Genomic DNA, 50,901 nt, shown 5'->3' with positions numbered 1-50,901 from the left:
GACTTGATAGGAGCCTGACCAAAGAGTCCCGTCACTGTGTTGTCCGCCGTCCCGGCCGGTGCGTGGTCACCTGTCGAAGGGATAACCAGTGTCCAGCATGACCGAAAACCCACCCGATGTCAGCCTCGCCGTCATTGCAGGCATCGATACTCACAAAGACACCCACCACGCGGCGATCATCGACCACCTCGGCCGCAAAATCTGCGACCGAGAGTTCCCGGCAACCGGCGCCGGCTACCGCGCACTGCTGGCATGGTTGATCGGGACCGGCATCGTCGTCCGAGTCGGAATCGAAGGCACCGGAAGCTACGGCTCCGCGCTGACCACGGTCCTTCTCGCAGCGGGCCTCGAGGTCGTCGATGTCGACCGCACCGACCGCCGCTCGCGGCGCTTTCACGGCAAATCCGATCCGCTCGATGCTTACAGTGCTGCTCGCATCGCTGCCGCCGGGCTGGCTCGCACGATCCCGAAGACCCACGACGGGGACGTCGAGGCAATTCGGTTCCTGCACAACGCTCGTCGCTCCGCGGTGAAAGCTCGCGCCGAAGCGATCACAGGTCTCAAATCTGCCGTCGTCAACGCACCCGAACCGATTCGAGAACAGCTCCGGGGTCTGACAACAGTCGCATTGATCGACGCATGCGCAGCACTGCGCCCGACCGCCGTCACTCCAGGTGCACTGACCGCGGCGATCAAGACTGCACTGCGGTCGGTGGCGCGACGGATCCAGCTCCTCGACACCGACATCAAAGCACTCGACAAAAACCTCGCAGTGCTCATCGACGATGCCGCCGAAGACCTCGTCGGCCGGTTCGGGGTGGGCTACGAAACAGCAGCACAGTTGCTGATCACCGTCGGTGACAACCCCCACCGCGTCAGCTCCGAAGCAGCATTCGCCAGCCTCTGCGGCGTCGCACCCATACCCGCATCGTCGGGCAAAACCACCCGCCACCGACTCAACCGCGGCGGCAACCGGCAGGCCAACCGAGCGTTACACGTCATCGTCATGGCCCGCCTCAAATACGACACCCGCACCCAGCAATACCGCGACCGACGACTCGCTGAAGGCAAGAGCAAACGCGACATCATCCGCTGCCTCAAGCGAGCCGTCGCCCGCGAAATGTTCCAACATCTCACCCAGAAAACTGCCACTTGACACTCATAGGAGCATCACATGCGGCGAAGCCGCTCACTCGTGCGGAACGACGACCACCGGCACCGGGGCAGCACGCAGAATCTTGGCGGCACTCGAGCCCAGGAACACCCGCTTGGGGATCGCCAGCCGACTCGAGCCGAGCAACAACACATCACCCGGTTTCCACTCGAGGTTGCCCACGGCCTCGTCCAGTGTCGACCCGTCGGCCACCACGGATTCCAGGCCTTCGATGCCGGGGAGCGTGCGGGCCGCGAGTTCCAGATTCTCCTGTGCGGCAGCGACTTGCCGTCGACGCGTGTCCAGTGAAGTCTCGTCGCTCGGGGTTCCGGTCGATTCCAGAGAGACCAGCGAGACCAATCGAAGAGGCACGTGCGCAGCGCTGGCGAGAGTGAAAGCGAACGGCAACGGGTTCGGGGCGGATGACCGGGTTGGGACGGCGACGGTGAGATCGGTGATCGGTGCGCTGCAGAGCCGGTAACCCCGAGGGGCAAGTGCCAACGGAACTTCCGAGGCGTGCAGAAGCTGACCGGCGACCGAGCCGATCGAATGTCGGTTCAGCAGGCCGTCACTGGCACCGCCGACAACGATCATGTCGGCATCGGAGTTCACGGCGAAGTCGATCAGGGCGCGGGCGAACGACTCGTGGCCGATCACGTGCGTGGTCACCTCGATACCCGACGGGACCTGGGCGGCCGCGTCGTCCACCCAGCCCCTCGCCTTGGCCTCGAGGATCTTTCGATACGGTCCACTGCCTTCCATGACAGGTTCGTCGACGGCCATGACCAGCACGATGTCGATGGACGCGTCGAGGGCGCGGGCGAGGGCGGTGGCCAGGGCTACGCCGTCGTCGCCGCTCGGGGTGGCGAGGTAGCCGACGGTGATCTTCATGAGTTTCGGTCCTTCTCTTCTAGTAAGTGTCCGGAACCTTGACTTCGGTGGACGCGGTGAGTGTTTTGCCCTGGAAGAAATCCTTATTACCCACGAAGCACAGCAGCATCAGGGGGATTCCGAGTACAAGCATGCCGACACCGAGGACGAATACTCCGCCGATCGCACCGTAGACGGTGTAACCGTAGTCGGGCTTGATCATGTCGACTGCGCTCTGCACGAACGCCCACGTCATGGACAGCCCGCCGAGAAGTGGAAAGATGCCGCGCATGAACAGGTTTCGGGCGGACGAGAACAGTGTCCGACGGAAGTACCACGTGCACGCGTAGGCGGTGATGCCGTAGTAGAACGCGACCGCGAGCCCGAGCGATGCCACCGAATCCTGCAGCGCGTTGGCGCTGACGAAGGTGAGCACAAGGTAGAACATCAGGGCTGCGGCACCCATCACGAGCGTGCCGAAGCCGGGCGTCATGTACTTGGGGTGCACGCTGGCGAACCGCTTGGGAATTGCCTCGTAGACGGCCATCGACAGTGTTCCGCGGGCCGTGGGCAGGATGGTCGTCTGTGTAGAGGACAGCGCCGAGATGGACACCGTCAACAACAGCAGCGACGCGACGATCGAGCCGGCGACCGGATCGCCGAGAATGGTGAGCACATCGTCGACGTTGTCCGGGTTGTTCAGACCGATACCCGTGTCTCCGAACCCGGCGAACGACTGCACGGCGTATCCGACGAGCACGTAGGTCGCGACGAGAATCAGCGTGGTGATCACTGCGGCTCGTCCCGGCGTCTTCTCCGAGTCCTTCGTTTCCTCGCCGACGGCAAGGCAGGCATCCCATCCCCAGTAGATGAAGATGCACAGGATGATGGCCTGGGCCGCGTCGGACATCGTCACCCCGGTGGGCACCAACCAGCTCCATTGCGGCGTGATGGCCTGCGGACCGGCCGTACCCGTCCCCACCTTGACCAGTGCCGTCACCGACACTCCGATGAGTACGCCGAACTGGACGACCAGCAACACGTTCTGCATGCGTTCGCTGATGAGGATGCCGCGAAAACTGACGTAGGTCATCGCGACGATGAAGAACGAACCGAGGGCGACCTTGGCCGCGGTGGACTCCGCCAAGTCCGACAGGCCGAGGAACTCGAACAGGTAGATGGCTGCGATCTCGGCGACGTTGGCCAGCACGATGATCGCCGAGACGGCCAGCCCCCACCCGGCCATCCAACCGACCCAGGGCCCGAAGGCCTTGGTGCCCCAGGTGAACGACGTCCCGCAGTCCGGTGTGTCGCGCCCGAGCTCGCGGTAGGCGAAGGCGGTGAGCAGCATCGGAACGAAGGCGATGAGAAACATCGACGGTGCTTTGTCGCCGACGGCCAGAACGACGTAGCCGAGGGTGGCGGCGAGACTGTAGGCCGGGGCCACCGCCGACAGTCCGATGACGATGTTGCCGACCAACCCGAGCGCGCCGGTGTTGAGTCCCTTGCCCGGAATGGTGTTGGGCGGTTCCGCAATCGACATAGGTCTCTCCGAGGTTCGAGTCGACCGAGGCGTCGGAAGGGGACCCGACAGAATCGGTCGCGTGTGATGGATGAACACTACGATTTCCGTCGCCGATTCGCTGTGTATCGACGGAATAGTTTTCATCGGAGTAACAATGCAACGAAATAGGTCGCGGAAGCGGCGGACGTCGGGGGAATCCGCGGACTCGCCGAGTGGCGATGACAGGCGCGCGTCCGCGCACGACGCGCGCTACCGTCGACACATGAGCACCGCGGAGAACACTCAGTCCTCGATCGGTGGCAGTGCGCCACTCGATCTCGCGTCCATCAGGTCGGCTCCGAAGGCGTTGCTCCACGATCACCTCGACGGCGGACTCCGACCGCAGACCGTGCTCGAACTGGCCGACGAATGCGGATACGACGGGTTACCCGCGACCGACGGTGCCGCTCTGGGGGAGTGGTTCCGCGACGCAGCGGACAGTGGATCGCTCGAGCGCTACCTCGAGACCTTCGCGCACACCGTGGCCGTCATGCAAACCCCCGAGGGGTTGTTCAGGGTGGCGCGCGAATGCGCCGAGGATCTGGCCGACGACGGCGTCGTGTACGCCGAGGTGCGCTTCGCGCCGGAACAGCACCTCGAACGCGGGCTGACCCTCGACGAGGTCGTCACCCACACCCTCGCCGGTTTCGAGGCGGGCATCTCCGCAGCCAAGGTGCGGGGCAAGAACATCACCATAGGCACCCTGCTGACGGCCATGCGGCACGCCGCACGTTCACGAGAGATCGCGGAACTGACGGTGCGTTTCCGTGACCGCGGGGTGGTGGGCTTCGACATCGCCGGGGCCGAGGCGGGCTTCCCTCCCAGCCGCCATCTCGACGCCTTCGAATACATGCGAGCCAGCAACGCGCACTTCACCATTCACGCAGGCGAGGCCTTCGGTCTGCCGTCCATCCAGGAAGCGGTGGCGTTCTGCGGGACCGACCGGCTCGGACACGGAGTGCGGATCACCGACGACATCACCACGAACTCCGACGGCACGCCGTCACTCGGTCTCTTGGCCGCGTACGTCCGCGACACCAGGATGCCGTTGGAGTTGTGCCCCAGTTCCAACGTGCAGACCGGTGCCGTCGAATCGTTGGCGACGCACCCCTTCGATCTGCTCGCACGACTGCGGTTTCGCGTCACCGTGAACACCGACAACCGATTGATGAGCGACACCTCGATGAGCCGAGAGATGGTCAAACTGGTGGATACGTTCGGCTACGGGTGGAGTGACCTCGAGCGATTCACCATCAATGCGATGAAGTCCGCATTCCTGCCGTTCGACGAGCGATTGGCGTTGATCGACGACGTCATCAAGCCCGGCTACGCGGTGCTGATCGGCTGACGAGCGAGCGCGCGGCCGGGCGAGAACGCCCTACTTCTTGCGGAGACGGCTCTCGAACTCTCGCTCGAGGACTCGCCAAGCCTCGGCCTCGACGTCGAACGGTGCGCTCGGGGCCAGCCGATCGGGACTGGGCTCGAGGGTGTACGAGACGTACCAGCCCAGCGGTGTTGACGTGGCGAGGGCCTCGTCCACCGAGCTGTCGCCGGCGAAATCGGCTGCATCGGTGAACAATTCGACGGCAAGATCGAGCTGGTCGACGTCCACCGCGGTGGGCCCGTCGGCAAGGTCGTCGGCAAGTCCGGGCAAGACGTAGACGTTGTCGTCGGTGATCGTGATGTCCAGTGAGCCGTCGATCGCGGCGGTCTGAACATCGGAGTAGGTGCTGACCTGCGCCAGGTCGTGATCGTGATCGTCGGCGAGATAGCGAGCCAGCGAGCGCTCGGACCCGAACACGCTGATGGCGCCACCGCGGCCGAGGAAGACGGGCTTGTCGCCGAGGTAGCACCGCAGGGTGTACAGCGTGTCGTCGGACGTGATGATGCGAATGGGATCGATACCGACGGTGGTCCAGAACGTCTCCTCCGCCGCGGCAGCGGCGATGGGATCTCGGTCGACGTCGTCCTCGTCGCTCTCTGCGTCGTCGTCGTCGGACTCTTCGTCCTCGGTGTCGTCGTCGATGTCGTCCGTTGCGTCGTCTGCATCGACGGCGTTCTCTGCAGCCGCGGTGATCTCCGCGTCGGCGACGGCGACGGCGGCGCTGTCGACGTCGGGGGAGGTCACGATGGAATCGACTGCGTCGAGGACTTCGTCCCAATGCTTCGCCACTGCTGCGCCGATGCGGTCCCACAGCTCGGCACCTTCACGGCCGAGAAAGTTCTCGACGCCACCGGCCACCGCTCCGACGAACGGATTGGTTCCGAAAAAGCTTGTGACGGGCCGTAGTTCGCAGACATCACCGATGGACGAGACGATGTCGAAGGTGGCCTGCAGTTCGGCGAGAACGTCGGCTTCGGGGTCTGCAGCCACCAGCTCGGGCACTGCGACGAGGTCGAACCGATGCAGCTCGTCGGGCTCGAGTTCGTAGGCCGCGAGAGCGGACACCACCGGCCACGACGGGTGGTCGACGAGGTCGTTGTCGTCGTCGGATCGGACGAATGCGGCGAGCTCGGCAACCGTGGCGAATCCGTAGAGATCTTCCTCGTGTCCGAGGAATGCCTCCCATTCGTCGTCGCCTTCTCGCCACTCCGGTGCCCACAGTGTCGAGAAGTCACCGGCGGTCAGACCGAGTTCGATCGGGATGATGTCTCCAGCCATGGCGCGAAGCCTATCTCAGGAGTCTGTGAACGAAGCCTGCAGACTTTGCAGGATGGTCTCGCGCTGGTCCAACGCTGCGGACGCCGCCTCGGCGGCTGTGAGAACGATGGTCGACGCGAGTTCGCGGGCAGTCACCGATCCGAGATCCTCCGCGAGATCGAGGCCGACCATGGCCCCGGTTCCGTCCGCGACGACGGTCACGAGCCCGTTGGGCGAGGCCACTCGAATCCTGATGTGGTCGACGCGCTCCTGTGTCTCACGTAATCCGTCGAGCCGGTGTCGGGCGTTGTCGATCACGGTGTCGAGATCGGTGGGGTGAGAGTGGGTCATACCGGTCGCAACCAACTCGTGGGTGCCGGTTCCTGGGCCAGATCGTCGTTCGCGTCGGCGGCCGTCCGGGCGTGGGTCGGCAGACCCAGGCGATCGAGGATATCGGAGGGAACCCCGTCCTCGGCCAACCGGATTCGGCGCTGTGCCCGAGCGGCTGTGGTCGCCCGCGTGCATCGATCCAGGATCGTCGACGCCAATGCTGTTCCCCCGTAACGTAGTTCACGTTCATCGATAGCGATTGCGATCGGCACTCCATGCTCGGTGGCGCGAACGGATACCGAGCCGGATCGAGTTGCCGATACCGCGCTGACGACGGTGGTGTTCGCGTCCGTCATTGACTTCCTCTCATTCGGTCTGCCTCTCGTTCGGTCCGACCGTTACTGGGTCGGGCGGTAGAAGCCCTTGAATGCCATGTCGCTGTTGGTCGTTCTGATCGGTCCTACCTGCACCGGGTCTCCCGCCTCGACGAGCTGGCCGTTGCCGATGACCATCGCTACGTGGCCGTCCCACACCGCGAGATCGCCGGGCTGTACGTCACCGGCCGCGACCGACGAGCCGATGTCCTGTTCCTGCGCCAGCCGGGGGATGTCGACGCCCTGCTGTGCGTACGCCCATTGGGTCAACCCACTGCAGTCCAGTCCGGTGCCCGGCGTCGTACCGCCCCAGGCGTAGGGGACGCCCTGCTGCGTCAGCGCGCTGCGAACGGCACCTGCGGCTTCGGCGTTGGGGGCAGTGACGGTGCTCCCGTCGGGCAATCGCACCTCTACTCCTCGGCCGGCGTCCCCGGCGCGGGGTGAATCCATCGCCGAATTGCCCAAGAAGTGCTGTGCTCCACCGGCTCCGGGGGAGTCCGGCGTGCCGCCGGTTTGTGAGAGCGGCAGCGCGAACGTCTTCGCCAGCTTCTCCCCGGTCTCGATCACCTGAGCCGTTGCAGGTGAGGTCATCAGGTTCGAGGGCGAGCCCGGCACCGCTGCCGGGCCGGAGTCGATGGGTGCGGGGACCGCGGGCGGGGAGGCCAGCTCGCCGGCTGTCGCAGCGTGCACGGCCAGTTCAGCGCGCACACGCGCAACCACCGCCAGGGCACGCTCGAGGTGCTCGATCGCGGCCGAGATCAGCATCGTCTGCCCCATCGGGGTGGCGATGATCGGTCCTGCGGAAAGGGCGATGCCCACGAACGACTGCACTATTGCCTGTAGTTCGACGAAACCCTGCTCGGTATCCCGACATGCCCGATCGACGACGGCGGCGATATCGTCCGCGTGATCGGCAAGGGCCAGAGCACTCGCATGAGCGTTCTCGGCGTACCGAAGTGCTGCGTCCGCGGCGTCGCCGTTCCAGTTCGAAGCAAGTTCGGTGATCGCGATGCGGCCGATTCCCTGGGCGGCCTCGATCGCAGCCGACGACAGTCGCAACACGTCCGCGGGGCCTCCGGAGGGAACGGTACCGCCGCCGAAGGCACCGAGTAGCTCGACGATGGGGCGAGAGAGTAGATCGATCATCGCCGCTTACCGAGCGTCCGGTGCGCGACCGGCAGAGTGGGCCGTGACGGCCGCCCCGGTTGCGTCGTCGGTGCGGGCGTACGACACCGCAGCATCGGCGGCCGCAGAACCGAGGCTCGCCACCGCTCCCGCCAGGCGAACGACCGCATCGGTATGCGCCAGATGGGTTCCGGTCACCGTGGCCAGAAATTCCTGCCCGATCAGGCCGAACACCGGCGCCAACACGGCGGGCCCGCAGGCAGCGGCGGCAGCACCGGCCGCCGCGATCTGCTCGGCCATGGTCGACGCAGCCGCACCGTAGGCGAGCACCCCCTCGGTCTCGACGACGAGTTCGTCCATGAGTCCCCCTGAAATCGCGTGCGTTCGCGCAGTCGCCGAATGCGACGCCCAACTGGTTCGACGCGACTGCGGGCACATCGGTTCCCACGACTTGCCGTTCACCGTGCGTCTCGGCGATCTCCTCCGCTGGGGCTCATCGTGTGGGCCTCATGGTGCTGGGCCTTATCCTGTGAGACATGGATACACACGTGGTCGACCACCCACTGGCCGCCGCCCTGCTCACCACCATGCGGGACGAGCGGAGCGACAACGCCACGTTCCGCACTGCGCTCCGCCAGCTCACCCACATGCTGGTGTACGAGGCCACCAGGGACGCCGACATCGACACGTTCGAGGTACGTACTCCCGTCGCAGTCACCCAGGGCACCCGGTTGGCTCGTCCGCCGCTGCTCGTGCCCGTACTGCGTGCCGGTCTCGGCATGGTGGAGAAGGCGAGCGGTCTGATTCCACAGTCTCGCGTCGGGTTCGTCGGGATGGCCAGGGACGAGCAGACGCATCAGCCGGTGCCCTACATGGAGTCCCTGCCCGACGACCTGTCCCAGACTCCGGTCTATGTGCTCGACCCCATGCTGGCGACCGGCGGATCGATGGTGCACACGATCGAGCTGCTCGTCGGACGCGGCGCAACCGATGTCACTGCCATCTGCGTCGTGGCCGCCCCCGAAGGCGTCGCAGCGCTCGAAGCATCGGGACTCCCGGTGCGACTCGTTGCCGCGAGCATCGACGACGGACTCAACGACAATGCCTTCATCGTCCCGGGCCTCGGCGACGCGGGCGACCGTCAGTTCGGGCCCCGCTGATTCGCTCCGGTGCAACCCTGCTCGCGCTCGGGGTGTCCTGGCCCTCCGCCGGTCCTGACACCCCGCGGTTGCGCCTGCTCGACATCGAGGCCGAGCAGGTCGAGTTTCAGGAGCTGGTGGGTAACACACTGAGCTACCGCGCTCTCGGCGGTGCGGCAGACCGATACTGCACGGGCCGAACGGCATTCACTGCGGACGGGCCGCCGCGGTACGTTCCGTGCCCGGGCCGGGAGCCGGCCGTCGGATCGAGCCAGTGTGCACGGTGCGCGGACAAGGACGTGTTTCGTTTCGTTCATACCGTGCACCGCAGCGGATTCGTCTCGCGTGATCTGGAAAAGCATGTCATGGCACCGCATTGGCTCTACCTGGCGGCGTTTGCCAACGGCACCTTCAAGATCGGGACGGCCGCGCAGACTCGCAAATGGGGTCGGCTGGCCGAGCAGGGGGCTATCTGTGCGCAGTACGTCGCGCACGCGGACGACGGCAAGGCCGTGCGTGTCGCCGAGGACCTGGTGACCGAAAGGCTCGGACTACGGCAGGCCGTACGGTCGGCGACGAAAGCAGCATCGCTGTGCGTGCCACTCGATCTCGACCGGTTGGAGGCAGGCACTGCCGCGCGTGCGGAGCAGGTCCGTCAGCTGTTGACCGACGCCGCGATCGGCGGATGTCGGCCGATCGCGGAGCGGTGGACTCCGCCTGCGGGGCGGGAAACATTGAGCGAAAACGATACTCGGGTTGCCTACCCCGCCGATGTCGCAACCGGCTCTCATGGACTGCAGATCAGGACATGCGTCGGGCAGGCGGTGATCGCCTCGGTCGACGAGCAGACCTACGTCGCGGATCTGGCGGCATTGAAGGGTCGGCGCATCGAACTCGGGGCCTTCACGTCCGATCTGCCTGCGGTGCAGTCGGCACTGTTCTGAGTTACAGCTCTTTTGCGAACGCGGAGAGCTGGGCCAGGAGTTCGTACGCCGTCGCTCTCGCCCTCGCCAGATCCTGCCGGTCCGAGACGGGCTCGACGACCTCGAGGTACGCCTTGAGCTTGGGTTCGGTCCCGGACGGTCGCACGATGACCCGGAGTCCGGATCCCGCGATTTCGACTGCGTCGGTGCGCAACTCGTCGTCCCGGTCGGCGTAGTCCATGACAGTCACCGTGCGTCCGGCCAGCTCGGTCGGCGGCGTGCTGCGCAGTCGGCGCATCATGTCCCCGATGTCGGTGAGATCCTGCACTCGGCGCGACACCTGCGCACCGCTGTGGACTCCGAATTCGACGGCGAGGTCGTCGAGTACGTCGAGTAGCGTGCGTCCGTCCTGCTTCAGCGCTGCCGCGAGGTCCGCCAGTACGACGGCGGCAGAAATCCCGTCCTTGTCCCGCACCACATTCGGATCTACGCAGTGACCGATCGCTTCTTCGTAGGCGTACACGAGGCCGTCTCCGGCGCGCACGAGCCATTTGAAACCGGTCAGTGTGCGGGCATAGCGCGCGCCGCGGGCCGGTGCCAGTGCCGAGAGCAGCTGCGAGGACACGATGGTATTGGCCACCAGTGAGCCGGGCGGCGCGTCACGCAGCAGGTAGTCGGCCAGCAGAGCGCCGGTTTCGTCCCCGGTCAGCATCCGCCAACCGTGAGCGTCTCGGACTCCGACTGCGCAGCGATCGGCATCGGGGTCGAGTGCGACGGCGAGGTCGGCGCCGGTCTCGGCCGCCAGCGCGAGAACCGCGTCCGCAGCACCCGGCTCTTCCGGGTTGGGGAAGGTCACCGTCGGGAAGGACGGATCGGGCTCGAACTGCTCCTCGACCACCCGGATGTCGCGGAACCCAGCGCCGCGCAGTGCCGCCACGGCGAGTTCTCCGCCGACGCCGTGCAGTGCGGTCAGGGCGATACGAACATCGCGTGATCTCGAACGGGGCAGTCTCACAACCGAATCGAGGTAGCGCGACGCGATGTCCGAGCCGCTGGGCTCGACGGCTGTGCGAGGCACGTCGACTGCATCTGCACTGGCGTCGATGAGCGCCTCGATCTGGGCATCGCTCGGCGGAACCAACTGCGACCCGCCCCGCAGATACACCTTGTACCCGTTGTCGGCGGCCGGGTTGTGCGAGGCGGTGATCTGCACCCCCAGCTCGGCATCGAGCGCCCGTACGGCGAAGGCGACAACGGGCGTGGGGAGTGGTCGAGGGAGAAGGACCACCGAAAATCCCTGCGCGGCCAACGTTTCCGCCGCTGCGAAGGCGAACTGTTCCGAACCGGTGCGCGCGTCACGGCCCACCACGACGGTGGATCCGCCGAGGCCCTGCCCGAGCAGCCACGCTGCGATACCGGCGGTTGCTCGCACGACCACGGCGACGTTCATGCCGTTCGGGCCGGCGCGCACCGGCCCTCGGAGGCCGGCGGTGCCGAAGGTCAACGGACCGCTGAATCGGTCCGCAAGTTCGGAATCGGAGAGGCCGTCGAGTTCGTCGCGGCTCGCCGGATCGGGATCTCCCGCGATCCAGCGTTGCACACGCTCGGTGAGATCCTCGATCACAGTCGGGTGACCAACTCGTGCAGCAGAGCGCCCATCCGAGCTGCCGAATCCTTGCCCGCAGCGAGCACTTCGGAGTGATCGAGGTGTTCTCCGGTCATGCCGGCAGCGAGGTTGGTGACCAACGAAATTCCCAGCACGCGAGCACCCTTTGCACGGGCGGCAATCGTCTCGTGCACCGTCGACATGCCCACCAGATCTGCACCGAACGTGCGCAGCATCTTGATTTCGGCAGGCGTCTCGTAGTGAGGGCCCGGCAGTCCCGCGTAGACGCCGTCCTCGAGAGACGGATCGATCTCGGCCGCGAGAGCGCGGAGTTCGGGTGAGTAGGCACCGACGAGATCGACGAATTCGGCGCCGACGAGCGGCGAACGGGCGGTCAGGTTGAGGTGATCGGAAATCAGAACGGGTTGGCCGACGCTCATGCCTTCACGGATGCCGCCGGCGGCGTTGGTGAGGACGACGGTCGTCGCGCCTGCCGCGATCGCGGTGCGCACCGGGTGCACGACGCGTCGGAGGTCGTGACCCTCGTATGCGTGCGTACGGCCCTGAAGTAACAGAGTGTGGGTTCCGCCCACGTCCACCGAGGTGATCGTGCCGGAATGGCCCGACGCGGACGGCGGCGCGAAGCCGGGGAGATCGGCCATGCGCACGGTCGCGGTGGGGGAGCCGAAGACATCTGCGGCCGCCTGCCAGCCGGAGCCGAGGACGATGGCGACGGCATGGGTGTCGATGCCGGTCGCTGCAGCGAGAGCATCGGCGGCGGTGCGCGCCGCCGCATCGGGATCGGTCACGGGATCGGTTGCTCGTGCGTCGGAAGTTGCCACGATGAACAACAGTATGAGATCGCTGCGATGGATGTGGAACCGAGACGGTGCGACCGGGAAGTTACCGCCGAGTAGTATCCGCTGCATGCCTTATCTCGAACGCGACGGTGATGTCCACATCTTGTTCCTCGGTGCCCAGGAGGGCGCGGGCAATCCAGAGAACAGGTTCAACCCCGACTGGATAGATGCCGTCCATGCACTGCTCGACGAGGTCGAGGCATCGACCGGTCCGGCCGCGCTGGTCACCACCTCGGCAGGCAAGTTCTACAGCAACGGACTCGATACCGATTGGCTGTTCGCGAACCTGGACCGGATCACTTGGTACCTCGACCGCGTGCACACGCTCTACACGCGGCTGCTGGCGTTCCCGATGCCCACGGTCGCAGCGGTGCAGGGCCATGCGTTCGGTGCCGGCGCGATGTTCGCAACATCGCAGGATTTCCGCATCCAGCGCGCAGACCGAGGCTTCTACTGCCTGCCGGAGGTCAACCTCAACATGCCGTTCACCGTCGGCATGTCTGCCCTGATCAATTCCAGGCTGCCCAAACAGACCGCCGTCGAGGCGATGCTGACCGGCCGTCGTTACGGCGGGGCCGATGCGGTGGCCGCAGGAATCGTCGAGGCCACCGCGTCCGAGGAATCGGTGGTCTCCGACGCCGTTGCCAAGGCGGCGGCGCTGACCAGCACCCGGGGAGCGAACCTGGCCGGCATCAAGAGTCGGATGCACGTGGACCTGCTCGCTGCGCTGACGACGCCGACGGACGACAGCAACTTCAGCTTCGGCAACTAGCCCGTCCGGCACTGTTCGGGCTCGGAGTCGGCACAGCCGTTCCGACACGCCGCCGCGCTAGTGACACACTGTCTCTCGTGATCGACGAACCGAACAGTGCCGCCGTGGGCGAGGAGATCGGCCGCGCGCTCGCTCACGCAACCGACGAACTGGTTGCGCTGTCGCACTCGATTCACGCAGAACCGGAACTGGCGTTCGAGGAATATCGCAGCGTTGCGAAGGTCCTCGACACGCTTCGCGCCCACCATTTCGAGATCGAATCCGGGGTCGCCGGCATCGACACCGCATTCACCGCGTCGGTGGGTAGCGGCGAGCTCGTGATCGGAATCTGCGCGGAGTACGACGCGTTGCCCGAGATCGGTCATGCCTGCGGCCACAACATCATCGCCGCGTCCGCGGTGGGTGCCGCCCTGGCGCTCGCGCCGGTGGCCGATGCTCTCGGCATCACGGTCCGAGTGCTCGGCACCCCTGCCGAGGAAACGGGCGGTGGCAAGGTCCTGATGCTCGAGCGCGGCGTCTTCGACGACATCGGTGCCGCACTGATGGTGCATCCGGGCCCGTTCGACATCGTGGGCGCGACGTCGCTGGCATTGGCCGACGTTGCCGTCAAATTCACCGGCCGTGCGGCCCATGCGTCGGCCGCCCCCGAGTGGGGAATCAACGCGGGCGATGCCGTCACCGTCGCGCAGGTGGCGCTCGGGCTCATTCGGCAGCACTTCTCGCCCGGCCAACAACTGCACGGCATCGTCAGCGACGGCGGCGTCGCGCCGAACATCGTGCCCGGACATGCCGAGCTGCTCTACTATCTTCGCGCGAACAGCACCGAGTCACTCGAGGCGCTGACGAAGAAGACGTTCGCCTGTTTCGAGGCGGGTGCCATTGCCACCGGATGCACACACGAAATCCGCACGGTGTCGCCGACATACGCGGCCCTGACCCCGGATTCGTGGCTGGTGGCGGCATTTCGTCAGGAAATCGAAACATTGGGACGGTCGCCCTTGGCACCGGATTTGGAAGGATTTCGCCCGTTGGGCAGCACTGACATGGGAAACGTGACGAATGTTCTACCCGGAATCCACCCCGTCGTCGGCCTCGATGCCGGAGGGGCGGTGACGCATCAACCGGAGTTCGCCGCAGCGTGTGTCACCGAGTCCGCCGATCGTGCACTGCTCGACGGTGCTCTCGCCCTCGCCGGAACGGCCGCTCGCGCCGCAGCCGATCCACAGACCCGGGCGCGTCTGCTCGACGGTGTGAACGCTCGATCCGCGGTGCAGCGATGAGCGCAGGCGAAGAGGCAGAAGTTCGGATGAGCGCAGGCGAAGAGGCAGAAGTTCGGATGAGCGCAGGCGAAGAGGCAGAAGTTCGGATGAGTTCACGTGAAGCCGCGATCGATCGGTGGATTCAGGCTCACACAGAAGATCTGTCCCTGTGGCGTCGGCACATTCACGCCCATCCGGAACTGGCCCGTCGTGAATTCGCTACGACGGCGTTCGTCATGGAGCAGCTCTCGGCGGCAGGCCTGTCACCCAAACCGCTGCCCGGCGGCACGGGCTTGATCTGCGATATCGGTCCCGACGGCCCACGCGTCGCGCTGCGCGCGGACATGGACGCGTTGCCGCTGCAGGAGATCACCGGTGCGCCGTACACGTCGACGGTTCCCGGCGTATCCCACGCGTGCGGGCACGATGCCCACACCACGGTGTTGCTGGCGACCGGACTCGCGCTGGCGTCGCTGCCGGACCTGCACTATGGCGTTCGGCTGATCTTTCAACCTGCCGAGGAGGTCATGCCGGGCGGTGCACTCGACGCCGTTGCCGCGGGTGCGCTCGACGGGGTGTCGAAGATTTTCGCGTTGCACTGCGATCCGCGGCTCGAGGTGGGGCAGGTGGGAGTGCGTGTCGGGGCCATCACCTCCGCCGCCGACACCGTCGAGTTGCGTCTGGACTCGCCTGGCGGGCACACGTCGAGGCCGCATCTGACGACCGATCTGGTCTACGCATTGGGGACCGTCATCACCGGGCTGCCCGGCATGTTGAGCAGACGAATCGATCCGCGAACCAGCACAGTGATGGTCTGGGGCGCGGTCGTGGCGGGGCAGGCCCCCAACGCCATTCCGCAGACCGGCATGCTCACCGGAACAGTACGGACCGGCGACCACGAAACGTGGGCGCTGCTCGAGCCGCTCGTTCGCGAGATCGTCACCGGTCTGCTGGCACCGACCGGGGTGCGATTCGAGCTGCACTACCGTCGCGGCGTACCGCCTGTGGTGAACGACCCGGCGTCCACGGCCACCTTCGAGAAGGCCATCGGCCGAGTCGGTCCGGCGGCGTTGGCCGACACGGCTCAGTCCGGTGGCGGCGAGGACTTCTCGTGGTACCTGGAGAACGTGCCGGGAGCGATGGCCCGACTGGGCGTGTGGTCGGGGACCGGTCCGCAACTCGACATCCATCAGCCGACATTCGACCTCGACGAGCGAGCCTTGGCCGTGGGTGTGAAAGTGATGACCGGGATCGCATTGGATCCGAACTAGCGGTCGGGCGGTGGTCGTCGCCGCTGACCGCGAACTTCTACGACGTGGTGCCCGGCCCCACGTTGCGGCTGTTCCTGGTGCGTAGGTCGCGCACGTATTCGGCTGGGGCACCGGCAATTTCGGCTGCCTCGGCCATGACCCCGAGGTAGCGTGCCGACGGTAGGCCACCCTCGTAGGCGTCGAGAACGTAGAGCCACGCGAGGACCGGCTCGCCTCCGGTCTCGATGCGCAGCCGGATCTTGCGGTGTATGCCGAGCTCCGAGCCCTCCCACCGATCCAGGCTTTCCTCGTCCTCGTCGGAGACGTCGTAGAGCACCACGAAGACCTGTGAGTCCGGGTCCTCGACGATCGTGGCGAGCGCGCCCTCCCAGCCGATGTCGCCACCGCCGAAGGTCAAGCGCCACCCGTGCAGCCACCCGGTTCCCGACAGCGGTGAGTGGGGGCAACGCTGCAACATCTGCTCCGGATGCATGTTCGATCCGTAGGCGGCATAAATTGGCACGTCGGCCAGCCTAAACCGTATCGCCGCCCGTTGACGCCCCGTGGTGGTGTTTCGGTGCGTCGTCGCAGGTACGCCGAGCGACGGGTGGAGTGAAGCTAGCCTTACCGACGCGCGGAACCGGACACTGCAATACCGTTGACGTGACACAGTACAAAGATTTCAGCACGCGAGAAGAGGATCAATGACCCGGATTGTGATCATCGGTGGTGGTCCGGCAGGGTACGAAGCAGCATTGGTGGCGGCGCAGCACGGCGGACAGGTGACGCTCGTCGATTCCGACGGCATCGGTGGTGCCTGCGTTCTGTGGGACTGCGTGCCGTCGAAGACGTTCATCGCCTCGACCGGCATTCGCACCGAGATGCGTCGCGCAAGCGACCTCGGAATCTCACTCGACCCATCACAGGCAGCCGTCGCGCTGCCCCAGATTCATTCGCGAGTGAAGAGCCTCGCGCAGGCGCAGTCCACCGACATCGCGCACCGGGTCACCTCGGTGGGGGTCGAAATACTGGCCGGTCGCGCCGAGATGATCGACACGCACGTCGGATTGGCCTCGCATCAGATCAAGGCGGTGTTGGCCGACGGCGAGGAGCGAATTCTCGACGCCGATGTGGTCCTCGTCGCCACCGGAGCGCGCCCCCGCGTCGTCAAGGGTGCCGAGCCGGACGGCGAACGCATTCTCAACTGGCGTCAGTTGTACGACCTCGAAGCACTGCCCGAACACCTCGTCGTCGTGGGATCCGGTGTGACCGGTGCCGAGTTCGTCTCGGCCTACACCGAGATGGGCGTCAAGGTCACCGCGGTATCGAGCCGCGATCGCGTCCTCCCGCACGAGGACGAGGACGCTGCCCTGGTGCTCGAAGACGCGTTCAACGAACGTGGCGTCACCCTCGTCAAGCATGCCCGCGCAGACTCGGTCGTCCGCACCGACGACGGTATCGTCGTCACGCTGTCCGACGGGCGCACCGTCGAGGGCAGCCACGCGCTGATGACCGTCGGATCGGTCCCGAACACGTCGGGACTCGGTTTGGAGAAGGTCGGGATCGAGCTCGACAAGGGTGGATACCTGCGTGTCGACCGCGTGTCTCGTACCGCGGTCGCGGGCATCTACGCGGCGGGTGACTGCACGGGTCTGCTGCCGTTGGCGTCGGTGGCCGCGATGCAGGGACGCATCGCGATGTACCACGCCCTGGGCCAGGCCGTCAGTCCCATCAAACTCAAGACCGTGGCGTCGGCGGTGTTCACGCGGCCCGAAATCGCATCGGTCGGCGTCGCACAGTCCGCGATCGATGCAGGCGACGTACCGGCACGCACGGTGATGTTGCCGTTGACGACCAACCCGCGAGCGAAGATGAGTGGTCTCAAGCGTGGTTTCGTCAAAATATTCTGTCGCCCCGCCACCGGTGTGGTCATCGGTGGTGTGGTGGTTGCTCCGAGCGCATCGGAGTTGATTCTTCCGATCGCGATGGCCGTGCAGAACAATCTGTCGGTGAACGACCTGGCCAACACGTTCTCGGTCTATCCGTCGCTGTCGGGTTCGGTCATCGAGGCCGCGCGTCAGTTGATGGCGCACGACGACCTGGACTGATTTCACAATGCGAGAAGTACGTTTCATATTTCGGACGCACATGACATAGTCGAGAGAGCCGACACACCCGTCCGCTCTCTCTTCGACTCTGCGGATCCGCGGGCCGTTCTTCCCGTCCCTGCTTCCCTGGAGTCTCTTTCGTGTCTTCGATTCATCCGCCTGCCGATCTGGCCCGCCGTACCGCAACACTCGACAGTTCGGCCATCCGCGACCTTCTGGCCCTGACCGCTCGCGACGAGATCATCAGCCTGGCCGGCGGTTTACCGGCCACAGATCTCATACCGGTCGACCGCATCGCTGCCGCAGCGGACGCAGTGCTGCGACACTACGACGCAGTGCAGTACTGCGAGACCCCCGGCCACCGCACACTGCGCAACGTGATCGCCGCCAGAGAGAGCGCCGTGCGCGGGGGAGTGACGGTTCCGACTGACACCGTCGTCGTGACGCACGGATCGCAGCAGGCGCTGACGCTGCTCGCGCAGGCGCTGATCGACCCGGGTGCCGTTGTCGTCGTCGACGAGCCCGCGTATACCGGCGCGCTGCAGGTGTTTTCGATTGCCGAGGCGCAGATCGAATCCATCCCCATCACCGACGGCGGGATGGATGTCGACGAGCTCGAAGCGCGGCTGCTCGCCGGCCTGCGGCCCGCGGTGGTCCATACGGTCGCCAACTTCCACAACCCCCGCGGCGTGACGATGACCGAGGCTCGCCGTCGCCGACTCGCGGCCCTGGCCGACCGGTACGGATTCTGGATCATCGAGGACGATCCGTACGGCGAGATCTGGTTCGACACAATCGAATCCGGACCGTCCCCGTTGCCGATCGCGTGTCACAGCGATCGTGTCGTCAGGCTGTCGAGCGCGTCGAAGATCCTGGCACCGACTCTGCGCGTGGGATGGTTCGTTGCCCCGCCCCGAGTGTGCGCGGCGGTGGAACTGCTCAAACAGGGTGCCGATCTGTGCGGTTCCTCGCTGACACAGCTGATGGCGGCCGACCTGCTGGGCGACACCGAGTGGCTGGCGGACCACCTGACCGATCTTCGGCGTGAGTACGGTTGTCGCGCAGACGCATTGACGAGCGATCTGTCCGGGGAATTCGGTTCGGCGCTGGACGTCTCGCGACCCACAGGTGGAATGTTCGCGTGGGCGACCTTTCGCGACGGGACCGATACCACCGAGCTGCTCGCTGCGGCGCTCGCGCACGGCGTCGCGTTCGTGCCGGGTAGCGCGTTCGTGCGCGCTGCAACGTCCACGTCGGCCGAGTACTTCCGCCACTCGCTGAGGTTGAGCTTCGCCGGCTCCACACCGGAGGTGCTGAACGAGGCAGTGCGGCGGCTGAGCGCGGCACATGCGTCGATGACACGGCGAAGCTGAACCGCAGACCAGCCTGCGCTGGTTCTGCGCTCGGCCGACCTGGGGCGGTAGCCTGACGTGGGAGACATCGCGAGGAATTTTCGAGGACAGGGAGCGCCCAGTGAGCAACCGATCGAACACGAAGTTCCTCGGACCCACCCAACGGGTGGAGGCGTGGGACCAGCTCGGACGCGAACAATTCGACGTCGTGGTCGTCGGCGGTGGCGTCGTGGGTTCGGGTGCCGCGCTCGACGCGGCAACACGAGGCCTGAAGGTGGCGCTCGTGGAGGCGCGTGACTACGCGTCGGGCACGTCCTCTCGCTCGTCCAAGATGTTCCACGGTGGCCTTCGCTACCTCGAACAACTCGAGTTCGGACTCGTCCGTGAGGCGCTGCACGAACGTGAACTCTCGCTCTCCACTCTCGCGCCGCATCTGGTCAAACCGCTGAAATTCCTGTTCCCCCTCACCCATCGGGGGTGGGAGCGCCCGTACATCGCGGCGGGTATTTTTCTGTACGACCGGATGGGCGGTGCCAAATCGGTTCCGCAACAGAAGCATCTGACCCGTTCGGGTGCCCTGCGGATGTCGCCCGGCCTCAAACGGAAATCGCTGATCGGCGGAATTCGTTACTACGACACCGTCGTCGACGACGCGCGGCACACGATGACCGTCGCCAGAACGGCAGCCCACTACGGCGCAGTGGTGCGTACGTCCACTCAGGTCGTGGGGTTCCTCCGTGAAGCCGACCGTGTTTCCGGTGTGCGAGTGCGAGATTCGGAGACCGGGGCCACCACCGAGGTGCGTGCGCACGTGGTGATCAACGCCACGGGCGTGTGGACCGACGAAATTCAGTCGCTGTCGAACATGCGTGGTCGCTTCCGAGTACGGGCCTCGAAGGGTGTGCACATCGTGGTGCCGCGCGATCGGATCGTCAGCGAAGCCGCGATCATTCTGCGCACCGAGAAGTCCGTGCTGTTCATCATTCCGTGGGGCGCGCACTGGATCATCGGCACCACCGATACCGACTGGAACCTCGATCTCGCGCACCCTGCCGCGACCAAAGCCGATATCGACTACATTCTCGGCGAGGTCAACGGGGTGCTCGTCACGCCGCTCACGCACGACGACATCGACGGCGTCTACGCGGGATTGCGGCCGCTGCTGGCGGGTGAAAGCGACGAGACGTCCAAGCTGTCCCGTGAGCACGCGGTGGCGCGGGTGGCACCGGGACTCATTGCTATCGCAGGTGGCAAGTACACGACCTACCGGGTGATGGCCGAGGACGCAGTGGATCTCGCGGCCGAGGACATCCCGGCGCGGGTGGCGTCGTCGATCACCGAGAAGGTGCCGCTCGTCGGCGCGGACGGTTACTTCGCGCTGGTCAATCAGGCCCCGCACCTGGGCGAAGTACACGGGCTGCATCCGCACCGAGTGACTCATCTGCTGGACCGATACGGCTCGCTGATCGACGAGGTGCTGGCCATGGCGGACGGCAAACCCGAACTGCTGCAACCGTTGACCGACGCGCCCGCTTATCTGCAGGTCGAGGTGGTCTATGCCGCTGCGGCCGAGGGCGCACTGCACCTCGAGGACGTGCTGTCGCGGCGCACCCGGATTTCCATCGAGTACTCACATCGGGGGATGAACTGCGCGGGTCAGGTCGCAGCACTCATTGCCCCGATCCTGGGTTGGGACGAGGCCACGGTCGACCGTGAGGTCGACACGTACCGGGCTCGGGTCGAGGCCGAGATCGCGTCGCAGCGTCAGCCGGACGACGAATCTGCCGACGCCCTGCGCGTCGTCGCCCCCGAAGCGCGTCAGGAAATTCTCGAACCCGTCCGGACCCTTTGAGTCACGGAACCCGAACCAGCGTCCGCGGTGCGCGAGCAGCCGTCGCGCCGGAGACAGCCATGACCAGCAGGGTGAGTATCGCAAGTGTCAACATACGATCCATGGTGATCGGCGAAGCTGTGAGCAGGCTTGGTCTCACCTGACAGTGAGCCGTCAGATTTTGCCCGGGCGGTGCTGGTCGGGACCGACCGGCGATTCGAGCTGCGCGCGTAAAAACGCCCTTTCCGCCGGCGACGGGTCGAGAGACAGAGCGGTTGTTCGTGCACTTCTGGCCTCCTCGGCTCGGCCGAGTCGATCCAGCATCACAGCTCGACAGGCATGCCACAGATAATGCCCGCCCAGCGAGGCGATGGCATCGAGTGCTTCGAGTCCGGCGGCAGGACCTCGACTTTCCCCGACGGCCACCGCTCGGTTGAGTGCCACGATCGGTGTGTTCTCCACCCCGGACAGCACGTCGTACAGCTCGACGATCCGAGACCAGTCGGTGTCGGCGTAGGTTGGCGCGCCGGAGTGACATGCCGCGATGGCTGCTTGAACGGTGTACCGGTTCGGTGGGGTGTCGCTGCGACGTAGTGCACTGTCCACCCACTGCATGCCCTCCTCGATCGCCTCCCGATTCCAGCGAGATCGGTCCTGGTCTTCGAGCCTGACCAGGCCGCCCTCCTCGTCGGTCCTCGTAGCCCGGCGCGAGTCCGTGAACAGCATCAGTGCCAGTAGTCCTCGAAGGGATGGCTCGTCCGGCATGAGCTCGATCATGAGGCGGGCAAGGCGAATTGCCTCGTCACACAGCTGGGGCCGCACCAGCGTCTCGCCCCCGAGATGCCCGGCGGTGAACAGTAAATACACGGTGGTTGCCACCGCGTCGAGTCGTTGCGGCAACTCCGCCGAGTCCGGTACTCGGTACGCGATGTTGGCGGCGGCGATCTTCTTCTTCGCGCGTGTGAGCCGTTTGGCCATCGTGGCTTCCGGCACGAGCATCAGGCGGGCGACGTCGACCGTGGCGAGCCCGCAGAGGGTACGCAGGCTCAACGCCACCTGTGCCTCGACGGAGAGCGCCGGGTGGCAGCAGGTGAACACCAGCCGCAGCATGTCGTCGCTGATCGAGTCCTTGTCTTCCTCACGCCAATCTTGGTTCAGCAGTGCAAGATTCGCTGCCTCTCGCTCCTTCACGCTGCGGCCGGCCTCGCGTCTGACGATGTCGAGAGCCTTGTTGCGCGCGACGGTCGTGAGCCACGCTCGTGGGTTGTCGGGGACGCCCGATCGAGGCCAGTGGTCGAGTGCGGCCACCACGGCCTCGGAGACCGCATCTTCGGCTACGGCAAGACTGCCGGTGATGCGGACGAGGGTCGCCAACACTCGGCGACCCTCGTCACGGATCGTGGCCGACAGCTGCTCGGCCGGTGTGCTCACTGAGCCATCGGGATGACCGGCCGGACTTCGATTGCTCCGTTCCACGCCGCGGGAATCTGCGCCGCCATCGCGATCGCCGCGTCGAGGTCCGGTGCCTCGAGGAGGAAGAACCCAGCGAGTACCTCTTTTGCTTCGGCGAACGGACCGTCCGTCGTCAGGACGTCACCGCCTTTGCCGCCCGACACACGCACCGTGGTGGCGGTCGACGTGGGGTACAGGACCGCGCCGCCGGTGATCGTCGGTCCGGCCGAGGCGCTGAATGCACCGTATTCGGCCATCTCGTCGGCCACGTCGGGCGAGGTCCAGTCGGCATCGTGGGTGTAGACGATGGCTGCGTATGCGGTCATGGTGAGCTCCTGACGATTCGTCGTGGTCTGCGCCGTTCGCCGACCTACATACGAAGGACGAACGGGGTTCGCCGAAAAGGACACCACGAACAGGACTATCTCGCCACACCTCGAGGTTGGCAGTGCGGGCAGTAGTAGATCTGCCGTTCTTCGAGTGGGTTGTCGCCGATCAGTCCGAACTCGATGGTGGTACCGCACCGCCTGCACGGCTTGTTCTCACGGCCGTACACCCAGAAGTGACGGCCCGCGCGACGATCCCCGGTGGTGACGCGCTGATTGCGATTCTTGTTGGCGGTGATGGTGCGGAAGGACAGGTCGATCATCTTCTTCAGGTCTCCGGAGTCCTCGACCGGCGTGCGGGGATCGACTCCGCGAAGGAAGCAGATCTCGTTGCGGTAGACATTGCCGAGTCCGGCTATGTTGCGCTGATCGAGCAGGGCCAGGCCGATCGGTCGGCCGGGGTCCGACTCCAGATTGGTCAGGGCGACACCTGGGTCCCAGTCGGGTCCGAGTAGATCCGGTCCGAGATAGCCGACAGCGTCGTCCTCGTTCTCGAGGATCTCCAGCACGCCCAGCTCGAATCCGATGGCCTGCGCCTTCTCGGTGTTCAGAATGATCCGCGCTTGGAAGGCCGGACGACGCCAGCGAGCCCCCAGTGCGTAAACGTGCCAGGTGCCTTCCATCTTCAGGTGCGAGTGGATCGAGTAGCCGCCCACTCTGATCAGCAGGTGTTTGCCCCTCGACGCGACAGACTCGACCGTTTCGCCGGTGAAGTCGACTGTGGCGTAACGGGGTACACGAATGTCGCAGGCAGTGAGCTGCTGGCCCTCGAGCGCTGCCCGCAGAGTGTTGGCGGCGCGCCAGACGGTATCGCCCTCGGGCATCTACGTCCTCTCTCGTTCTTCGGTTCTCTTCTTCGTCAGTGGTGCGGTGCCTCAGCGCCGCAGGCGTAGTCCGCGGGGAGTCGCCGAGAAACCGGCCGCGGTCAACGTCTTGGAGAAGTCCGTGCCGTGGATGTCGTGACCGTTGATCCGTTCGACCAGTAACTTGTCCACCCCGCCGCGCTTGACCGTGGTCGCCAATGCCGTTGCTGCAGAAGCGATGTCCTCGGTGTTGTCGCCGAAGGTCAGCACCGACTTCCCGCCACGTTCGACGAACATCGTCAACTCCCCACGAACAAGTACGACCAGCGCTCCCGCCTTGCGACCCGGCCGGTGCTTCGTCGTGTCGTCGGTGTCTTCGCCGCCGGCCTTCGGCCAGGGCAGTGCTCCGCCGTACGGGTTGGCCGGATCGCAGGACGCGAGTACGACGGCGGTGGCGTTCTTCTTCGGTTCGTCGTAGCTGCGCAAACGGTCGACGACGTCGGAGGTGGAGAACTGAGCGCCGCCCAGCGAATCGACGAAGTATCCGCGTCGGCAGCGACCCGAATCCTCGAACCCCGTGAGCACCTTGTACATCGTGGCGAACCCGCCGGGGACCCCTTCGTTCATGACCGAACCACGCGTCACCACGCCATAGCGTTCGAGAAGTACATCTGCGGTGGCATGAGCCCGGACGGTGAGGTCCGGTTCGAGTTCGGGCAACCGTGACCACCGACCGCCGGCCGTCGGGGGGCCGGTGCGGGTGGGTAGAGACGGCCGATCGAACTGACGGTAGGAACGCAGGCGCGGGGTTCGACGCGGTGATCGATGACTCGGGGCGGAGCGGGTGGCCGTCGAGTTCAACAGCGCTCGCAGTGGCGCGAACGTGTCGTTGCTCAGTCGTCCGGCCCACACCAACTCCCAGAGCGCAGCCTGCAGAGCCGTGTCGTCGGTGCTGCCGACGGTGTCGGAGAGCTGGCGGAAGAAGTACGCACCGCCGCCGGCGACTGCGTCCTGAATGCGAATCTGCAACTCGGACAGGTCGGATTCGGCGGCGGGCACCAGAGTCAGCGGCGCGGTATCGGCCATGTGCAGGCTCACCCAACCGTCTTTGGACGAGATTGCACCGTGGCCCGCCCACAACACCTCGCCGGTCGAGGTCAACTCGTCGAGCATGGCGGGGCTGTAGTCGCTCACCCGGGAGGCGAGCACGAGAGATTCCCACGCCGACGCCGGAACGGGCACGCCCGCAAGCTGTTCGATGACCGTTGCCACACCGTCGATCCCGCTCAACCGACGACTGTCCACGTGCTGCCACGCCGGCAGGAAGCGGCCGAGCGTGGCGGTGGACACGGGTTCGACTTCCTGCCGTGCCGCCGCCAGAGATCGCCGCCGCAATCGCCGAAGAACCTCCGCGTCGCACCATTCGCTGCCCGTGGCACCGGGACGAAATTCGCCTTCGACGACGCGCTTGTCGACGGCCAGTCGGCGCAGGACGTCACGCACCACGGCGGTACCGACGCCGAACCGCGCTGCTGCGTCGTCGAGGGTGAACGGTCCGTGGGTTCGGGCGTACCGGCTGATCAGGTCGACGAGTGGGTCGTCGACGGGCTCGATGAACGCGGCGGGAGTGCCGATCGGTAGCGGAACACCGAGTGCATCGCGCAAGCGAGCCGCGTCCTCGATGGCCGTCCACCAGTTCTGGCCGGCGAACGAAACTTCCATTGCCCGCTTTGCATCGGCCAACTCGGCGAGCCACTGCGGGAATTCGTCGCCGTTGGTGCGCTGTCCGACTTCCGTGGCGGTCAGCGGACCGAGCAGCCGCAGCAGATCCGCAACACCCTCGATGTCCTTGGCGTGTCTGTCCTCGGGCAGTCGCTGTAACTCGAGCTCGGTGGTGGTGATGACGCTGTCGTCCAGCAACTCTCGCAGCTCGACGCGTCCGAGCAACTCGGCCAGCAGCGCCGAATCGAGAGACAGGGCGGCGGCCCGCCGTTCGGCGAGCGGGCTGTCGCCCTCGTACATGAAAGCGCCGACGTAGTTGAACAGCAACGAATTCGCGAACGGTGACGGTGACGGCGTCTCGACGTCGACGATCCTGATCTGGCGTCGCCCGATGCGGGCCAGGATGTCTTCGAGAGCGGGGAGGTCGTAGACGTCCTGCAGGCACTCGCGCACGGTTTCGAGCAGGATCGGGAACGTGGGGTATTTACGAGCGACGTCGAGCAGCTGTGCCGAACGCTGCCGTTGTTGCCACAGTGGTGCCCGCTTGCCGGGGTTGCGTCGGGGCAGAAGCAGTGCGCGAGCGGCACATTCGCGAAATCTCGACGCGAACAATGCCGATCCACCGACCTGCTCGGTGACGATGTCGGCGATCTCGTCACGCTCGAACACGAACAGTTCCGCGCCGGGCGGCTGGTCGTCGGTATCGGGTAGCCGGACGATGATGCCGTCGTCGGATGCGGTGGGGGCGGCGTCGATGCCGTATCGCTCGATCAGCCTCGCGCCGACCGCGAGGGCCCACGGCGCGTGTACCTGCTGACCGTAGGTGGAGTGCAGCACCAATCGCCAGTCGCCGAGTTCGTCGCGAAATCGCTCGACGATCATCGTCTTGTCGGTGGGGAGCTGGCCGGTGGCCTCGAGTTGTTCGTCGAGCAAAGCGATCAGGTTGTTGACTGCGTTGGCGTCGAGACCGTCGGTGCTCAGCCGCTCGGCCAGGTTGCTGCGGTCGGTGGTGCTCCGCAGAAACTCGCCCAGGGCCCGGCCCAATTCGGCCGGTCGACCGAGGCCGTCGCCGTGCCAGAACGGCAGCCTGCCCGGTTGGCCGTATGCGGGACTGACCAACACCCGGTCGTGCGTGATCTCTTCGATGCGCCAGCTGGTGGCACCGAGTGCGAACACGTCGCCCACTCGCGATTCGTAGACCATCTCCTCGTCGAGTTCGCCTACCCGAGACTGCTTTTCGCCCACCATGTAGACGGTGAACAAACCGCGGTCGGGGATGGTGCCGCCGGACGTGACGGCCAGTCGCTGCGACCCGGGACGGCCGGTGAGAGTGTTGGCGTCGCGGTCCCACACGAGCCGTGGCCGTAGTTCGGCGAACTCGTCCGACGGGTAACGGCCCGAGAGCAGGTCGAGTGTCGACTCGTAGGCAGACCTGGGCAGGGTGGCGAAACTGCCGGTGCGACGGACGGATTCGAACCAGTCCTCGGCGTCGATGGGTTCGAGTGCGCACGCCGCGACGGTCTGCTGGGCGAGGACGTCGAGGGGATTGGCCGGGACGAAGAGGGCCTCGATCTTGCCCGACGTCATGCGTTCGACGGTGACCGCGCAATGGATGAGATCGGTGCGGTGCTTGGGGAACAGCACGCCCTTGGAGATCTCGCCCACCTGGTGGCCGGCGCGACCGACGCGCTGCAGGCCACTGGCCACCGACGGCGGTGCCTCGACCTGGACCACCAGATCGACTGCGCCCATGTCGATTCCGAGCTCCAGACTGCTGGTGGCCACAACGCAGCGCAGACGACCGGTCTTCAGATCGTCTTCGATCAGCGCGCGCTGATCCTTGCTGACACTGCCGTGGTGGGCCCGTGCCAGCAGAGGATCGGCACCGTGGTTGACGTCGGATGCGGTGCCCACCTGAGATGGTGGTTTGTGCTCGGTATCGACTCCGCCGCCGATACGTTCGGCGTACACCTCGTTGAGCCGCGCGGTGAGTCGTTCCGCGAGCCGGCGCGAGTTGGCGAAGACGATGCACGATTTGTGCTCGAGGATGAGATCGACCATCTTCTCCTCGACGTGCGGCCAGATCGATCCCTGAGCCGGGGGAGCGGCGGAGGTGTCCGCATTCGGGTCGGTGACGCCGAGTTCGGTCATGTCCTCCACGGGCACCTGAACCGTCAGGTCGAAAGTCTTCGGAGCGGGTGGGGCGACGATCTCGATGGGAGCGGCACCGGCGAGGAATCGGCCCACTTCCTCGTGGGGGCGCACCGTCGCGGACAGGCCGATGCGTTGCGCGGGCTTGTCCAGCATCGCGTCGAGCCGCTCGAGGGACACTGCGAGGTGCGCGCCACGCTTCGTGCCTGCGACGGCGTGCACCTCGTCGACGATCACCGTATCGACCTCGGCCAGGATGTCCCGCGCCGCAGAGGTGAGCATGAGGAACAGAGACTCGGGAGTGGTGATCAGAATGTCCGGCGGAGTCTTGATCATGGTCCGGCGATCGGCAGCGCTGGTGTCGCCCGAGCGGACTCCGACGGAGATCTCCGGCGGGTTCAGACCGAGACGCTTGGCCGTCTGGGTGATGCCGACCAACGGAGCTCGCAGGTTGCGCTCGACGTCCACTGCCAGAGCCTTGAGCGGCGATATGTAGAGCACCTTGGTCTTGCGGGTGCTGTCCGCACCCAGCTGGGCCAGCTCGTCGAGGGCCCACAGGAATGCCGACAGCGTTTTGCCCGAGCCGGTCGGCGCGACCACCAGGGTGTGCGATCCGCTGGAAATGGACGACCACGCACCGAGTTGCGCCGACGTGGGGGCCGGAAATGCGCCGTTGAACCACTCGCGAGTCGGCCGCGACAGCTTCTCCATGATGTCGGTGCCGATACTGTGCGTGGCCATCCCACCATCATGCCCCGAGGCACCGACAGGTAACCCCGGAGCGCGAAGCTCGTGCGCTGCGGTGTCGTTTCGCCCGATTCGGGTACCCGGTGGCCATGACCGACGACCAAGAGATCATGCAGAAGATTTCCGCGAAACTCGACGCACTGCTCGGCAGCAAGACGAACGGCCTGCAGAACGAGGTGCCGCCGGGTGCAAGCATCCAATCGGACGAGGACGACGCCGAGCACGGTCCACTCGGCCGGGATTACCACTTGGCGAGCAAGTACGCCCAGGCGCTGGCCATCAACGAGCCTCAGGTGATCGACCGTGACGAGTTCGACCGCTTGGTCGCCGAATACGGCTGAGCCGACGCATTCGAGTGAGCCCCGACCCCTGCACGGGATCGGGGCTCACTCGTCTCGGGCGCACCTGGCGAACACCCGGGGCCGGTTCTACAGTTGATGGAGTGACCGAACGCAAGAAGCCAGGAGTCACGTTCGAGTCCTGGGTCGACAAACAGATCCGCGAGGCGCAGGACGCCGGCGCATTCGAAGGACTCGACGGCACCGGCAAACCCATCCCGATGGGCGATCCCGACGACGAACTGTGGTGGGTTCGCGGCTATCTGAGGCGCGAGAATCTGCCCGTCGATGCGCTCTTGCCCACGGCGTTGGCGTTGCGCAAAGAGATCGAGCGGCTGCCCTCGACGTTGATCGGTCTCCGGCGCGAGGATTCCGTACGAGACGTGTTGGACGAGCTCAACGCTCGTATCGTCGAGTGGATTCGCTTTCCTACCCCGCCGATCGTGCCGCTCGGCCCCGTGGATGTCGAGACATGGGTGTCCCGGTGGCGTACCAATCGAGCCGAGGTCGACCGCCTGGAGAGAGAGCACGACGCGGAGTCGGCTGTGACGTCGGGCCGGCCCTCGGCGGCGGACCACGACGGTGCATCGTGGTTCGCGCGCGTTCGCAGCAGGTTCAGCTGGTGGCGCTGAGTCCGATCGTCCTGGCGCAGTAGGCCAGAGCGTCCGCCGCAGTGGACACGAACGGAAGCGCAGCTGTGCCGTCCACGCGAACTCGAGAAGGCAACAGTCCGTCGGGGCACTTCGGTTCCTCGAGTATCGTCCACCCGGTCGCGCGCCGACGCACGCCGCCGACCAGGGTGTCGGTCGCGTGCCGGACTCCGCTGCGGAGCGCAGTGGGGGCGGTGTCGAGGTGCGTGCGAGCGAAGCGCAGTGCGGCGTCGACAGCGTCCACGGTCTGGGTGGCCGATGATCGACCGCGCAGCCCGATGCTCAGGCCGTGGCCGGGGAGGTCGAGTACCACCACGTCGACGCCTGCTCGTGCGATCTCGGCGGCCAGGGGTGTCAGGTAGCGGGCATGCAGACCGGAATCGGCAACCAACACCACCGACTGGTCGGTGGCCGTCGCCGATCGGTGTACTTCGATGTGCACTCGACCGCCGGCGATATCGAGCTGCCGGTGCACGATATCGAGGCCGGCGACGTCTGCGCGGGCGAGCGCGACCGCGTCGGTAGCCGGCCGCAACGCTGCCTCGCAGGCGAGGTCTCGCTCGAGGGCGTCCTGACTCCTCAGCAGCGACTTGCCCTGCAGCAGAATCATCACGGCGGCAGCCTCGTGGGAGGTGAGGGTGGGTGACCAACCGGTGGCGGCACCGAGCGCGGTCGAATCGACGATGGGCTCTCCGGGCGTGACCCACTGCCCGGAGAACGGCGTGAGGCCGAGGGCGAAGGCGATGTTCGCGATACGCGTCGCCGCTTTCTGTGGAACGTCGAACATCAACTGGCCCTGCATCGCAGCGAGTTCGCGCACGCCGACCCAGTCCACCGGACCCAGGTTGTACGGACCGACGAGGTCGGTCTTGGCCGCGCGGTGGAAGGCGTCGGCCATGTCGTCCTGGAACAAGAATTGGTACGAGGCCCGATCCGCTTCCGGGAACGCGCCGATCGGCCCGGTGAACTGGTCGATCCCGTCGTTGGCGAAGTCGGGTCCGACGATGTACGTGCACCGCAACATGGAGATGGTCATCTCACCGGGGTGCCTACGCAGCCACCACTCCGCGTAATGTTCCACCTCGGCTTTGTCGTAGAAGTAATAGCGATTGGGATCGCCTGCTGGATAACTGTTCTCGGTGAGCGGCTCCGGAGCGATGTCGGCACCGTACACATTGATGCTCGAGGCGATCACCACGCGTGACACCCCCGCTCGGTATGCGGAATCGATGACGTTGCGTGACCCGCGCAGGTTGATGTCGTGGGTCTCGGTCTTGTCTTTGAGCTCCTCGACCACGAACGCCAAGTGCAGCACGACGTCGCACTCGGCGAACGTCTCCTCGAGGTCGGGAGAGCGAATGTCCGAGCGGATCGCGGTGAACTTCGGGTGCGTGATTCGGGCTGGGCGACGGGCTATCCCGACGACCGCGTCCACCTCGGGATCCTCGAACAGCCTCGGGAGAATCGCGGCCGCGAAGTCACTGGTGGCTCCTGTGACCGCGATACGCACGCCGCGGTGGCGCTCACTCATGAGGGCAGCTCCGCTACGGCCTCGATGATCTGTTCCGTGGCGGTCGACAGGTGTTCTTCGGTGTGCGTTGCCATCACGCACAGGCGAAGTATGGCACCGGATTTCGGCACGGCGGGATGCAAGGCAGCGCTGGTGAAGATGCCACGGTCGTAGAGGTTCTTCCACAGACTCATGGCCACGAGGTCGTCGCCGATGTGGAGTGAGACGATCGGGGCGGCCGTATCGCCGTGGGGTGTGGACGAGCGGCCTGCGACGTCGAGGCCGGCCGATTGCAGTCCGCCGCGCAGGATCTCGGCGTTGTCGAGTACGCGCCGAGCCCGATCCTTGCCCTCGTCACTTCGGATCAGGCGGACGGAAGCCAATGCGGCACCCACCGCAGCAGGCACACCGGAGGTCGTGAACAGGAAGGCGCGGGCCTTGACCCGGAGGGTGTCTATCAGGTCGCTCGAGCCGGTCACGAACCCGCCGGTGGAACTGGGGCTCTTCGACAGTGACGCCATCGTCACGTCGACGTCCTTGGTGATGCCGAACAGCTCTGCCGCTCCGGTGAGTTCGGGCCCGTAGACACCGAGGCTGTGGGCTTCGTCGACCATGAGCGCTGCGTGATAGCGGATACACAGCTCGGAGACGACGTCGAGCGGTGCCAGGTCGCCCTCCATGGAGTACAGACCGTCGACGATCACCAGCACGGCTCCGTCGTCGACGACGGGTTGCTGGAGTTTGGCTTCGAGATCGGCCATGTCGTTGTGCTTGAACTTGACCACCGACGCGCCCGAGAGGGTGCTACCGTCGCGAATCGATGCGTGGGCCGCCGAATCGACGATCACCGTGTCACCGGGGCCGACGATCGCACTGATCGTTCCGAGGTTCGTCTGGTAGCCCGTGGTGAAGACGAGTGCGTCGTCCGTTCCGTGCCACTGGGCGATCTCGTGCTCGAGTTCGAGGTGGAGGTCCAGAGTGCCGTTGAGCAAACGACTTCCGGTGACTGCGCTGCCGAATGTGTCGAGCGCGTGCTGGGCACCCTCGACAACCTTGGGATGGTCGGCAATGCCGAGGTAATTGTTGGATCCGAGCATGATCTTGTCCCGGCCCTCGACGCGAACGACCGGGGCAACGGCTGATTCCATCTTGCGGAAGTACGGGACCACATCGGCGTCTCGTACAGCGCGCAGCAAATCCACGCGCTCGTCTCCGCCGAGTCGTTTCATCAATCTGTTGACAACCATCGTGTACCAGAACTCCTCACAGAGTCGATTGTGGATTGTCGCGAATTCATGAGTTCATTCGGAGCGGGCGGCGCGGGCGATTGGTATTCGGCGGAAGAATATTCAGCGTTTCAAAGGATGCTCGTGCGACGGAAATCGGTTGGTAAATGCGCCCCGAAAAATAACTTCGGTTTCTTTCGAGGGGCAAACTTTACGAGACCTTTAGTTTATCGCCGCAGGTGGCGGGGTATTGTCGGGATCCAGCGCGAATTCACCTGCTTTACCGCTGTCCATGCCGATATTCGACTGATTTGTCCAGGTCGACTGATGGTACAAATTGGACGACGCCGCAATCAATCAGTGACACACAATCGATTAGTGACACAAGGAGATGAACAGTGACTGGATTAATGGTGCGCGAAAGAGAAACGCTCGAGAAGTACATGCCGGGTTTGCTGCAGTATCTGGACACAACCCCACTGGACCGACTGGAGTCCCGCGATTCGGACGCGATCGACAAGTTTCGGGAATTCGGCGGTACCGGCTTGGTGGTCCCGGGCGAACTGGGTGGTCTCGGTGCTCCGGCCATCGACGCGGTTCGGGCGCAAAGGGCCATCGGGTCTCGCTCACCCTCTCTGGGCGCGGGAACCACGATGCACCATCTCTCACTCGCGTCCCTGACCGAATTCGCTCGTGGTGCCACCGACGACGACCGAGCATTGATCAAGGGATTGGTCGACCAGAAGGCGATCGTCGCTTCCGGGTTCTCCGAGGGCGTCACCGGCGGGAGTGTGTTCATTCCGACGATGACCGCCGTGAAGAAGGGCGACAACTACATCGTCAACGGAAGCAAGAAGCCGTGCAGTCTGGCACGTTCGATGGACTTGCTGACCTGCAGCGTCGAGATCGACTCCGGTGACCGCGCCGTCGCGCTGATTCCGGCCGGCCTTCCGGGTATGAGTGTGAAGCCGTTCTGGACCACCGACATTCTGGCCGGCGCGCAGAGCGAGGAAGTGTTGCTCGAAGACGTCGAAGTACCGGCAAGCCTCGTCCTACCCAACAAGGACGACGATCCCGATGGCGTGCACGAGATGACCGGCTACCTCTGGTTCGGGATGCTGATCTCCGCCAACTACATCGGCGCCGCGACCTCTCTGCTCGAGCGGATGATCGAGCAGGACAAGGGTGACTACGAAGGCTACGTTCGAGCGGCGGCCGAACTCGAGGTGTCCATGGCGGCAATCGAGAACGTGGCCCGTGCCTTCGACGAAGGTGAACGCGGACAGGACATCTCGGTGAAGTTGCTGTTCAACCGCATCGCGATTCGTGACGCACTGGTGCGCAGCAGTTCGGCTGCCATCGAATCGCTGGGCGGGATCGGCTTCATCAAGTCACCCGAAATCGCTTACGTCGCAGCAGCATTGCACGCGTTCGCATTTCATCCGCCATCACGGCGGTCCATTTCGGAGACCCTGGCCCGTTTCCACGCAGGTGAAGATTTCGCGTTCGTCAAATAGCGACTACCGCTGTTCGTCTTCCATCTCGTCGTTCAACTTGTCCTCGCCCCGGTTGCGGAAGAACTTGAATCCGGGGATGCCGATGACGGCGCGCCTGACGTCCTTCGTCACTCCGAGAAGCTCGTGGATCTCGGGGGAGACCGTATCGAGGGTCGCGAGGATGGGGAGTAGAGCTTCCATGTGGTCGAGGAGTCCGGGAAGCTGATCGACCATGGCGATCGCTGCGTCGACCTCGGCGTCGGACAGGTTGTCGACGAAGCGTCGCGCCATCGGCTCGGACTTCTTGGCGATGGGATCGAACAGTTCGATGAGCTCCAACGCCGTATGCGAGGCGGCCGATGCCGACGCGACCACGGTGTCCGCGGCACCGGTCGTCCGTTGTACATGAGCAACCACGGCATCGGCCGAATCGATCACATGGTCGATTCGTGTCATCAATGTCTCTATACGGCTCAGCAGTGCTTCGATTCTGCCGGGCAGGGTAAACGCGAAATCGGCCGTGGTGAACATCCAGCTCACACCGGCCCGCGCCACTGCGGCTCCTCGCCGAAGCACCGTTTCGGTACCGAGAGGGTCGGGGAGGACCACACCTGCCAACACGAGAGCCATAGGAGCGACAATGCCATACCGACGCAACGCCCCGACTGCCGTTAGCCTCGACGCATGAGAGTCCTCGTGACCGGTGCCAGCGGGTACATCGGATCTCGGCTGGTGGCGGCCCTGTTGGCAGACGACACGGACGTCGTCGTCGGGTCTCGGACTCCGAAGAACCTGCGCACTTTCGACTTCTACGATTCCGTGACCGCGGTGTCGCTCGACGTCACGGACGAACAATCCTGTGCCGCGGCCTTCGCAGAGTCGGGCGACATCGATGTCGCCTACTACCTCGTCCATGCGATCGGCGAAGCCGACTACCGTGCCCAGGACCGGACGTCCGCCGAGCAGTTCGCCGCGGCCGCCGCGCGAGCGGGAGTGCGTCGAATCGTGTACCTGGGCGGCTTCGTCCCCGACGACGCCCACCTGTCGGAGCACCTGGCCAGTCGCGCCGACGTCGGTGAGGCGCTGACGGTGGACGGTATCGATCTGGTGTGGTTGCGAGCGGCGATCGTCATGGGTGCCGGCTCCACGTCGTATGAGATGCTCCGCTATCTGGCGGACCGCCTGCCGGTGCTGCCGTTGCCGAGTTGGCTCGCCGAGCCCGTTCAACCGATAGCAGTCGACGACGTACTGCACTACCTGGTGGCGTCGGCCGATACCGACACCGTCCCAGCAGGTTCCTACGACATCGGCGGCCCGGACGTGGTCCCGTACCGCGACCTGGTGTTCGCCTACGTCGAAGCCGCCGGGCTGCAGCGCATCGGGATACCGGTACCGCTCGTTCCGACGTCACTCGCCGGCAAGGTGATCGGAAAGATCATTCCTGTGCCCGCCGGGCTCGCCGAGGATCTGGTCGGTTCACTGCACAACACGATGACCACGTCGGAGAGCCGGATTCGGGATCTCGTCCCCGATCCGCCCCGTGGTCTGACCACCATCGCAGACGCCATGGCCCGTAGCGTGCGAGGAACCGTGGGCGAGCCGCCCGGGGTCTGTGCACTGAAGGACCCGCTGCGACTGGCGAACACCGACGCAGCATGGAGCGGCGGAGATGCGCTCGGCGTCCGGCGGCACGGCGTGGCCGCGTCCTCGGACCGCACCTGGGGTCTGGTCGAGGCTCTGGGCGGCCGTCGACTGCTGGCATCGAAGCCGGTGGCAGCAGCAGTGCGTACCAACCTCGATGTGGCTGCGAGTGTGAACCGACGCGCGAAGTCGGTCGTGCGCCGACTGACCGATACCGAGGAGGCATGATGGCAACGTGGTCGACGACCGCGCTGAACGTGATGAAGTCCGCTCTGGTCGATCCTGTCGAGCGAGACCACCGAGAGTCCGACGCGGCGTTCAGGAAACGGCGCATCATCGTGCTGATCACACTGGTGATCGGGGCGACGGTGCTGTATTTCTCGCTGAAGGTGGAACCGGGTGACCCGTCGTTCTACGCACTGACGCTCGTGTTGGCCGCAGTGTGGATCGTCGGAGGATGTCTGTCGGGGCCGCTGCACCTCGGACGGATCAAGGTGGGCGGGTCCATCCGGCGGCCGATCGTGACCCCCATCCTCATCGGTCTCGCCGTCGGTGGCGTGTTCATGCTCGGCGGCCTCGTCGTCCGCCAGATTCCGCCGCTCGCCGACTTCACCGAGAACGTGCTCGCACACGCCCGAGTGGGGTCGCTGGTACTGATCGTGTTCATCGCGTTGCTCAACGGTGTCGCCGAGGAGATCTTCTTCCGAGGAGCCTTGTACTCCGCCATCGGAGTCAAACATCCGGTGATCATCTCGACGGTCGTCTACACCATCGCCACCCTCGCGTCCGGCAACCCGATGCTCGGCTTCGCCGCCGTGCTGCTCGGTTACGTGATGGGGCTGCAACGTCGCGCGTCGGGCGGAATTCTGGCACCGATCCTGACGCATGTCAGCTGGTCGGCGGTCATGGTTCTGGCCCTGCCCCCGCTGTTCGTGTGAGCAGAGGGTCATGTCTCGTGCGGGCAGAGGGGCATCGGCGGGGATCTGAGCTAGATTGCGCACGTGAGTGAAAACCTCGATCGCGTCGACCGCCTGATCGTCGACGAATTGATCTCTGACGGCCGCGCGACGTTGGCGACGTTGGCAGAGAAGGCGTCTCTGTCCGTGTCGGCTGTTCAGTCGCGAGTTCGACGCCTGGAGTCGCGACGAGTCATTCGCGGTTACACGGCGCAGGTCGATCCCGAAGCTCTGGGGCGTCCGTTGTCGGCGTTCGTCGCGATCACTCCGATCGATCCAGCTCGCCCGGACGACGCCCCCGCGCGATTGAAGCATCTGACCGCCATCGAGTCGTGTCACTCGGTTGCCGGCGAAGAGAGCTACGTCCTGATGGTGCGCGTCGAGTCGCCGCGCGCCCTCGAACATCTACTTCAGGAAATTCGCGCCACGGCGCACGTGCAGACGCGCAGCACGATCATTCTGCAGACGTTCTACGATCGTTGACCGCTCGCCAGACGCGGTCCGAGGACATGGGCAAGTGGTGCAAGCGCACTCCCACCGCGTCACGGATCGCGTTGGCCAGTGCGGGGGCGACGGGGTTGTACGGTGACTCGCTCATCGACTTCGCGCCGAACGGGCCCAATCGGTCGTAGGTGTCCGCGAACAGCACCTGGGTTCGTGGAATGTCGGCGAACTGGGGAACGTGGTAGCTACGAATGGAGTCGGTGGTGATTCGCCCCGCACCGTCGGTGCGCATCTCCTCGTACAGTGCGCTGCCGATGGCCTGCGCGACACCGCCTTCGACCTGACCCCGGCACTGCTGCGGGTTCATCACGGTGCCTGCGTCGGCGCTCTGCACCGACTGGAGGATCGCGACCGTACCGGTCGCTTCGTCGACCGCCACCCGAAATGCCTGCACGTTGAACGCCAGTGATCGCGGGAGTCCGCCGCTGTTGCCGTTCGCCGTCAACGTGCCGCCCGCCGATGCCAGTACGTCGTCCAACGGGACGAAGCGATCTCCGCATCGCACCCCCTCGGGCCCCAACGTGCAGTCCGAAGGGCGGTGCCCGGTCGCGGTGGCAGCGACCTCGACGATGCGGGCCGACAACCCACGCACCGCCGCGTAGAGCGCCTTGCCTGCCACCACAGTTCCCGCCGAGCCGAACGCACCGGTGTCGTACGTGACCGACTCTGTATCGGACTGCACGACGCGGATACGGTCGACCGACGTACACAGCTCGCTGGCCGCGATCTGGGTGTGGACGGTGGTGGTCCCGTTTCCGAACTCCGCTGTTCCGACGCGTATCTCGTAGCCACCTTCGGGCAGCAGCGACGCGGTGGCCTCGGCGCGGTGGCCACGGGGCGGAATGGTCGCGATCATGGCCACCGCCATTCCCTCACCGATCTTCCAGCCGGACGGCGCAGGCTCGCCGTTGCCTTGCCTGATGGCCTTCTCGGCGAGGTCGATGCACTGATCGAGACCGTAGCTGCCGAATTGCAGGTCGTCGCCTTCGAGGTGCGCGGCGACGATCTCGTCGCCGGGAACGATGACGTTGCGGCGGCGGAACTCGAACGGGTCGATATCGAGCTCTCGGGCCAGATCGTCGATGGCCGATTCGATCGCGAACATGACCTGCCCCAGTCCGTAGCCGCGGAAGGCACCCGATGGAATGTTGTTGGTGTACACGGTCTTCGCGTCGACCTTCTTGTTGGCGCACCGGTAGATCGCAACCGATTCGCCGCACCCGTGAAACATCACTCCGGCACTGTGATTGCCGTACGCCCCGGCGTCGGTCAGCACGTCGATCGACAGTGCGGTCAACACGCCGTCGGCGCTCGCGGCGGCGGTGACGTCGACGCGAAACGGGTGTCGGCACGGTGCGACCGTGAACTCGTCCGTGCGGGTGAACTCGAACTGCACCGGCCGACCGGTCCGCAGAACGGCCAGGGCGACGACGTCCTCGGTCAGTAGTTCCTGTTTGCCGCCGAAGCCGCCACCCACCCGTGCGGTGAACACGCGGACACGATCCCGGGGGAGGCCGAAGATTTCGCATATTTCGTCGCGCACCAGGTAGGGAACCTGGGTGCTGGTGCGCAGATGAAGCCGGCCGTCGGCGTCCAGCCAACCGATGGTGCCATGAGTTTCCAAGTGCACGTGCTGAATTCGCTGAGTCGTCCATCGCCCGGTGACCACCGCTGCTGCATCACGTACTGCAGCGTCGACGTCACCGGTGCTGCCGTGCAGTTCGGCCACCAGGTTTCGGGACGGGTCGGCGATCCGAGCCGCTGCATCCTTGTCGCCGTGGATCTTCGGTGCGTCCGGGGCGAGTGCCGACTCGGGGTCGAACACGGCGGGTAGCACCTCGTACTCGACGATGAGGGCGCGGCAGCCCTCCTGCGCGGCGGCGATCGACTCCGCGACCACGATCGCCACACGTTGGCCGATGAACCGGACGACGGTGTCGAGTACCCGGGTGTCGTCGGGGTCGTCGACGCGGCTGTCGTGTCTGGCTGTGGAAAATGCCACCGCCGGGCTGTCTTTCGAGGTGAGCACCAGCTGCACGCCCGGCACCTGTTCCGCGGCCGTGGTATCGATGGAGACGATCCGCGCGTGGGCATGCGGACTTCCGAGAACGCTGGCGTGCAGCAGCCCGGGCGGGGAGTGATCGAGCGTGTACGGCTCGGTTCCGGTGACTACCCGTGTGCTCGCGGGGGCTTCGAGCGAACGCCCGCATGCCGGACCGTCTGCCACCTTCTCGGTGTTGACCACCCCGCACACGGCATCTGAGATGGCGCGATACCCGGTGCAGCGACACAGGTTTCCCTTCAGTCTCGAGGGCAGCTCGTCCCTGTCGTCCGCGGTCAGGGTCGACGCGGTCACGACCATCCCGGCCGTACAGAACCCGCATTGGAATCCGGCGGCCTCGACGAACCGGCGCTGCATCGGGTGCAGATCCTCCGGGGTGCCGAGCCCGGCCACGGTGGTGACGGACCTGTCGGCCGCGCGGTAGGCGGGAAATACGCACGAGTGCACCGGTTCTCCGTCGACGAGGACCGTGCATGCGCCGCAGTCACCGGCGTCGCAGCCCTTCTTGACCTCGAAACGGTCGTGTTCGCGGAGCAAAGTGCGCAGACATTGACCCGGTCGCGCGGCAACCTCGGTCGGTACGCCGTTGATGTCGACGATCATGACAGCTCCTCACGAATGGACTGCGCCGCAGCGCAACTGATGTGTCGACGCCAATCCGGCGCACCATGGGGATCGTCGTACCAGTGCTGCGGACCGATAGTGTCTGCAAGGGCGTCGTCGAGCTCGTGCGCCGTCGGTACAGCCGAAAACCGAAGCACGAACGGACGAACGGTCGACGCGGTGACGGTCAACACGAATGTGCCGTCGGGGTCGACGCGGCCGATCACCACCGCCGCCGATCGGCCGAGAGGCGAGAGCGACAACGTGCGCATCGCCGTTCTCGACTGGAGGGCGTGCCGCGGAACGTCGATGCTGCGCAGCACATCCCCGGGCCGGAGCACCGTGGTCTGGGGGCCGACGACCAGCTGGTCGATCGGCAGACGGTAGTCGTGCTCGGGGCCGTGTGCCGACCACACCTCTGCGACGCCGTCCAGGGCTGCAGTCAACGAAATCATGGCTCCGGCAGGCAGGGCGAGCGCTACGTTTCCGCCGACTGTGGCCGTCTTCCAGATCTTGAACGAGGCCAGCAGGGCGGCTGCACACCGAGGGAACAGAGTGGTTGCGGGGAAGGCGGACTCGAAACGAGCCAGAGTCTCGATCGTGCACGTCGCTGCGATCCCGAGTCCGTTCTCGTCGACGATCAACGGCTCCCATCCCAGGGCCGTGATGTCGATCAGGGTGGTCAGGTGGTCCTGTTTCTCCGAGAACAGCCACGTGCCGCCCGCAACTACCGCGGCGTCCGCGCTGCCCGGCGGCAGATCCGCACGCGAGCGGGGAAGCAGAACACGATCGACAGTGCCGAGATCCATGGCTTCGTTCACCTCATTCTCGCCGGCCCGGATTCACCGCCCGGTGCGCCTTCTCGAACTGTAGTGACTTTCTGTTACCGATCTCGGTGCTCACGCGATACGCCCGAAACTCGGCGGAAACAACCCGCGCTTATCTTTGCCTCCGGCACGGCCGAACACACGAGGCGGGAGGTTCAGCGATGTACGTCGGAGACCTACTCGATGCCTCGCACATGGGCATCCCGATTGCTCACCTCCGATCGCGACGCCCTCGGACGTACCCTGCGGTGGACGTTCACCACCGACCTACCCGACCCGTCCCGATACATCGCGGGCGGCGAGTTGGTCATCACCGGACTCGTATGGCGGCGCACGCCCGACGACAGCGAAGTGTTCGTTCGATCGGTGGCCGAATCCGGTGCGACGGCATTGGCCGCGGGGGAGGGGTTGCTCGGACACATTCCGCTCGATCTCGTCGACGCATGCGAGCGACACGGTCTGCCGCTCCTCGCTGTTCCCGACACCGTGTCGTTCGGTGAGGTCACCGAGTTTCTCGTCGGCAGGGTCACCGGTGATCGCATTGCCTCGCTGAACAATTCGCTCGTGCGCCAACGCCAGTTGCTCACTGCGGTCGCCGACGGCAGAGCCCTCGACGAACTGGCACTGCACATCTCCAGAGAAACGGGAATGGCGTGCCTGATCTACACCGCCACCGGGCGTCGGTTGGTCACCGAGGCATCTGCTTTGTCCGACGCCGATGTCGACACCTTGACGCACGCGGCACTCTCGTCCGAAACGCTTCCTACGACAACCGTTCTGGCTGATGGATCGACCTACAGTGTCTTCGGCGTCGGGCCATCGCTCGTACAGCGCACCACGCGATGGTTCCTGGCTGTGGCCGGAGCCATGAATTCGTTCTCTCCCGACGTCTCCGAGGCGTTCGGGCAACTCGCAGCCATCGCCGCGCTCGATCGTGCCCGGCGTGAAGAAGGACGGCTGGTGCGGCGTGAGATCGCAGATCAGGCGGTGGCGTTGATCGAACACGACAGCACCGGATTCGAGGCACTGACGAGGCTGCGCCAGGCAGGAGTCGACCCCGACAGGCCGCTCGTCGTTGTCAGAGTTGCCCACAGCGGTCGCGTCGACCTGCGAGAGATGCTCCGATCCGTCGTCGGTGACACCCTGACCTCCTTCGGCGGTGGGTGTGTCGGATGCAGCGCACACGGCGACATCGTCGCTGTCGTCAATACCGACGACACACTGTTCGCACAGACCATCCGCATTCGGCTGTCCCGGTTGCGCTCCGGGATCGGACCCAGCCGAATACATGTGGGCGTGAGCGCCGTGGCCACCGGGCTGACCATCGACGGCGCACTGAGGTCGGCTCGTCACGCTCTCGAACTCAGCAGGCAGGGATCCGCGGCGGTGACGGTCACCGCAGGCACCAAGCCGACCTCGGCAGTATCGATGATGTCGGCGCTTCCCGACGACGTACGAAAATCGTTCGTCGAGCATGTCCTCGCGCCGCTGCTCGAGCACGACCGACGCACCGACGCCGACCTGACCGACACGCTGCGGGAGTTTCTGGCCAACGGAGGGTCCTGGCATCGAACCGCAGAGTCGATGCACGTTCATCTCAACACCGTCCGATATCGCATCAAACGCGTGGAGGAACTGCTGGGGCGAGATCTCGGCTCCACTGCGGACAGACTGGATGTCTACCTCGCCCTGCAATCCATGCCTCGGGCGTCGGCCCACGGCGCTGCATAATGGGGAAATGACTGCAGGCTTCACCGGAATCCCCTTCACTGCCCTGGACTTCTACGAAGACCTCGAAGCCGACAACAGCAAACTCTGGTGGAACGAACACAAGGACGTCTACGACAGTGCCGTCAAGGCACCGATGACCGCGTTGCTGGCGTACCTGGAACCCGAATTCGGTAGCGCCAAACTGTTTCGGCCGTACCGGGACGTTCGATTCTCGAAAGACAAGACCCCGTACAAGAGTCACCAGGGCGGGTTCGTCGCACGGGGCGACAGCCTCGGCTACTACGTCCAGATCGATCCCGCCGGATTGTTCGTCGCAGGCGGCTTCTACAACAGCTCCCCGGACTCGATCGCGCGTTTCCGCAAGACCGTCGACGACGACGTACGCGGAGCCGAACTCGAGGCGCTGCTGGCGACTCTGACGAAATCCGGGTTCGAGATCGGCGGCGACACGCTCAAGACCAAGCCGCGGGGTTACGAGGTCGACCATCCGCGCATCGATCTGCTGCGGCACAAGACGTTGACTGCCGGCAAACATTTCGGCTCACCCGCGTGGCTCGAAAGCCCCAAGGCAGCAACGAAAGTACGCGACGCCTGGCGTGCTCTGAGCCCGCTGGTGGAATGGTCTGCGGCACTGCACACGTGAGCGCAATGTGTTACCCGACGACGGAGTATGTGCGCCAAGCACTTCCGGCGTCCGGAGCGTCCTCTCGTTCGACCGTTGCCTGAATCAGACCGTAGGGCCGATCGTCGGCGTTGAACACCTCCAGGTTGTTCTCGATACCGAACTTGCCCAAGTCGTAGACGAAGTGGTGCTTGTTGGGGGCCGACATCGAGATCTCGGCAATGAACGGATACTTCTCCAGTACCGCCTCGCCCATGGCGTACAGGGTCTGCTGAAGAGCCAGCGACTGCAGGTTGGCGAATCGCTCGATCATCGCGGCCTTGACGCCCGCGTACACCGCGTCCCACTCGACATCGGTTGTGGTGTAGCGCCACTGCGCTGTCAGCGACGTCGCCATCACTCGGTCGGTCGTGGGCTCGAGAATCGTCAGATCGTCCTCGAGGAAGCCGTGGAACTCCGAACCCGTCGACTTGAGAATCACCATCTCCTTGAAACCGCTGACGACCCAGGTTCGCTGCGCCTCGCCCTTACCCTCGACCGTGACGGCCGAGGTGCGAATTTCCTCGCCCTTGCGGGTCCACGTGTGGTCGTGCTCGACGCCGTCGACGACCGCACGCGCCCAGGCGTACTCCTCGAGTTCGATACGGGCACCGTCGACGGGCTCGACGTCGTCGACATAGTGACGCGCGAGGTCGAGCCCGTAGCTCTCCAGGTGGAGCAGACCCTTGGTCTTGGCATACGCGTACGCGGTCTGCTTCTGGGTGTCGGTGGGCAGAACGGCGGACTGATCGCCGGCCAGGTGTGCGGCAGAGAAATCGCCACGCAGCGCACTCGATACGTTGATGTCGTGGATCTCGTGCCGCGGAGAATCTCGATAGATCCGCACCACCCGGTTCTCGGCTTTGCCGTACTGATTCGCTCCCAGAACGATCTTTCCGGTCAGGTCGGTCATGTCAGCTCCCGCGGTAGGTCGAATATGCGAAGGGGGACAACAACAACGGCACGTGATAGTGGGCGTCGGGGTCGATGACGGTGAAGGAGACGGACACCTCGGGGTAGAAGCTCGGGGTCGAGGTCGCCTCGAAATACGATTCCGTGTCGAACGAGAGCCGGTACACGCCCGGTTCGACAGGTCCGGGAATCACCTCACCGATGCGGCCGTCTCCGTCGGTGGTGGCTGTCGATATCTCGCCCTGTTCGGAATGGAACAGCCGCACGCGCATGCCGACCGCCGGTGTGCCGGCCGTGGCGTCGAGCACGTGCGTGGACAGCCCGGTCACTGCGTCGGTCCCAGCACGCGGCCGAGGCGAATTCGGTTGATCTTGGCCAGTTCCACGCGGAGCACCCGTCTTTCGGTTTCGGCATCGTTGTCGAGCCTCTCCTCGAGGATAGCGAGCAACTCCTCGGCCGACCTGCCGGTCGCGCACACCAGATACACGTGCCCGAACTTGTCTTCGTACGCGCGGTTTCCCGCCGCCAACTTCTCGCGTACTTCGGTGCCGGCAGTGGTCACTGCGGCCTGCTCACGCTTGGACGACGGGTTGTCCGCAGTGCCTCCGATCCGGGGATGGCCGTCGAGTGCATGATCTATCTCGGCCTCCGGCAGCTCGGCAAGTACCCGATCTGCTCTGTCCAACAAAGAGTCTCGGCTGGCGAACGGTCTACCCTGGGCGACTCGACGGGCCCAGATCGAGGACGCGCAGCACTCGAACAGTGCATGCATCGCCTGTCGATCGGAGAGCTTGTTGAACCCGTCGAGCCCTATCCATTCGTGAAGCACATCCCGCTCGCTATCTGAAGTCGTTGATCCGGCCGAACCGCGCGGCCGCGATGGGGTTGGCGTCCGCAACCAGATCGTCGAACCGATAGTTCGCGATCTTGGCGATTTCGATCATCGCGAAAGATCGCTCCGCCGACGGCGCATTCTCCACCCGCGACCATCCGTTGGCCAGAACCCGATCGTAGCGTTCGGTCTCTCGGGCGCAGATCACCAACGGGAATCCGAAGTGTCGCCGATACTCGGCGGCGAGCTGAACGATGTTCTCGTGTTCGTCCTCCTCGAGGTTGGACAATCCGACGTGATCGGCAGCGTTGAGGGTGCCCGTCGCATCCTCGCTGCCGAGGTCGGGGTAGCTGTTGATCAGCTCGATCTGTTCCTCGGTGGTTCCGGCCAACAAGGCTTCCTGGAATGCCTCACGCAGACCGTGGGCGTCGGCGAACGGGCGCTGCTGATACGCACGCTCGACGACCCACGGGGTGCCCTGCACCAGACCGCCGAACGTGGCGGCGAACTCCTCGGCGGACATCTCGTTGACCCGGTCGAGGGTGATACCTGCACCCGGACCGCCGGCCACGGCCTGACCACGATTTCCGATGTGGAAGAACAGCACGTTGAGGACGATGGCAGAGACGGCGCCCAGGACGATTCCGCTGCCGAACAGCATCTCGAGCCAATCCGGTACGCCCTGCGAAACGGTGGGTTGGATGGTGACGAGCATCGCCAGTCCGAGACTGGTGGCGACGATGATCAAGTTGCGATGGTCGGTGAAGTCCACCTTCGACAGAGTCTGGATTCCGACGACGGCGACCGTCGCGAACAGGGCCAGTGCGGCACCGCCCAGTACCGGTGGCGGGATGGAGGCGACGACGGCCGCCGTCTTCGGCAGCAGACCGAGCAGAATCATGATGCCGCCCGCGCTGGCGACCACCCACCGACTACGCACACCGGTCAGTCGGACCAGGCCGACGTTCTCCGAGAAAGCCGTGTACGGGAACGAGTTGAACGTGCCGCCGATGACGGTGGCGACTCCATCGGCCCGCAGCGTGGCAGCGATGTCGTCCTTCTTGATGCGCTTGCCGACGATCTCACCCGTCGCATAGACACTGCCGGTGGTTTCGACCGCGATGATGAGCATGACGACGATCATCGAAATGATGGCGACGACACTGAATTTGGGCACACCGAACAGGAAGGGCTGGGTGAATCCGACCCACGATGCTTCCGCGGTGCCGTCGAAGTTCATGTCCCCCAACATGAATGCGACGGCACTGCCGATGACCAGACCGAGCAAGACGGCGATGGTGGCCATGAAGCCCTTGAAGAACCGTTGGATCAGCACGATGATCAGCAGCGTGCCGATCGCGTACGCCATCCATCGACCGTTGGTCGGATCCTGTTCGTGTGTCGCAGGATTGGTCACCGCATCGTTGACCGCTACCGGCAGCAACGCGACGCCGATGATCGTGATGACAGTTCCGGTCACCACCGGTGGGAAGAAGCGCAGCAGCCTACTGAAGTACGGTGCCATGAAGAACGTGACCAGACCGGCGACGATGACGGCACCGTAGACGTACAGCAACCCCTCGGTGCCGCCGCCGTTGGCCATTGCGATCGCGATCACCGGCGACACACCGGCAAACGTGACGCCCTGCAGAAGTGGGAGCCGGACACCGATCTTCCAGAACCCGACCGACTGAATGATCGACGCGATACCGCAGGTGAACAGGTCCGCGTTGATGAGATGGATCAGCTGTTCGTTGGTCAGCCCGATTGCACTGCCGATGATGATCGGTACGAGAACGGCACCGGCGTAGAACGCGACCACGTGCTGAAACCCGTACGCCGCCAATTTCGGAACAGGGAGCACTTCGTCGACGGGATGGACGCGCTTACGTGTGATGGGCTTGACGGACATCGGTGGGCACCTCGCGGACGCAACAGGGTGGATTCCTGCGACGCTGCAGGAGAAGTGCACCAAGAATCGGTCATTGCGACCGCCGCCGCCAGTCGAGCGAGCACAAAGTTTCCGCCGCGCTCGAGGCGCGTGTTGTGCGATCATCCAAGACTCGGCAGTACGACTGAAGGAGCGACGATGTCCGACGCTGTCGTGGGAGTGGTCCTGGCCGCAGGTGCCGGAACGCGATACGGATCGCCCAAAGTGCTCGCGCACGACGGATTGTGGCTTCGCACGGCTGTGCAGGCACTGACCGATGGTGGTTGTGACCAGGTGATCGTTGTGCTGGGCGCAGTCGACGTGACTGTGCCCGATGGCGCGACCGCTGTACACGCTCCCCACTGGGAACAGGGAATGAGCGCATCGTTCACCGCCGGCTTGGCGGCCGCATCGGACGCGGAGTACGTGGTGGTTCACGTGGTCGACACACCCGACGTCGGACCGGAGGTCGTCCACGCCGTTCTCGACGCCGCACCGCGGACGGGTCTGGCGAGGGCAGTGTTCGACGGCCGCCCAGGTCATCCGGTCGTTCTGGCGCGTCGACACCTCGAGGCAGCTGCGGCATCGGCGTCGGGAGACTCCGGGGCGCGGGACTTCCTGCGGGGAAGGGACGACGTGATCGCCGTCGAATGTTCGCAATGGGCAACGGGAATCGACCACGACTACCGGTAGCTACCGAATGTCGGCAACGATCGTCTCGGTCACGCCGTCGAACTGGTGACCACCGGTCGGCAACTCGATCACTGTCGCCGACGGCAGAGCCTTCGAGTTCATTGCCAGATGCGACACGGGGACGACCTCGTCGTCTCGGCAGTGCAGCAACGTCAGGTCGGTCCGCGGCTCGCCGGTGAGCGCGTACTGCGCCACGTCCCAGCCCTGCGGACTCCAGTCCGGCATGGCCAGCAGCGTGGCTCGCTCCGGATGGGCGCGCATCGTTTCGGCCAGGACCCGAACCACGATCGTGGCTCCGAAAGAATGCGCGACAACGCGGTCCGCAGGTCCTGCGTGGTCGAGCAGCTTCCGAACCGGCACAGCCCAGGCCTCGTAACCCATATCGCTGTCGGACAGTTCCGGCATGACCAGGTCCAGGCGCAGCGCCTCAGCCAACCCCTGCACCAGCTCGGTGTCGTCGACGTAGCCGCCGGCACCGTGAACGAACAGAAGTCGGCCGACCATGCTGAGATCCTCTCCTCGACAACGCTGTCGTAGAAGGAGACCATCGAACGGGTTCCCTCGTGCGCGTTTTACGTACCTGGAGGGGCGCAAAACGCGCACGAGGGTAGACCGGCATTCCTGGAGACGGTGGTCGCGGGTGTACTTTCGCGACCCCACCGGCCACTTCTTCGAGATGCTGACGCGCTCGTACCTGGCCGAACCGGGCGAGTCTGTACCGTGACGGTTGTGGCCGAACAGCAGCACGTTTCGATGACGAGGGCGGCATACGACACCGTCGCAGAAAGCTACGCGGACCTGGTTCGCGACGAGCTGGACGGCAAGCATCTGGAAAAGGCGCTGCTGGCCACATTCGCCGAGAGTGTCGACGCTGGGGTCGTAGTCGACGTGGGATGCGGATCGGGGCGCATCGCGGGCCATCTACGACGCCTGGGTCTGGCCATGACCGGAATCGATCTGTCGCCCAGCATGATCGACGTTGCGCGTCGTGAATTTCCGGACGTGCGTTTCGTCGTCGGCGCGATGCAGTCGCTCGACATGGGCGACTGCACCGTCTCGGGAATTGTCGCCTGGTATTCGATCATCCACACCCCGCCGGCCCAGCTGCCGCAGGTGTTCGCCGAACTGCACCGGGTGCTGCGGCCGGATGGACTGCTGCTGTTGGCATTTCAATCCGGGGACGAGCGGGTGCGACTGGAACAGGTGTACGGACACTCGGTCTCGTACGACGCGTATCGACTGGACCCCGATGCCGTGGCGAACATGCTCGCCGATGCGGGGTTCGAGCTGGACATCCGTGTGCACCGGGCTCCGGTGGGATACGAATCGACGCCGCAGGCATTTCTGATGGCGCGCAAACGAACATCGTGACATCTCGAGACCGATAGCGCGGGAACGCGACAGGCATTGCCGCTGATGTCCTACTGGCTACCGCATCGATCGGTAAGATCTGCCCGATGTGCTCACCCCGTCCACGCGTTCTGTTCGTCACCGACTTGGCGTATCTGTCTAAGGGCCGACGCTACTGCGACGAAGACATCTTTTTGTCTTCGCAGCTCCGTGAGTGGGTCGACATCGCGCTGTGTCACCCGCTCGATGCGCTGGCACTGATGGATGGCTTCGATGCTGTCGTCGTCCGGAACTCCGGACCTGTGCTGGGATACCAGGAAGCTTTCGACGCGCTTGCTCGCCGTGCGCGCGAGAACGGCACGAAGATTTTCACCCAGTTGACCGGCAAAGGCGACCAGAGAGGCAAGCAGTACCTGGTCGATCTTTTCGCAGATGGTTTTCCGGTCATACCTACCGTCGACGATCCGCGGGGCGTCTCGCGCTTACCCGAGGTGAATACCTATGTGGTGAAACCGAAATGGGGTGCCGACTCGATCGGCATGCGTCAGATCGGACGCGCCGAACTGTCGGAAGTCGAGCCGGGCACATTGATTCAGCCGCGGATCGATTTTGTCTACGAAGTGTCGTTCTACTTCATCGGCCGCACAGTGCAATACGCCCTGTACGCCCCGGACCCCGGCCGACGTTGGGAGTTGGAGCCGTACTCGAGTACTGCTCAGGACGAAGAGTTCGCGCAACGTTTCGTCGACTGGAACGACATCGACCACGGAATCACGCGAGTGGACGCATGCCGCACCGTCGACGGAACGCTGCTGTTGGTCGAGCTCGAAGACCTGAACCCGTACCTCTCACTCGACCGGCTGCCCGAAACGGCGCGTCGACACTTCGTGAACAACATGGCGGACGCGATCGTAGCGCTCTGTGCTCAACCGTAGCGGGCGAAAACAGTCGTGATTCTCGGACCGAACGACGCGGTATCGCGTCGCCCCTCGCGAATCGTGGTGGCAGGAACATCCGGTTCCGGTAAGACCACGTTGTCGGCTCGTCTCGGATCGATTCTGGGAATCGAACACATCGAGATCGACAGCCTCTATCACGGGCCTGACTGGACGCCCCGTGCCACGTTCGAGCAGGACGTGAAGGAGTTCATCGCCCGCCCGGCCTGGGTCACCGAGTGGCAGTACAGCGTGGTGCGCGATCGTCTCGTCGATCGCGCGGATCTGATGTTGTGGCTCGATCTGCCTCGTCGAACGGTGATGCGGCAGATCGTGATTCGAACGGTGCGTCGACGGCTGGGTCGAACAGTGCTGTGGAACGGCAACTTCGAGCCACCGCTGCATCGCATATTCTTCGATCGCGAGCACGTCGTTCGGTGGGCCTGGAACACGCATCGTCTGACGGCCGAGCGAGTACGGCGACTGAACGTGCGCCGACCGGACCTGATGATCGTGCGATTCCGATCGCACGCAGAAGTGAACAGATGGCTGGCCGATCGACTGGTTCCGGCGGCGAGATTCTGAACCGCGTCTGTCAGCAGTTGAGTCGGTCGGCAAGGGACTCGATCGAGTCTGCGCTGTAGGTCCACTCGGCTTCGGGAGCAAGGTCGAACGTCTGCGTCGGGCCGTGTTCCAGCGGGCGGGCGACGAATGCGGTGGCGAAGCCACAGTCGGCTGCGGCGGCGAGGTCGCTGTTGTGGGCGGCAACCATCATGCACTCGTCGGGACGGAGCCCGAGGATGTCCGCGGTACGCAGGTAGGCGTCGGGCATGGGCTTGTACGCCTGCACCGGTTCTGCGCCGAGGATGGCGTCCCAGGGAAGGCCGGCATTCTTGGCCATGTCCAGCAGCAGAGAGATGTTGCCGTTCGAGAGCGGTGCTACGACGAACTCGGTGCGCAGCCGCGTGAGCCCGGGAACGGAATCGGGCCACGGCTCCAGTCGATGCCACGCGAAATTGAGTGCGGTCGTGGCGTCCGCATCCAGGTCGATCTCGAACTCGGAGAGCACCGTTCGCAGGGACTCCAGGTGCAGTACGTCCAACCGAGTGAAAGGTCGCCCACCGGACCGCACCTGTTCCATGGCCGGTTGATAGAGGCTCCGCCACCGATCGGCAAACCGATAGCTGTCGACTCCCGGACCGCAGATTTCGGAGACCTCGCGGGCAATGCTCGTGCGCCAATCGACGACGGTGCCGAAGACGTCGAACAGCAGCGCTCTCAACGCTTCTTCTTCTTTTTCTTCTTGTCCGCCGGATGTCCTACCGCAGACAGGATGGCTCCGGCCAACGGAATGAGAAGGAAGAAAAGCCACTTCTGGTCGAAATCGGTGAGAAAGAACAGAGCAAGTGATCCGAAGATGACGATCGGCATCACCACTGCAGCCCAATCGATTCCGCGGTCCTTCACGACCGGTGCGTCGGTGTCGGATCGTGCGAGCGACGCAGTGCCGGACGCGGTGGGGAGGTCGACGAATACCGATTCGAGCTGTCCACGCGTCGTCGCGGAAGCGATTGTGGCACTGCGCTCGTCGAATTCGGGAACCGTCAGGCGGCCCTCGCTGAAGTG

General features: G+C 65.0%; 48 protein-coding genes. 22 read left to right on the top strand and 26 right to left on the bottom strand.

Translation table 11 applies throughout. The annotated features are described in order from the left end of the window. Positions 1-97 precede the first annotated feature (97 nt). A complete protein-coding gene (locus VF34_RS19935) occupies positions 98-1,156 on the top strand; it encodes an IS110 family RNA-guided transposase (protein ID WP_045841982.1) in 1,059 nt (352 codons plus the stop codon). Between the two features lie 33 nt (positions 1,157-1,189). Here the strand turns inward: VF34_RS19935 and VF34_RS19930 are convergent, their stop codons facing one another. Both VF34_RS19930 and VF34_RS19925 read right to left on the bottom strand, forming a co-directional pair. Beyond that, positions 1,190-2,044: a universal stress protein gene (locus VF34_RS19930; protein WP_032401230.1), complete on the bottom strand. Its 855-nt coding sequence runs from the start codon at positions 2,042-2,044 to the stop codon at positions 1,190-1,192. Between the two features lie 19 nt (positions 2,045-2,063). Continuing rightward, positions 2,064-3,566, bottom strand: coding sequence for an APC family permease (locus tag VF34_RS19925; RefSeq protein ID WP_045841981.1), 1,503 nt, complete (start codon positions 3,564-3,566; stop codon positions 2,064-2,066). Positions 3,567-3,810: 244 nt separating this feature from the next. Here VF34_RS19925 and VF34_RS19920 point away from each other — a divergent pair, with 244 nt between their 5' ends. Next, positions 3,811-4,935, top strand: coding sequence for an adenosine deaminase (locus VF34_RS19920; RefSeq protein WP_045841980.1), 1,125 nt, complete (start codon positions 3,811-3,813; stop codon positions 4,933-4,935). A 30-nt stretch (positions 4,936-4,965) separates the two neighbouring features. On the opposite strand, the gene VF34_RS19915 is transcribed toward VF34_RS19920, so the two are convergent. From VF34_RS19915 to VF34_RS19895, 5 genes are read right to left on the bottom strand one after another with little or no spacing between them, the layout of a single operon-like run. Further along, positions 4,966-6,249, bottom strand: coding sequence for a hypothetical protein (locus tag VF34_RS19915; RefSeq protein ID WP_045841979.1), 1,284 nt, complete (start codon positions 6,247-6,249; stop codon positions 4,966-4,968). Between the two features lie 15 nt (positions 6,250-6,264). Next, on the bottom strand, positions 6,265-6,579 hold the full coding sequence (locus VF34_RS25365) for a YbaB/EbfC family nucleoid-associated protein (RefSeq protein ID WP_045841978.1): 315 nt from the start codon (positions 6,577-6,579) through the stop codon (positions 6,265-6,267). Beyond that, a complete protein-coding gene (locus tag VF34_RS19905; protein ID WP_032372738.1) occupies positions 6,576-6,914 on the bottom strand; it encodes a hypothetical protein in 339 nt (112 codons plus the stop codon). Before VF34_RS19905 ends, VF34_RS25365 begins: the two co-directional genes overlap by 4 nt. 42 nt (positions 6,915-6,956) lie before the next feature. Next, positions 6,957-8,078, bottom strand: a complete 1,122-nt coding sequence (locus VF34_RS19900; protein ID WP_045841977.1) for a C40 family peptidase — start codon at positions 8,076-8,078, stop codon at positions 6,957-6,959. Positions 8,079-8,084: 6 nt separating this feature from the next. Further along, complete coding sequence (locus VF34_RS19895) at positions 8,085-8,417, bottom strand: type VII secretion target (RefSeq protein ID WP_080733168.1); 333 nt, start codon at positions 8,415-8,417, stop codon at positions 8,085-8,087. A 176-nt stretch (positions 8,418-8,593) separates the two neighbouring features. Between VF34_RS19895 and upp the strand changes: the two genes are divergently transcribed. Together upp and VF34_RS24400 are read left to right on the top strand one after the other, a co-directional pair. Further along, positions 8,594-9,217 (top strand): uracil phosphoribosyltransferase, encoded by a 624-nt coding sequence (gene upp, locus VF34_RS19890; protein WP_027496434.1) that lies wholly within the window; start codon positions 8,594-8,596, stop codon positions 9,215-9,217. A gap of 32 nt (positions 9,218-9,249) precedes the next feature. Then, positions 9,250-10,140, top strand: a complete 891-nt coding sequence (locus VF34_RS24400) for a DUF2797 domain-containing protein (RefSeq protein WP_230593563.1) — start codon at positions 9,250-9,252, stop codon at positions 10,138-10,140. A gap of 1 nt (position 10,141) precedes the next feature. On the opposite strand, the gene VF34_RS19880 is transcribed toward VF34_RS24400, so the two are convergent. Both VF34_RS19880 and VF34_RS19875 read right to left on the bottom strand, forming a co-directional pair. After that, the gene (locus VF34_RS19880; RefSeq protein ID WP_032372736.1) at positions 10,142-11,743 is read right to left on the bottom strand and encodes a phospho-sugar mutase; all 1,602 of its coding nucleotides are present in this window, start codon (positions 11,741-11,743) and stop codon (positions 10,142-10,144) included. Then, a complete protein-coding gene (locus VF34_RS19875) occupies positions 11,740-12,534 on the bottom strand; it encodes a purine-nucleoside phosphorylase (RefSeq protein WP_032372894.1) in 795 nt (264 codons plus the stop codon). Before VF34_RS19875 ends, VF34_RS19880 begins: the two co-directional genes overlap by 4 nt. Before the next feature lie 118 nt (positions 12,535-12,652). On the opposite strand from VF34_RS19875, the gene VF34_RS19870 reads away from it, so the two are divergent. The 3 genes from VF34_RS19870 (at position 12,653) to VF34_RS19860 (ending at position 15,887) form a co-directional block, all read left to right on the top strand. Continuing rightward, positions 12,653-13,357: an enoyl-CoA hydratase-related protein gene (locus VF34_RS19870; protein ID WP_032372735.1), complete on the top strand. Its 705-nt coding sequence runs from the start codon at positions 12,653-12,655 to the stop codon at positions 13,355-13,357. 104 nt (positions 13,358-13,461) lie between these two features. Continuing rightward, a complete protein-coding gene (locus tag VF34_RS19865; protein ID WP_045842089.1) occupies positions 13,462-14,637 on the top strand; it encodes a M20 family metallopeptidase in 1,176 nt (391 codons plus the stop codon). Between the two features lie 86 nt (positions 14,638-14,723). Then, the gene (locus VF34_RS19860) at positions 14,724-15,887 is read left to right on the top strand and encodes a M20 family metallopeptidase (RefSeq protein WP_032372892.1); all 1,164 of its coding nucleotides are present in this window, start codon (positions 14,724-14,726) and stop codon (positions 15,885-15,887) included. Between the two features lie 37 nt (positions 15,888-15,924). Here VF34_RS19860 and VF34_RS19855 read toward each other — a convergent pair whose 3' ends face one another. Continuing rightward, positions 15,925-16,389 (bottom strand): gamma-glutamylcyclotransferase family protein, encoded by a 465-nt coding sequence (locus tag VF34_RS19855; protein ID WP_027496440.1) that lies wholly within the window; start codon positions 16,387-16,389, stop codon positions 15,925-15,927. 181 nt (positions 16,390-16,570) lie between these two features. Between VF34_RS19855 and VF34_RS19850 the strand changes: the two genes are divergently transcribed. The 3 genes from VF34_RS19850 to VF34_RS19840 all read left to right on the top strand — a co-directional run bounded on the left by VF34_RS19850 (position 16,571) and on the right by VF34_RS19840 (position 21,178). Continuing rightward, complete coding sequence (locus VF34_RS19850; protein WP_027496441.1) at positions 16,571-17,974, top strand: NAD(P)H-quinone dehydrogenase; 1,404 nt, start codon at positions 16,571-16,573, stop codon at positions 17,972-17,974. 140 nt (positions 17,975-18,114) lie between these two features. After that, positions 18,115-19,347 carry an aminotransferase-like domain-containing protein gene (locus VF34_RS19845; RefSeq protein ID WP_032372733.1) on the top strand — a complete coding sequence of 411 codons (1,233 nt, stop codon included), beginning with the start codon at positions 18,115-18,117 and terminating at the stop codon, positions 19,345-19,347. Positions 19,348-19,447: 100 nt separating this feature from the next. Beyond that, entirely contained in the window at positions 19,448-21,178 is a 1,731-nt protein-coding gene (locus tag VF34_RS19840) for a glycerol-3-phosphate dehydrogenase/oxidase (protein WP_027496443.1), read from the top strand. Positions 21,179-21,331: 153 nt separating this feature from the next. Here VF34_RS19840 and VF34_RS19835 read toward each other — a convergent pair whose 3' ends face one another. The 4 genes from VF34_RS19835 to VF34_RS19820 form a co-directional block, all read right to left on the bottom strand. Beyond that, the gene (locus VF34_RS19835) at positions 21,332-22,588 is read right to left on the bottom strand and encodes an RNA polymerase sigma factor (RefSeq protein ID WP_032372732.1); all 1,257 of its coding nucleotides are present in this window, start codon (positions 22,586-22,588) and stop codon (positions 21,332-21,334) included. Beyond that, positions 22,585-22,935 carry a YciI family protein gene (locus VF34_RS19830; protein WP_032372731.1) on the bottom strand — a complete coding sequence of 117 codons (351 nt, stop codon included), beginning with the start codon at positions 22,933-22,935 and terminating at the stop codon, positions 22,585-22,587. Before VF34_RS19830 ends, VF34_RS19835 begins: the two co-directional genes overlap by 4 nt. A 95-nt stretch (positions 22,936-23,030) precedes the next feature. Further along, complete coding sequence (locus VF34_RS19825) at positions 23,031-23,819, bottom strand: DNA-formamidopyrimidine glycosylase family protein (protein ID WP_032372730.1); 789 nt, start codon at positions 23,817-23,819, stop codon at positions 23,031-23,033. A gap of 51 nt (positions 23,820-23,870) precedes the next feature. Continuing rightward, positions 23,871-28,412 carry an ATP-dependent helicase gene (locus VF34_RS19820; RefSeq protein WP_032372729.1) on the bottom strand — a complete coding sequence of 1,514 codons (4,542 nt, stop codon included), beginning with the start codon at positions 28,410-28,412 and terminating at the stop codon, positions 23,871-23,873. A gap of 95 nt (positions 28,413-28,507) precedes the next feature. Between VF34_RS19820 and VF34_RS19815 the strand changes: the two genes are divergently transcribed. Then, positions 28,508-28,759, top strand: coding sequence for a hypothetical protein (locus VF34_RS19815; RefSeq protein ID WP_027496446.1), 252 nt, complete (start codon positions 28,508-28,510; stop codon positions 28,757-28,759). 101 nt (positions 28,760-28,860) lie between these two features. Continuing rightward, positions 28,861-29,388 carry a DnaJ family domain-containing protein gene (locus tag VF34_RS19810; RefSeq protein ID WP_032372728.1) on the top strand — a complete coding sequence of 176 codons (528 nt, stop codon included), beginning with the start codon at positions 28,861-28,863 and terminating at the stop codon, positions 29,386-29,388. Here the strand turns inward: VF34_RS19810 and VF34_RS19805 are convergent. Next, on the bottom strand, positions 29,372-30,937 hold the full coding sequence (locus VF34_RS19805) for an NAD-dependent epimerase/dehydratase family protein (protein WP_032372727.1): 1,566 nt from the start codon (positions 30,935-30,937) through the stop codon (positions 29,372-29,374). The genes VF34_RS19810 and VF34_RS19805 overlap by 17 nt on opposite strands. Beyond that, positions 30,934-32,163 (bottom strand): aminotransferase class I/II-fold pyridoxal phosphate-dependent enzyme, encoded by a 1,230-nt coding sequence (locus VF34_RS19800; RefSeq protein ID WP_027496449.1) that lies wholly within the window; start codon positions 32,161-32,163, stop codon positions 30,934-30,936. The genes VF34_RS19805 and VF34_RS19800 overlap by 4 nt, the downstream gene beginning before the upstream one ends. Before the next feature lie 377 nt (positions 32,164-32,540). On the opposite strand from VF34_RS19800, the gene VF34_RS19795 reads away from it, so the two are divergent. Next, positions 32,541-33,659, top strand: coding sequence for an acyl-CoA dehydrogenase family protein (locus VF34_RS19795; protein WP_027496450.1), 1,119 nt, complete (start codon positions 32,541-32,543; stop codon positions 33,657-33,659). Between the two features lie 3 nt (positions 33,660-33,662). Here VF34_RS19795 and VF34_RS19790 read toward each other — a convergent pair whose 3' ends face one another. Next, complete coding sequence (locus tag VF34_RS19790) at positions 33,663-34,268, bottom strand: hypothetical protein (RefSeq protein WP_032372726.1); 606 nt, start codon at positions 34,266-34,268, stop codon at positions 33,663-33,665. 54 nt (positions 34,269-34,322) lie between these two features. Here VF34_RS19790 and VF34_RS19785 point away from each other — a divergent pair, with 54 nt between their 5' ends. The 3 genes from VF34_RS19785 (at position 34,323) to VF34_RS19775 (ending at position 36,718) form a co-directional block, all read left to right on the top strand. Continuing rightward, complete coding sequence (locus VF34_RS19785) at positions 34,323-35,507, top strand: NAD(P)H-binding protein (RefSeq protein ID WP_027496452.1); 1,185 nt, start codon at positions 34,323-34,325, stop codon at positions 35,505-35,507. Beyond that, positions 35,507-36,217 (top strand): CPBP family intramembrane glutamic endopeptidase, encoded by a 711-nt coding sequence (locus tag VF34_RS19780; RefSeq protein ID WP_027496453.1) that lies wholly within the window; start codon positions 35,507-35,509, stop codon positions 36,215-36,217. Before VF34_RS19785 ends, VF34_RS19780 begins: the two co-directional genes overlap by 1 nt. A gap of 63 nt (positions 36,218-36,280) precedes the next feature. Further along, positions 36,281-36,718 (top strand): Lrp/AsnC family transcriptional regulator, encoded by a 438-nt coding sequence (locus tag VF34_RS19775; RefSeq protein ID WP_027496454.1) that lies wholly within the window; start codon positions 36,281-36,283, stop codon positions 36,716-36,718. Here VF34_RS19775 and VF34_RS19770 read toward each other — a convergent pair. Next, positions 36,690-39,404 (bottom strand): molybdopterin-dependent oxidoreductase, encoded by a 2,715-nt coding sequence (locus tag VF34_RS19770; protein ID WP_032372725.1) that lies wholly within the window; start codon positions 39,402-39,404, stop codon positions 36,690-36,692. The two genes, VF34_RS19775 and VF34_RS19770, sit on opposite strands and share 29 nt — an antisense overlap. After that, a complete protein-coding gene (locus tag VF34_RS19765) occupies positions 39,401-40,213 on the bottom strand; it encodes an FAD binding domain-containing protein (protein ID WP_032372724.1) in 813 nt (270 codons plus the stop codon). Before VF34_RS19765 ends, VF34_RS19770 begins: the two co-directional genes overlap by 4 nt. Positions 40,214-40,414: 201 nt before the next feature. Between VF34_RS19765 and VF34_RS19760 the strand changes: the two genes are divergently transcribed. Next, complete coding sequence (locus VF34_RS19760; RefSeq protein ID WP_032372723.1) at positions 40,415-41,962, top strand: PucR family transcriptional regulator; 1,548 nt, start codon at positions 40,415-40,417, stop codon at positions 41,960-41,962. A gap of 7 nt (positions 41,963-41,969) precedes the next feature. Beyond that, the gene (locus VF34_RS19755) at positions 41,970-42,605 is read left to right on the top strand and encodes a DUF2461 domain-containing protein (RefSeq protein ID WP_032372722.1); all 636 of its coding nucleotides are present in this window, start codon (positions 41,970-41,972) and stop codon (positions 42,603-42,605) included. A gap of 10 nt (positions 42,606-42,615) precedes the next feature. On the opposite strand, the gene pucL is transcribed toward VF34_RS19755, so the two are convergent. Genes pucL through uraD (VF34_RS19735) form a run of 4 tightly spaced genes read right to left on the bottom strand, consistent with a single transcriptional unit; the run spans position 42,616 to position 46,279 of the window. Then, positions 42,616-43,536 (bottom strand): factor-independent urate hydroxylase, encoded by a 921-nt coding sequence (gene pucL, locus VF34_RS19750; RefSeq protein WP_027496459.1) that lies wholly within the window; start codon positions 43,534-43,536, stop codon positions 42,616-42,618. A 1-nt stretch (position 43,537) separates the two neighbouring features. Further along, positions 43,538-43,864, bottom strand: a complete 327-nt coding sequence (gene uraH, locus VF34_RS19745) for a hydroxyisourate hydrolase (protein ID WP_032372721.1) — start codon at positions 43,862-43,864, stop codon at positions 43,538-43,540. Beyond that, positions 43,861-44,364 carry a 2-oxo-4-hydroxy-4-carboxy-5-ureidoimidazoline decarboxylase gene (gene uraD, locus VF34_RS19740; RefSeq protein ID WP_027496461.1) on the bottom strand — a complete coding sequence of 168 codons (504 nt, stop codon included), beginning with the start codon at positions 44,362-44,364 and terminating at the stop codon, positions 43,861-43,863. The genes uraH and uraD (VF34_RS19740) overlap by 4 nt, the downstream gene beginning before the upstream one ends. A gap of 10 nt (positions 44,365-44,374) precedes the next feature. After that, positions 44,375-46,279 carry a 2-oxo-4-hydroxy-4-carboxy-5-ureidoimidazoline decarboxylase gene (gene uraD, locus VF34_RS19735; RefSeq protein ID WP_032372720.1) on the bottom strand — a complete coding sequence of 635 codons (1,905 nt, stop codon included), beginning with the start codon at positions 46,277-46,279 and terminating at the stop codon, positions 44,375-44,377. Positions 46,280-46,456: 177 nt separating this feature from the next. Here uraD (VF34_RS19735) and VF34_RS19730 point away from each other — a divergent pair, with 177 nt between their 5' ends. Continuing rightward, complete coding sequence (locus VF34_RS19730; protein ID WP_032372719.1) at positions 46,457-46,990, top strand: nucleotidyltransferase family protein; 534 nt, start codon at positions 46,457-46,459, stop codon at positions 46,988-46,990. Here VF34_RS19730 and VF34_RS19725 read toward each other — a convergent pair whose 3' ends face one another. Continuing rightward, a complete protein-coding gene (locus tag VF34_RS19725) occupies positions 46,991-47,494 on the bottom strand; it encodes an alpha/beta fold hydrolase (RefSeq protein ID WP_032372718.1) in 504 nt (167 codons plus the stop codon). 225 nt (positions 47,495-47,719) lie between these two features. On the opposite strand from VF34_RS19725, the gene VF34_RS19720 reads away from it, so the two are divergent. From VF34_RS19720 to VF34_RS19710, 3 genes are all read left to right on the top strand, one after another. Next, complete coding sequence (locus VF34_RS19720) at positions 47,720-48,361, top strand: class I SAM-dependent DNA methyltransferase (RefSeq protein ID WP_230593561.1); 642 nt, start codon at positions 47,720-47,722, stop codon at positions 48,359-48,361. An 86-nt stretch (positions 48,362-48,447) separates the two neighbouring features. Continuing rightward, positions 48,448-49,275 (top strand): ATP-grasp domain-containing protein, encoded by an 828-nt coding sequence (locus VF34_RS19715; RefSeq protein ID WP_032372716.1) that lies wholly within the window; start codon positions 48,448-48,450, stop codon positions 49,273-49,275. Between the two features lie 15 nt (positions 49,276-49,290). Continuing rightward, positions 49,291-49,860, top strand: a complete 570-nt coding sequence (locus VF34_RS19710) for a P-loop NTPase family protein (RefSeq protein ID WP_032372715.1) — start codon at positions 49,291-49,293, stop codon at positions 49,858-49,860. Between the two features lie 10 nt (positions 49,861-49,870). Here the strand turns inward: VF34_RS19710 and VF34_RS19705 are convergent, their stop codons facing one another. Together VF34_RS19705 and VF34_RS19700 are read right to left on the bottom strand one after the other, a co-directional pair. Next, a complete protein-coding gene (locus tag VF34_RS19705) occupies positions 49,871-50,557 on the bottom strand; it encodes a haloacid dehalogenase type II (RefSeq protein WP_032372714.1) in 687 nt (228 codons plus the stop codon). Then, a partial coding sequence (locus VF34_RS19700; protein ID WP_045841976.1) for a DUF1707 SHOCT-like domain-containing protein occupies positions 50,554-50,901 on the bottom strand: 348 nt, incomplete at its 5' end. The genes VF34_RS19700 and VF34_RS19705, both read right to left, overlap by 4 nt.

Source organism: Rhodococcus sp. PML026 (genome assembly GCF_000963615.1).
GTDB lineage: Bacteria > Actinomycetota > Actinomycetes > Mycobacteriales > Mycobacteriaceae > Rhodococcoides > Rhodococcoides fascians.
Note: the sequence above shows the minus strand (reverse complement) of the source record. Positions and strands in the feature narration are given on the sequence as shown.

Bases quoted from the DNA above. Each gene is read 5' to 3' on its own strand.
- VF34_RS19935 (WP_045841982.1), top strand. From the start codon at position 98: ATGACCGAAAACCCACCCGATGTCAGCCTCGCCGTCATTGCAGGCATC.
- VF34_RS19930 (WP_032401230.1), bottom strand. From the start codon at position 2,044: ATGAAGATCACCGTCGGCTACCTCGCCACCCCGAGCGGCGACGACGGC.
- VF34_RS19925 (WP_045841981.1), bottom strand. From the start codon at position 3,566: ATGTCGATTGCGGAACCGCCCAACACCATTCCGGGCAAGGGACTCAAC.
- VF34_RS19920 (WP_045841980.1), top strand. From the start codon at position 3,811: ATGAGCACCGCGGAGAACACTCAGTCCTCGATCGGTGGCAGTGCGCCA.
- VF34_RS19915 (WP_045841979.1), bottom strand. From the start codon at position 6,249: ATGGCTGGAGACATCATCCCGATCGAACTCGGTCTGACCGCCGGTGAC.
- VF34_RS25365 (WP_045841978.1), bottom strand. From the start codon at position 6,579: ATGACCCACTCTCACCCCACCGATCTCGACACCGTGATCGACAACGCC.
- VF34_RS19905 (WP_032372738.1), bottom strand. From the start codon at position 6,914: ATGACGGACGCGAACACCACCGTCGTCAGCGCGGTATCGGCAACTCGA.
- VF34_RS19900 (WP_045841977.1), bottom strand. From the start codon at position 8,078: ATGATCGATCTACTCTCTCGCCCCATCGTCGAGCTACTCGGTGCCTTC.
- VF34_RS19895 (WP_080733168.1), bottom strand. From the start codon at position 8,417: ATGGACGAACTCGTCGTCGAGACCGAGGGGGTGCTCGCCTACGGTGCG.
- upp (WP_027496434.1), top strand. From the start codon at position 8,594: ATGGATACACACGTGGTCGACCACCCACTGGCCGCCGCCCTGCTCACC.
- VF34_RS19870 (WP_032372735.1), top strand. From the start codon at position 12,653: ATGCCTTATCTCGAACGCGACGGTGATGTCCACATCTTGTTCCTCGGT.
- VF34_RS19860 (WP_032372892.1), top strand. From the start codon at position 14,724: ATGAGTTCACGTGAAGCCGCGATCGATCGGTGGATTCAGGCTCACACA.
- VF34_RS19850 (WP_027496441.1), top strand. From the start codon at position 16,571: ATGACCCGGATTGTGATCATCGGTGGTGGTCCGGCAGGGTACGAAGCA.
- VF34_RS19830 (WP_032372731.1), bottom strand. From the start codon at position 22,935: ATGACCGCATACGCAGCCATCGTCTACACCCACGATGCCGACTGGACC.
- VF34_RS19825 (WP_032372730.1), bottom strand. From the start codon at position 23,819: ATGCCCGAGGGCGATACCGTCTGGCGCGCCGCCAACACTCTGCGGGCA.
- VF34_RS19820 (WP_032372729.1), bottom strand. From the start codon at position 28,412: ATGGCCACGCACAGTATCGGCACCGACATCATGGAGAAGCTGTCGCGG.
- VF34_RS19815 (WP_027496446.1), top strand. From the start codon at position 28,508: ATGACCGACGACCAAGAGATCATGCAGAAGATTTCCGCGAAACTCGAC.
- VF34_RS19805 (WP_032372727.1), bottom strand. From the start codon at position 30,937: ATGAGTGAGCGCCACCGCGGCGTGCGTATCGCGGTCACAGGAGCCACC.
- VF34_RS19800 (WP_027496449.1), bottom strand. From the start codon at position 32,163: ATGGTTGTCAACAGATTGATGAAACGACTCGGCGGAGACGAGCGCGTG.
- VF34_RS19790 (WP_032372726.1), bottom strand. From the start codon at position 34,268: ATGGCTCTCGTGTTGGCAGGTGTGGTCCTCCCCGACCCTCTCGGTACC.
- VF34_RS19785 (WP_027496452.1), top strand. From the start codon at position 34,323: ATGAGAGTCCTCGTGACCGGTGCCAGCGGGTACATCGGATCTCGGCTG.
- VF34_RS19780 (WP_027496453.1), top strand. From the start codon at position 35,507: ATGGCAACGTGGTCGACGACCGCGCTGAACGTGATGAAGTCCGCTCTG.
- VF34_RS19770 (WP_032372725.1), bottom strand. From the start codon at position 39,404: ATGATCGTCGACATCAACGGCGTACCGACCGAGGTTGCCGCGCGACCG.
- VF34_RS19765 (WP_032372724.1), bottom strand. From the start codon at position 40,213: ATGGATCTCGGCACTGTCGATCGTGTTCTGCTTCCCCGCTCGCGTGCG.
- VF34_RS19760 (WP_032372723.1), top strand. From the start codon at position 40,415: ATGCCTCGCACATGGGCATCCCGATTGCTCACCTCCGATCGCGACGCC.
- VF34_RS19755 (WP_032372722.1), top strand. From the start codon at position 41,970: ATGACTGCAGGCTTCACCGGAATCCCCTTCACTGCCCTGGACTTCTAC.
- pucL (WP_027496459.1), bottom strand. From the start codon at position 43,536: ATGACCGACCTGACCGGAAAGATCGTTCTGGGAGCGAATCAGTACGGC.
- uraD (WP_032372720.1), bottom strand. From the start codon at position 46,279: ATGTCCGTCAAGCCCATCACACGTAAGCGCGTCCATCCCGTCGACGAA.
- VF34_RS19730 (WP_032372719.1), top strand. From the start codon at position 46,457: ATGTCCGACGCTGTCGTGGGAGTGGTCCTGGCCGCAGGTGCCGGAACG.
- VF34_RS19725 (WP_032372718.1), bottom strand. From the start codon at position 47,494: ATGGTCGGCCGACTTCTGTTCGTTCACGGTGCCGGCGGCTACGTCGAC.
- VF34_RS19715 (WP_032372716.1), top strand. From the start codon at position 48,448: ATGTGCTCACCCCGTCCACGCGTTCTGTTCGTCACCGACTTGGCGTAT.